Annotated in this window: 57 protein-coding genes and 3 riboswitches (1 of these 60 running past the window's edge); of the genes, 3 read left to right on the top strand and 54 right to left on the bottom strand. The window is 46.0% G+C overall.

The features are described from left to right. The 21 genes from BVI01S_RS11110 to uvrB form a co-directional block, all read right to left on the bottom strand. Positions 1-70: the beginning of a tetratricopeptide repeat protein gene (locus BVI01S_RS11110; RefSeq protein ID WP_061810183.1), read on the bottom strand. It extends 1,442 nt beyond the left edge of the window; the window shows 70 of its 1,512 coding nt (coding positions 1-70); its start codon is at positions 68-70; its stop codon lies off the left edge, out of view. 125 nt (positions 71-195) lie between these two features. Beyond that, entirely contained in the window at positions 196-825 is a 630-nt protein-coding gene (gene hisIE, locus BVI01S_RS11105; protein ID WP_061810182.1) for a bifunctional phosphoribosyl-AMP cyclohydrolase/phosphoribosyl-ATP diphosphatase HisIE, read from the bottom strand. After that, entirely contained in the window at positions 822-1,580 is a 759-nt protein-coding gene (gene hisF / locus BVI01S_RS11100; RefSeq protein WP_061810181.1) for an imidazole glycerol phosphate synthase subunit HisF, read from the bottom strand. Before hisF ends, hisIE begins: the two co-directional genes overlap by 4 nt. Next, positions 1,574-2,308: a 1-(5-phosphoribosyl)-5-[(5-phosphoribosylamino)methylideneamino]imidazole-4-carboxamide isomerase gene (gene hisA, locus BVI01S_RS11095; RefSeq protein WP_061810180.1), complete on the bottom strand. Its 735-nt coding sequence runs from the start codon at positions 2,306-2,308 to the stop codon at positions 1,574-1,576. The genes hisF and hisA overlap by 7 nt, the downstream gene beginning before the upstream one ends. Next, positions 2,305-2,940 (bottom strand): imidazole glycerol phosphate synthase subunit HisH, encoded by a 636-nt coding sequence (gene hisH / locus BVI01S_RS11090; RefSeq protein WP_061810179.1) that lies wholly within the window; start codon positions 2,938-2,940, stop codon positions 2,305-2,307. The genes hisA and hisH overlap by 4 nt, the downstream gene beginning before the upstream one ends. A 3-nt stretch (positions 2,941-2,943) precedes the next feature. After that, positions 2,944-3,528 carry an imidazoleglycerol-phosphate dehydratase HisB gene (gene hisB / locus BVI01S_RS11085; RefSeq protein ID WP_174523026.1) on the bottom strand — a complete coding sequence of 195 codons (585 nt, stop codon included), beginning with the start codon at positions 3,526-3,528 and terminating at the stop codon, positions 2,944-2,946. 59 nt (positions 3,529-3,587) lie between these two features. Next, on the bottom strand, positions 3,588-4,862 hold the full coding sequence (gene hisD / locus BVI01S_RS11080; protein ID WP_061810177.1) for a histidinol dehydrogenase: 1,275 nt from the start codon (positions 4,860-4,862) through the stop codon (positions 3,588-3,590). 169 nt (positions 4,863-5,031) lie between these two features. Then, positions 5,032-5,655: an ATP phosphoribosyltransferase gene (hisG, locus tag BVI01S_RS11075; protein ID WP_034764282.1), complete on the bottom strand. Its 624-nt coding sequence runs from the start codon at positions 5,653-5,655 to the stop codon at positions 5,032-5,034. Beyond that, positions 5,652-6,839, bottom strand: coding sequence for an ATP phosphoribosyltransferase regulatory subunit (locus BVI01S_RS11070; protein ID WP_061810176.1), 1,188 nt, complete (start codon positions 6,837-6,839; stop codon positions 5,652-5,654). Before BVI01S_RS11070 ends, hisG begins: the two co-directional genes overlap by 4 nt. Before the next feature lie 258 nt (positions 6,840-7,097). Then, positions 7,098-7,637, bottom strand: a complete 540-nt coding sequence (locus tag BVI01S_RS11065) for an acyltransferase (protein WP_061810175.1) — start codon at positions 7,635-7,637, stop codon at positions 7,098-7,100. Next, positions 7,634-8,284, bottom strand: a complete 651-nt coding sequence (gene ppaX / locus BVI01S_RS11060; RefSeq protein WP_034764291.1) for a pyrophosphatase PpaX — start codon at positions 8,282-8,284, stop codon at positions 7,634-7,636. Before ppaX ends, BVI01S_RS11065 begins: the two co-directional genes overlap by 4 nt. Continuing rightward, positions 8,256-9,221 (bottom strand): nucleoside recognition domain-containing protein, encoded by a 966-nt coding sequence (locus BVI01S_RS11055; RefSeq protein ID WP_061810174.1) that lies wholly within the window; start codon positions 9,219-9,221, stop codon positions 8,256-8,258. The genes ppaX and BVI01S_RS11055 overlap by 29 nt, the downstream gene beginning before the upstream one ends. A 19-nt stretch (positions 9,222-9,240) precedes the next feature. Then, positions 9,241-10,077, bottom strand: a complete 837-nt coding sequence (lgt, locus tag BVI01S_RS11050) for a prolipoprotein diacylglyceryl transferase (RefSeq protein ID WP_034764296.1) — start codon at positions 10,075-10,077, stop codon at positions 9,241-9,243. A 31-nt stretch (positions 10,078-10,108) separates the two neighbouring features. Beyond that, a complete protein-coding gene (gene hprK / locus BVI01S_RS11045) occupies positions 10,109-11,044 on the bottom strand; it encodes an HPr(Ser) kinase/phosphatase (protein ID WP_034764299.1) in 936 nt (311 codons plus the stop codon). Between the two features lie 128 nt (positions 11,045-11,172). Beyond that, on the bottom strand, positions 11,173-11,823 hold the full coding sequence (locus BVI01S_RS11040) for a hypothetical protein (protein ID WP_034764668.1): 651 nt from the start codon (positions 11,821-11,823) through the stop codon (positions 11,173-11,175). 103 nt (positions 11,824-11,926) lie between these two features. Beyond that, positions 11,927-12,283 (bottom strand): phage holin family protein, encoded by a 357-nt coding sequence (locus tag BVI01S_RS11035; protein ID WP_034764302.1) that lies wholly within the window; start codon positions 12,281-12,283, stop codon positions 11,927-11,929. After that, on the bottom strand, positions 12,283-12,486 hold the full coding sequence (locus BVI01S_RS11030) for a PspC domain-containing protein (RefSeq protein WP_061810172.1): 204 nt from the start codon (positions 12,484-12,486) through the stop codon (positions 12,283-12,285). Before BVI01S_RS11030 ends, BVI01S_RS11035 begins: the two co-directional genes overlap by 1 nt. Positions 12,487-12,507: 21 nt before the next feature. Beyond that, the gene (locus tag BVI01S_RS11025) at positions 12,508-13,638 is read right to left on the bottom strand and encodes a DUF4097 family beta strand repeat-containing protein (RefSeq protein WP_061810171.1); all 1,131 of its coding nucleotides are present in this window, start codon (positions 13,636-13,638) and stop codon (positions 12,508-12,510) included. 22 nt (positions 13,639-13,660) lie between these two features. Next, positions 13,661-13,975: a magnetosome magnetite crystal formation protein family gene (locus BVI01S_RS11020; RefSeq protein WP_061810170.1), complete on the bottom strand. Its 315-nt coding sequence runs from the start codon at positions 13,973-13,975 to the stop codon at positions 13,661-13,663. Positions 13,976-14,184: 209 nt separating this feature from the next. After that, a complete protein-coding gene (uvrA, locus tag BVI01S_RS11015) occupies positions 14,185-17,058 on the bottom strand; it encodes an excinuclease ABC subunit UvrA (RefSeq protein ID WP_061810169.1) in 2,874 nt (957 codons plus the stop codon). A 7-nt stretch (positions 17,059-17,065) separates the two neighbouring features. After that, the gene (gene uvrB / locus BVI01S_RS11010) at positions 17,066-19,048 is read right to left on the bottom strand and encodes an excinuclease ABC subunit UvrB (protein ID WP_034764316.1); all 1,983 of its coding nucleotides are present in this window, start codon (positions 19,046-19,048) and stop codon (positions 17,066-17,068) included. Between the two features lie 591 nt (positions 19,049-19,639). Between uvrB and BVI01S_RS11005 the strand changes: the two genes are divergently transcribed. After that, positions 19,640-21,643: an N-acetylmuramoyl-L-alanine amidase gene (locus tag BVI01S_RS11005; protein WP_061810168.1), complete on the top strand. Its 2,004-nt coding sequence runs from the start codon at positions 19,640-19,642 to the stop codon at positions 21,641-21,643. A 45-nt stretch (positions 21,644-21,688) separates the two neighbouring features. On the opposite strand, the gene BVI01S_RS11000 is transcribed toward BVI01S_RS11005, so the two are convergent. The 6 genes from BVI01S_RS11000 to BVI01S_RS10975 all read right to left on the bottom strand — a co-directional run bounded on the left by BVI01S_RS11000 (position 21,689) and on the right by BVI01S_RS10975 (position 27,297). Continuing rightward, positions 21,689-21,919, bottom strand: coding sequence for a CsbA family protein (locus tag BVI01S_RS11000; protein ID WP_034764322.1), 231 nt, complete (start codon positions 21,917-21,919; stop codon positions 21,689-21,691). 72 nt (positions 21,920-21,991) lie between these two features. Further along, positions 21,992-22,633, bottom strand: a complete 642-nt coding sequence (locus BVI01S_RS10995) for an HD domain-containing protein (RefSeq protein WP_061810167.1) — start codon at positions 22,631-22,633, stop codon at positions 21,992-21,994. A 215-nt stretch (positions 22,634-22,848) separates the two neighbouring features. Then, positions 22,849-24,024 carry a phosphoglycerate dehydrogenase gene (locus BVI01S_RS10990; protein ID WP_034764340.1) on the bottom strand — a complete coding sequence of 392 codons (1,176 nt, stop codon included), beginning with the start codon at positions 24,022-24,024 and terminating at the stop codon, positions 22,849-22,851. A gap of 2 nt (positions 24,025-24,026) precedes the next feature. Beyond that, positions 24,027-25,106 (bottom strand): 3-phosphoserine/phosphohydroxythreonine transaminase, encoded by a 1,080-nt coding sequence (serC, locus tag BVI01S_RS10985; protein WP_034764669.1) that lies wholly within the window; start codon positions 25,104-25,106, stop codon positions 24,027-24,029. 209 nt (positions 25,107-25,315) lie between these two features. After that, the gene (locus tag BVI01S_RS10980; protein ID WP_034764343.1) at positions 25,316-26,638 is read right to left on the bottom strand and encodes a TrkH family potassium uptake protein; all 1,323 of its coding nucleotides are present in this window, start codon (positions 26,636-26,638) and stop codon (positions 25,316-25,318) included. A gap of 2 nt (positions 26,639-26,640) precedes the next feature. Then, positions 26,641-27,297 (bottom strand): potassium channel family protein, encoded by a 657-nt coding sequence (locus tag BVI01S_RS10975; protein WP_034764346.1) that lies wholly within the window; start codon positions 27,295-27,297, stop codon positions 26,641-26,643. A gap of 125 nt (positions 27,298-27,422) precedes the next feature. Beyond that, a riboswitch (cyclic di-AMP (ydaO/yuaA leader) is annotated at positions 27,423-27,560 on the bottom strand. A gap of 201 nt (positions 27,561-27,761) precedes the next feature. On the opposite strand from BVI01S_RS10975, the gene BVI01S_RS10970 reads away from it, so the two are divergent. Both BVI01S_RS10970 and BVI01S_RS10965 read left to right on the top strand, forming a co-directional pair. Continuing rightward, positions 27,762-28,625, top strand: coding sequence for a DUF1206 domain-containing protein (locus BVI01S_RS10970; RefSeq protein ID WP_061810166.1), 864 nt, complete (start codon positions 27,762-27,764; stop codon positions 28,623-28,625). A 229-nt stretch (positions 28,626-28,854) separates the two neighbouring features. Beyond that, positions 28,855-30,087: a dicarboxylate/amino acid:cation symporter gene (locus BVI01S_RS10965; RefSeq protein ID WP_061810165.1), complete on the top strand. Its 1,233-nt coding sequence runs from the start codon at positions 28,855-28,857 to the stop codon at positions 30,085-30,087. 112 nt (positions 30,088-30,199) lie between these two features. Here the strand turns inward: BVI01S_RS10965 and BVI01S_RS10960 are convergent, their stop codons facing one another. The 27 genes from BVI01S_RS10960 to prfB all read right to left on the bottom strand — a co-directional run bounded on the left by BVI01S_RS10960 (position 30,200) and on the right by prfB (position 57,555). After that, on the bottom strand, positions 30,200-30,733 hold the full coding sequence (locus tag BVI01S_RS10960) for a chromate transporter (protein ID WP_061810164.1): 534 nt from the start codon (positions 30,731-30,733) through the stop codon (positions 30,200-30,202). After that, positions 30,730-31,290 (bottom strand): chromate transporter, encoded by a 561-nt coding sequence (locus BVI01S_RS10955; protein ID WP_061810163.1) that lies wholly within the window; start codon positions 31,288-31,290, stop codon positions 30,730-30,732. Before BVI01S_RS10955 ends, BVI01S_RS10960 begins: the two co-directional genes overlap by 4 nt. Before the next feature lie 38 nt (positions 31,291-31,328). Next, on the bottom strand, positions 31,329-32,942 hold the full coding sequence (locus tag BVI01S_RS10950) for a gamma-glutamyltransferase family protein (RefSeq protein WP_061810162.1): 1,614 nt from the start codon (positions 32,940-32,942) through the stop codon (positions 31,329-31,331). Then, entirely contained in the window at positions 32,939-33,940 is a 1,002-nt protein-coding gene (locus BVI01S_RS10945; protein ID WP_061810161.1) for an ABC transporter ATP-binding protein, read from the bottom strand. Before BVI01S_RS10945 ends, BVI01S_RS10950 begins: the two co-directional genes overlap by 4 nt. Continuing rightward, on the bottom strand, positions 33,906-34,913 hold the full coding sequence (locus BVI01S_RS10940; protein ID WP_061810160.1) for an ABC transporter ATP-binding protein: 1,008 nt from the start codon (positions 34,911-34,913) through the stop codon (positions 33,906-33,908). Before BVI01S_RS10940 ends, BVI01S_RS10945 begins: the two co-directional genes overlap by 35 nt. Before the next feature lie 8 nt (positions 34,914-34,921). Next, positions 34,922-36,454, bottom strand: a complete 1,533-nt coding sequence (locus tag BVI01S_RS10935; protein ID WP_061810159.1) for a glutathione ABC transporter substrate-binding protein — start codon at positions 36,452-36,454, stop codon at positions 34,922-34,924. A gap of 19 nt (positions 36,455-36,473) precedes the next feature. Continuing rightward, positions 36,474-37,379, bottom strand: coding sequence for an ABC transporter permease (locus BVI01S_RS10930; protein ID WP_061810158.1), 906 nt, complete (start codon positions 37,377-37,379; stop codon positions 36,474-36,476). 23 nt (positions 37,380-37,402) lie between these two features. Further along, on the bottom strand, positions 37,403-38,344 hold the full coding sequence (gene nikB, locus BVI01S_RS10925; RefSeq protein ID WP_061810157.1) for a nickel ABC transporter permease: 942 nt from the start codon (positions 38,342-38,344) through the stop codon (positions 37,403-37,405). Positions 38,345-38,584: 240 nt separating this feature from the next. After that, on the bottom strand, positions 38,585-39,034 hold the full coding sequence (locus BVI01S_RS10920; protein ID WP_061810156.1) for an Lrp/AsnC family transcriptional regulator: 450 nt from the start codon (positions 39,032-39,034) through the stop codon (positions 38,585-38,587). Between the two features lie 218 nt (positions 39,035-39,252). After that, positions 39,253-40,449 (bottom strand): PDZ domain-containing protein, encoded by a 1,197-nt coding sequence (locus BVI01S_RS10915; RefSeq protein WP_061810155.1) that lies wholly within the window; start codon positions 40,447-40,449, stop codon positions 39,253-39,255. A gap of 327 nt (positions 40,450-40,776) precedes the next feature. Then, entirely contained in the window at positions 40,777-41,805 is a 1,029-nt protein-coding gene (locus BVI01S_RS10910; RefSeq protein ID WP_061810154.1) for an alpha/beta fold hydrolase, read from the bottom strand. Between the two features lie 17 nt (positions 41,806-41,822). After that, complete coding sequence (locus BVI01S_RS10905) at positions 41,823-42,008, bottom strand: hypothetical protein (protein WP_061810153.1); 186 nt, start codon at positions 42,006-42,008, stop codon at positions 41,823-41,825. 11 nt (positions 42,009-42,019) lie between these two features. Then, positions 42,020-42,781, bottom strand: coding sequence for a glucose 1-dehydrogenase (locus tag BVI01S_RS10900; protein ID WP_244886929.1), 762 nt, complete (start codon positions 42,779-42,781; stop codon positions 42,020-42,022). A gap of 151 nt (positions 42,782-42,932) precedes the next feature. Next, entirely contained in the window at positions 42,933-44,390 is a 1,458-nt protein-coding gene (locus BVI01S_RS10895; protein WP_061810151.1) for a S41 family peptidase, read from the bottom strand. A 162-nt stretch (positions 44,391-44,552) separates the two neighbouring features. Beyond that, a complete protein-coding gene (gene metX, locus BVI01S_RS10890) occupies positions 44,553-45,626 on the bottom strand; it encodes a homoserine O-acetyltransferase MetX (RefSeq protein WP_061810150.1) in 1,074 nt (357 codons plus the stop codon). Positions 45,627-45,690: 64 nt separating this feature from the next. Further along, a complete protein-coding gene (locus tag BVI01S_RS10885) occupies positions 45,691-46,986 on the bottom strand; it encodes an O-acetylhomoserine aminocarboxypropyltransferase/cysteine synthase family protein (protein ID WP_061810149.1) in 1,296 nt (431 codons plus the stop codon). Positions 46,987-47,265: 279 nt separating this feature from the next. Continuing rightward, a riboswitch (SAM riboswitch) is annotated at positions 47,266-47,384 on the bottom strand. Between the two features lie 88 nt (positions 47,385-47,472). Continuing rightward, positions 47,473-48,612: a trans-sulfuration enzyme family protein gene (locus tag BVI01S_RS10880; protein ID WP_061810148.1), complete on the bottom strand. Its 1,140-nt coding sequence runs from the start codon at positions 48,610-48,612 to the stop codon at positions 47,473-47,475. A gap of 126 nt (positions 48,613-48,738) precedes the next feature. Further along, positions 48,739-49,119 carry a DUF302 domain-containing protein gene (locus BVI01S_RS10875; protein WP_061810147.1) on the bottom strand — a complete coding sequence of 127 codons (381 nt, stop codon included), beginning with the start codon at positions 49,117-49,119 and terminating at the stop codon, positions 48,739-48,741. 83 nt (positions 49,120-49,202) lie between these two features. Continuing rightward, positions 49,203-49,784, bottom strand: coding sequence for a redoxin domain-containing protein (locus tag BVI01S_RS10870; protein ID WP_061810146.1), 582 nt, complete (start codon positions 49,782-49,784; stop codon positions 49,203-49,205). Beyond that, on the bottom strand, positions 49,777-50,388 hold the full coding sequence (locus BVI01S_RS10865; RefSeq protein ID WP_061810145.1) for a hypothetical protein: 612 nt from the start codon (positions 50,386-50,388) through the stop codon (positions 49,777-49,779). Before BVI01S_RS10865 ends, BVI01S_RS10870 begins: the two co-directional genes overlap by 8 nt. A gap of 254 nt (positions 50,389-50,642) precedes the next feature. Next, positions 50,643-50,882: a hypothetical protein gene (locus BVI01S_RS10860; RefSeq protein ID WP_061810144.1), complete on the bottom strand. Its 240-nt coding sequence runs from the start codon at positions 50,880-50,882 to the stop codon at positions 50,643-50,645. 124 nt (positions 50,883-51,006) lie between these two features. Then, a riboswitch (cyclic di-GMP riboswitch) is annotated at positions 51,007-51,094 on the bottom strand. Between the two features lie 169 nt (positions 51,095-51,263). Further along, complete coding sequence (locus BVI01S_RS10855) at positions 51,264-52,604, bottom strand: murein hydrolase activator EnvC family protein (protein ID WP_061810143.1); 1,341 nt, start codon at positions 52,602-52,604, stop codon at positions 51,264-51,266. Positions 52,605-52,643: 39 nt separating this feature from the next. After that, on the bottom strand, positions 52,644-53,528 hold the full coding sequence (ftsX, locus tag BVI01S_RS10850) for a permease-like cell division protein FtsX (RefSeq protein ID WP_061810142.1): 885 nt from the start codon (positions 53,526-53,528) through the stop codon (positions 52,644-52,646). Next, a complete protein-coding gene (gene ftsE / locus BVI01S_RS10845; RefSeq protein WP_061810141.1) occupies positions 53,518-54,204 on the bottom strand; it encodes a cell division ATP-binding protein FtsE in 687 nt (228 codons plus the stop codon). The genes ftsX and ftsE overlap by 11 nt, the downstream gene beginning before the upstream one ends. Positions 54,205-54,774: 570 nt before the next feature. Then, positions 54,775-55,089 carry a cytochrome c551 gene (gene cccB / locus BVI01S_RS10840; protein ID WP_034764388.1) on the bottom strand — a complete coding sequence of 105 codons (315 nt, stop codon included), beginning with the start codon at positions 55,087-55,089 and terminating at the stop codon, positions 54,775-54,777. 82 nt (positions 55,090-55,171) lie between these two features. Next, positions 55,172-56,044 carry a YitT family protein gene (locus BVI01S_RS10835; RefSeq protein ID WP_061810140.1) on the bottom strand — a complete coding sequence of 291 codons (873 nt, stop codon included), beginning with the start codon at positions 56,042-56,044 and terminating at the stop codon, positions 55,172-55,174. A gap of 409 nt (positions 56,045-56,453) precedes the next feature. Beyond that, a protein-coding gene (gene prfB / locus BVI01S_RS10830) for a peptide chain release factor 2 (RefSeq protein ID WP_156030177.1) occupies positions 56,454-57,555 on the bottom strand; the annotation gives its coding sequence in 2 pieces (ribosomal slippage) (positions 56,454-57,482 and positions 57,484-57,555; 1,101 coding nt in all). Positions 57,556-57,671 lie beyond the last annotated feature (116 nt).

Below are 57,671 nucleotides of genomic sequence, written 5' to 3'. Positions count from 1 at the left end.
AATACTCACCAGTCGGGACAAAAGACAACACTTTCGCTTCTTGACTACTTAATTTTGACCCTTTTCTCATCAAAGTCCTCCGAAACGTTCATAGTATAACTACAGTAGTATATCATACAATACACCCGTACTAAACTACCATATTTTGAGGGACGGACCTTCGCGCCTGGCGCGAAGGTCCGTCCCTCAAGGGTGTTATTTATTATGACGTTCCACGAGGACATCCAAGACCGTTTCGAGTGGAAGTTTTTGTTCCCTTAATAAGACGAGGACATGGTAGAAAAGGTCGGCGACTTCCCACTTCAATTCTTCACTGTCCCTGTTTTTCGCGGCAATGATCACTTCTGAAGCTTCTTCCCCTACTTTTTTCAGGATTTTGTCCACTCCTTCTTCAAAAAGGTAGGTTGTGTAGGCTCCTTCCGGACGCTCGATTTCACGATTTTCGATAAGTTTTTCAAGGGTGAGAAGAATATTTTCTTTTGATGATGTCTCCTCACCAAAGACTTTTTCATGGAAACAGCTGTCCTCACCCTTATGGCAGGCAGGACCTTTCTTCGAAACGAGGACGAGAAGGGCATCTTGATCGCAATCCCACGTGATATTCTGGACCGTTTGTGTATTCCCGCTCGTTTCACCCTTATGCCAAAGTTCTTGGCGTGACCGGGAATAGAACCATGTTTCCCCGGTCTCAACGGTTTTTCTAAGTGATGTTTCATTCATATAGGCTAATGTGAGTACATCCTTCGTTGCAGCATCCTGGACGATGGCGGGCACAAGGCCTTTGTCGTCATACTTCACGGATGTGATCCAATCAGTGTTGGTCATCGTACGTGCACCTCTTCTTTCCGTAAGTAGCTTTTTACTTCTTCTACACTCGTTTCTTTATAATGAAAAATGGAAGCTGCCAGGGCCGCATCGGCTTTCCCTTCTGTGAACACGTCTTTAAAGTGGGCGGCATTCCCGGCACCGCCGGAAGCAATCACGGGAATCGATACCACTTCGCTGACTGCCTTTGTAAGAGCCAGATTAAACCCTTTCTTTTCTCCATCGCTGTCCATGCTCGTCAGTAGGATTTCCCCCGCTCCGAGGGCTTCCACTTCCTTCGCCCATTCCACGGCATCAAGGTCTTTCAGCTTCCTGCCTCCGTGGGTATAAACCTTCCACCCGTTGGTTTCTTCGTCATATTTGGCATCAATCGCCACCACGATACATTGGGATCCGAAGTAATCGGCCCCTTCCCTGACCAGTTCAGGCCGAAGTACGGCTGCTGTATTCAGGGAGACCTTGTCCGCCCCTGCCCGGAGGATCGCTTTCATATCCTCCACCGAATTGATCCCTCCACCCACTGTAAAAGGAATCGCCAATTCCGCTGCCACATGTTGAACAACCTCGACCATGGTTTTCCGTCCTTCGTGTGATGCGGATATATCCAGGAACACCAGTTCATCCGCACCTTGCTCATCGTATACCTTGGCAAGTTCAACAGGGTCCCCTGCATCACGCAGTTCCACGAACTGGATGCCCTTTACCACCCGGCCGTCCTTTACGTCCAAGCAAGGGACGATACGTTTCGTTAACATGACCTCACCTCGTTTACAGCTTCACTGACAGTGAACTTCCCTGTGTAAAGAGATTTACCGCAAATGGCACCTGATACGCCCTGGGATTCATATTCCTTTAACGTCTTTAGATCTTCCAGTGAGCTAATGCCTCCAGACGCAATCACTGATTTCCCCGTTTGTTGGGCAAGATCCACAACTGCTTCAACATTGGGACCAGATAACATTCCGTCTGTGGCAATATCGGTGAATATGAATGTTTCTGCACCGGCATCAGCAAGTTCCTTTCCAAGATCGACGGCTTTAAGAGCAGAGGTTTCCAGCCATCCATGGGTCGCCACATAGCCATCCTTCGCGTCAAGTCCGATGGCAATCTTATCACCAAATTCCTGTAGCCATTCCTTCACTAATTCCGTGTTGGAAACAGCAATGCTGCCAATGATGACCCGATCGACACCCCTGTTTAAATAGTGTTCGATATCCTCTTTGGTGCGGATGCCTCCCCCGATTTGAACCTTGGCATCGAGTTTTTCTGCAACAGCAATCACAAATTCATCATTGATTCGGGAGCCTTCCTTTGCCCCGTCAAGATCCACCATATGGATCCACTCTGCCCCTTCCTCGGCGAATTTCTTTGCCATATCGAACGGGGAGTCTCCGTAAACCGTTTCCTGATTATAATCCCCTTGCACCAATCGTACGCATTTCCCGCCCCGCATATCGATGGCTGGATAAATCGTAAAACTCATGAGACCCTCTCCTTCACTCGCTTTGTAAAGTTTTCTAACAGCTGCATGCCAAGCCCGCCGCTTTTTTCAGGATGGAACTGCATGCCGTAAATATTGCCACGGCTCACGACGGCCGGGATCTCCACTCCCGCATAATCAGCACTTGCCGCAATCACGTCTTTGGATCCTTCATGCACATAATAAGAATGCACGAAGTAAACATAGCCTTCCGTTAACCCTTCTAATAGGGTGGAGCTTTTCTGGAATCGTAGAAGATTCCAGCCCATGTGAGGCACTTTATACGCATTCCCTTCCCTATCCTCTTTCGGGATGCGAAGAACTTCCCCGGGCAGCAGAGCCAATCCCTTCGTCGTTCCATTTTCCTTGCTTTCCTCAAATAGGAGCTGCATGCCCAGACAAATGCCAAGGAGAGGCTTGCCGCTTTCTGCAAACGTCAGGATGGTTTCTTTCAGATGGGTGGTTTCAAGAAGACTCATGGCATCCTTAAAGGCCCCGACCCCGGGCAGTATCAACCCATCGGCACTCAATAGCTCTTCTTGTATATCACTTATAAAGTAAGGGACGTTCAATCGTTCCAGTGCTTTACTGACACTGAACAGATTTCCCATTCCATAATCCACAATTCCGATCATGAATCATAACATTCCCTTCGTTGATGGTACCCCTTTTACACGGGGATCGATCGTGGTCGCTTCATCCAGGGCGCGTCCCAGTGCTTTGAAGATCGCTTCGATGATATGGTGGGTATTGTGACCGTAATGCACGATGACATGAAGGTTCATCCTTGCTTCAAGGGCGAGCTTCCAAAGGAATTCATGAACAAGCTCCGTATCGAATGTCCCCACTTTCTGACTCTGAAGTTCTGCACGGAATTCAAGGTGAGGGCGATTACTCAGGTCCACCACGACCTGGGCCAGGGCTTCATCCATCGGGACCATGGCCGATCCGTAACGCTTGATTCCTTTCTTGTCTCCGAGTGATTCAAGCAATGCCTGTCCGAGGCAGATGCCGATATCCTCTGTCGTGTGGTGATCGTCGACCTCCGTGTCCCCGTTCGCCTCAATCGTACAATCAAATTGTCCATGCTTCGTAAACAGATCCATCATATGACTCATGAACGGGACCCCTGTCTCGATCCTCGAATTCCCTTCCCCATCGATGCCAAAACTCAACCGGATATCTGTCTCATTCGTCTTACGCACAATCTCTGCACTTCTCACCATGATGTCCTCCTTTTTTGGAGGGACGGACCTCCTGTGGAAGGGTCCGTCCCTCTTCCCTATTTTTCTTTATCGAATCGAATCTCCACTGCCCTCGCATGGGCTTCTAGGCCCTCTAACCGGGCAAGCTTCGCGATTTTTTCGTAGTTTTTCTTCAGTGCCGTTTCACTATAGGAGATGACACTGGTCTTCTTCATAAATTCATCCACATTCAACGGACTTGAGAAACGGGCTGTCCCGTTCGTCGGGAGAACATGATTCGGTCCTGCAAAATAATCCCCGACAGGTTCTGAGCTGTATCGTCCGAGGAAGATCGCTCCGGCGTGGCGGATTTTCGCCATCGTTTCAAAGGGCTTATCCGTCAAGATTTCCAGATGCTCGGCGGCGAGCTCATTGACGAGCTCAATTCCTTCCTCTAAATCTCTCGTCACATAAATGGCACCATAGTCGAGGATGGATTGACGGGCAATCTCTTCACGGGGAAGAGTAGCCAATTGACGCTCAACCTCTCTGGATACCTCTTCCGCAAGAACCGATGAATTGGTCACGAGGACCGCTGAAGCAAGCGCATCATGCTCTGCCTGAGAAAGAAGGTCTGCAGCGATTTCATCAGCCCTCTGATTTCCGCCGGCCAGGATCACGATTTCACTCGGTCCGGCAATCATATCAATATCCACATCACCGAACACTTCCCGTTTTGCCAGGGCAACGTAAATGTTCCCCGGCCCCGTGATTTTATCCACTGGCAAGATGGATTCCGTCCCGTATGCAAGTGCGGCAACGGCTTGAGCGCCACCGACCTTAAAGATTTCCTCCACTCCCGCTACCTTCGCAGCTACGAGAACTCCCGGAGATAATGTCCCATTCTTGCCTGGGGGAGAAACCATTGTAATTCTCTTTACCCCTGCCACCTTTGCCGGCAGTACATTCATCAAGACGGATGATGGATAGGCTGCAGTTCCACCTGGAACGTACACACCAACTGAATCAAGGGGTGTGAGCTTTTGACCTAACATCGTCCCTTCCTCATCCGTTGTGAACCATGATGACCTCTTTTGCTGTTCATGGAAGGCACGGATATTATCTGCCGCTTCTTCAATGATGGAGACCATTTCCGGATCGAGAGCGGAGAAAGCTTCCTCTATCTCACGCTCAGATACCTTGTAGTTATCCAAATGGACTCCATCGAATCTCTCTGTATACTCACGTACGGCACTGTCTCCATCCTGCTTCACAGAAGCAATGATCCCCTGGACCGCCCTGCGCTGCTCTTCCGTACCACTATCCACAGAGCGCTTAATCGACGCCCCGCTTATATCCCTTATAATTTTCACAGAATTCACCAACCTTCAAGAGGGACGGACCCGTAATCAGGACCAGCTTCCCTATGTAATCTCTATTTAGAGGGACGGACCTCGATTTCCATCGATATTCCGCCCCAAAAGCTTCTTAAATGCCTGCCACCACTACATTCCGGACTCGAACAAGAGAGGTCCGTCCCTCTCACCCGATGATGCGTGTCAGCCGGGTGACGAGGTCTTCGATTTTTTCGTCTTTCATGCGGTAGCTGACGGGATTGACGATGAGGCGCGAGGTGATGCCGACGATGGTTTCATATTCGACCAGGCCGTTTTCTTTCAGTGTACGACCCGTTGATACGATATCGACGATGCGGTCGGCAAGTCCGATCAATGGGGCGAGTTCGATGGAACCGTTCAATTTAATGATTTCCACCTGCTCCCCCTGCTCCCGGAAATAGGATGAAGCGACATTCGGGTATTTCGTCGCGATCTTCGGCGCCACATCACTCATCTTCGTGTTCGGCAGTCCCGCTACCGCCAGATAGCATCCGCTGATCCGCAAATCGAGGAGCTCGTATACGTCCCTTTCTTCTTCGAGCATGACGTCTTTCCCCGCAATCCCCAGATCAGCGACACCATGTTCCACATAGGTCGGGACATCCATCGGTTTCGCCAGGATGAAACGCAGATCCTCTTCGGGCACTTCGATGATAAGCTTTCGTGAATCATCGAATTCAGGTGGAAGGTTGTAATCCGCCTTCCTTAATAGTTCCACTGCTTCTTCGAATATCCTGCCTTTAGGCATGGCAATGGTTAATGAACTCATGATGTCTCACCGCCTTTCCGGTCCTGTCCCACGACGAAGTGGACATTGCTGAACCCCTTCGTGAACTCGTCCACATCTCCTACACCCTTCCAGTTCTGCAGTACAACCTCGACCCCTTCCTTCCTCAAGTCACGCGCAAGGCCGATGGCTTCCTTCCTGCGCTCATCACTGAACAGTACACACTGCTGAAGGGTGGAAGATAATTCAACCTGCATCGCTTCCAGTACGTAGTCAAGGCGCAATCCGAAGCCTGTCGCCCCGGAATTCTTACCGAACTTTTCAAGGAGCTTATTGTATCTACCGCCATTTCCGATGGCAAACCCGACATTCTCCCCATACACTTCAAATAAAATGCCGGAATAATAGCTCATATGGCTAACAAGGCTCAAGTCGAATTTCACATATTTCTCCACTTCATAATCTTTTAAAATACTCCACAGATCTTTCAGTTGTTCCAATGCACCGAGTCCCTTTCCTCCCTCGAGGAGGCTATGCGCTTCACCGAGCACGTCTTCCGATCCCCGTAATTGCAGGAACCTGAACAGCCGCTCCTTATCGATGGATGAAAGGGCCAGTTCGTTGACATGCTGACGGTAGCCGACATAATTTTTTTCATATAAATATCGTCTTAACGTGTCTGCCCGTTCTTCGGTTCCGACGATTTGAGTGAACAGTTCCTGTACGAACCCGATATGCCCGATGGAAATCTTGAAATGCTCCAAGCCTGCTTCTTTGAGGACAGACACCATAAGGGCAATCACTTCGGCATCGGCACTGACGGAATCATCCCCGATACATTCGATCCCCACCTGTTCAAATTCTGCCGGCCGTCCGCCTTCCCGCTGCTGGGCCCTGAAGACTGAATTTGAATAGGCAAGTCTGAGAGGCGCTTCTTCTTTTAATAGCTTCGATGCTGCAATCCGCGCGATCGGGGCTGTCATATCCGGCCTGAGCACCAGTGTATGCCCCTGTTGATCCAATAGCTTGAATAACTGTTGATCGAGGATGGCCGATGCTTCCCCAACGGTTTCATAATACTCCAGGCTCGGGGTTTCAATGAACCGGTACCCCCACAGCTTCATGGCCTGTTCCATTTTCTTCTTCGTCTGATCTTTGATTTCATATAAATCAGGAAATGTATCTCTCATTCCCAATGGCTTCTCGAACATAAATAACTTAGTCATAAGAACCACCTTTGGCGTATTAATTCATCTATTTTTCCCTTAATGAGGGATTGTTACTACTTCTCGATTATTCAGAAATCCTTTAGTTCGCTAATGTGCTAATAAAATAAAGTTATTTGTAGTGTAGCGTTTCTTTTTTTATTCGTCAACCGTTTTTGCGGGGTGAATGGTCAGGGGAGGTCGGTGGCTCGGTTATCTGCCATTTTCATAATAATAAAAAAGGCAAAGACAGAATTCACTCTATCTTTGCCTTTTCCCTTATTCTTCTTTATTCAATCCATAGATGGCATCTTCCCGCCACCTTTCGGCAAGCTCCTCTTTCGTGTAGATGACTTTCATCGGGTTTCCACCGACGAATGCCCCTGCCGGCACATCTTTATGTACAAGGGTACCTGCCGAGACGATGGCGCCGTCTCCGATCTTCACGCCCGGTAAAACCGTCGTGTTGGCACCGATCATCACTTCCGATCCGATCTCCACCTCACCCAGGCGGTACTCCTTGATCAAATACTCATGGGCAAGGATCGTCGTATTATAGCCGATGACCGTATTCCGTCCCACGGAAATCTTCTCGGGAAACATCACATCCAGCATCACCATCAGGGCGAATGACGTGTGTTCTCCGATCTTCATCCGGAGAAACGTTTTATACAGCCAATTCTTCATCCCTAAAAACGGTGTGTAACGGGCGAGTTGGATGACGATGAAATTTTTGACGACCTTCCCGAATGGTACGGTTTTGTATACGTGCCAGAGGGAATTTGCTCCTTCAACAGGATAGCGGGTCGTCCGTCTCATGCAGTCGGGGCTCCCACGATCGCTAATAAATCCCTCATGTTTTCAAGCATGAAGTCCGGTTCATAGTGGGCCAGATGTTCCCTTCCCTTGGCACTCCAGGCAACACCTGCCGACAGCACGCCAGCATTTTTTCCGGCTAAAATGTCGTGGTGGTTGTCTCCGATCATGATGGCTTCACCAGGGGAAGATCCCAGTGCCACCAATGCTTTCTCGATCGGTTCCGGATGGGGCTTCGCGTTCTCCACTTCATCCAGGGTGATGATGACCTCAAAGAACGGACGAAGATTCATCAGATCCAATCCCTTCAATACCACATCACGGACCTTCGTCGACACGATCGCTAATTTGTATCCATTGTCGTAAAGGGTCTTCACGGTTTCATAGACTCCCTCAAACTCTGTCACGAGGGAATCATGATGCTCGTGATTGTAGGCGCGGTAGTGAGCGCACATTTCTTCCATCTTATCGGGATCCAACCCGCCGAAGGACTCTTCAAGAGGCGGCCCCATAAAAGGATGAACGTCTTCTTCCCCGTATTGGCCGGGATAATAATGATTCAATGTATGCAAAAAGGATGAAATGATCAGATCATTCGTGTTGATCAATGTCCCATCCAAGTCAAATAGAATTGTTGTAATCCTGCTCATAATGCAGCTCCTTTTCTTTCTTGGCATCAACTTTATTCCAGATATAAGCGACCAGCATGGTTAACAGGATCGCGGTCACCAGCCTGATCAAAAGAAGTGGCAGTACAGGTATGCCAAGGGGTATGAAGATCACTGTATCCTCCACCACTGCATGACATGCCACTAAAAATAGGAAAGCGATGGTGACATCTTTCTTACTTACCCCGTCTTCCTTGACCGCCTGGATCATGACACCCGCACCGTAGGCGAGACCGATGACAAGTCCAGCTACCATCGTCGTCGACGTATTCTCATTCATTCCGAGGGCCCGTGTGGCAGGTGACATCCAACGGGAAAAGGCATCCATCCATTTCAGATCTTTCATCACCTGGATGATGATCATCAGAGGAATGACGATCAGGGCCAATTGCAGAACACCGAACCCTGCTTTTTCAAGCCCTAGCAAGACGATTTCTCCCCATCCATCGGGCTCCGCCTGCTGAGGGGGCATCATCCCGTACTTCGCTATGTCAGATCCGCCGCTCCACACGAGATTGATGATGACGGCCGACAGGAGAGCGAGTCCGATCCTCACTGTGACTATCAGCCAGATCTTCACGCCCACTTTTGACGCGACTGTCGATTCAATGAACAGATTATGTGAGAAAGACAGCATCACCGCAATGATGAATACTTCCTTCACCGTTAAATCAAGGGACAAAATCCCGCCGATCCCTGCATATAGGTTAAGGAAATTCCCAAGGACAAGGGGAATCGCCGCATCGCCCGACAGACCGAGAAGCCTCATGAACGGCGAGATCTTCTCCATGATCCACGGCAGGACCGGTGTGTATTGCAGCAAAAAGACGATCAGCGTGATCGGAAAAATGACTTTCCCCAGCGACCACGTTGTTTTCAAGCCTGTGAGTCCGCCATTTTTCAAAGATGACATCCACATAGTTCCCTCTCCCCTTTTGTTATGCGTTCACTGTATCTGTCTTTTCATCGTATGCTTTTTGGGCAAGACCCGTTTTTCTTCTGTAAAAGAACACAGCAATCGCTGCAATGATCAGGACGATGGAGATCACTTGAGCGAACCGTAAAGATCCGAGCATCAGGCTATCCGTCCTCAGACCCTCTACATAGAATCGTCCGATTGAATACCAGATCACATAGACGAGGAACAATTCTCCCCGTCGCAGCCAGTCGGCTTTTCTTCTCAGAACAAGCAGCAGGATCAACCCTGCGAAGCTCCAAAGAGATTCATATAAGAAGGTCGGCTGGTAATACGCCCCGTCGATGTACATTTGATTGATGATGAATTCAGGAAGCTTCAAACTTTCAAGGAATGAGCGTGACACCTCACCGCCATGTGCCTCCTGGTTCACAAAGTTCCCCCAGCGTCCGATCGCCTGACCGAGGATGATGCTTGGTGCGGCGATATCCGTCAGCTTCCAGAAAGACAACCCTTTGATTTTTGCAAAAACAACCGTCGTGAGGACGGATCCGATCAACGCACCATGGATGGCAATCCCGCCATTCCATACTTTGATGATATCCCCGGGATGATCAGCATAATAATTGTCCCACTCAAAGGCCACATAATAAATCCTGGCACAGATAATGGCGATGGGAATCGCCCAGACGAGCAAATCGATAAAGGTATCGGGATGAAGACCTAATCGCTTGCTTTCACGAATGACTAAGTAAAGTCCCAGTGCAATTCCAAGTCCGATGATGACTCCATACCAGTGTACCTGGATGGGACCGAGGGAAATGGCAATAGGATCGATTGGCGTTATATTCTCGTTCATTATGTCTCTCCTTTTTTATTATATGTAAAGCTTAGATATCTTCATTCTCCCCGTCTTCAATCACATCAGCCAGACGGTTTGTAAACTGTTCGGCTGCATTGACGCCCATTCGCTTCAGGCGGAAGTTCATGGCAGCCACCTCGATGATGACGGCAAGGTTTCGTCCCGGACGGACCGGCACGGTATATTTCGTAATATCCGTATCAATGATTCTCATTTTCTCTTCTTCCAGCCCAAGGCGGTCGTACTGTTTCGTTTTATCCCATAGCTCAAGATTGATGCACAGGGTAATGCGCTTGTAGCTCCGCACTGCTCCGGCACCGAACAACGTCATCACATTGATGATGCCGAGTCCACGGATCTCAAGGAGATGTTCGATTAACTCAGGAGAGCTGCCGATCAACGTATCCATGTCTTCCTGTCTGATTTCCACACAGTCATCGGCCACAAGGCGGTGCCCTCTTTTCACAAGCTCAAGGGCGGTTTCACTTTTCCCGACGCCGCTTTTTCCCGTGATCAATACACCGACCCCATAGATGTCGACCAATACACCGTGGATGGCCGTCGTAGGAGCAAGCTTACTTTCCAAGTAATTCGTCAGTCTTGAGGAAAACCGTGTCGTTTTCATGGATGAACGCATGACAGGGACATCATATCGATTCGCCGCTTCCACCAGCTCATCCGGTATCTCCAGGTCCCTCGAAATAATGATGCCAGGGGTGATATCTGTACAAAGCGCTTCCATCCTGCGCTTGCGTTCTGATTCATCCAGTAATTCCAGGAAGGACAATTCGGTCTTCCCCAGTAATTGAATGCGTTCGGCGGGATAGTAGTTGAAATATCCGGCCATTTCAAGTCCTGGACGGGAAATATCACTCGTCGTAATCGGTCTATGTAAACCCTCTTCTCCGCCGACAAGGTCCAATTTAAACTTCTCGACGATATCTTTTGTGCGAACTTTAGCCACAAGCAGCTCCTCCTTCACGTTACACTCGCTTCATATTTATAAGCGTACTCTAACCTATTTTAGCAATAATGGAGAAAAGCGCAAGGAGGCTTGCTTAGTCAAAGGAATGAACAAAAGCGCAGCCCCGGCTACGCTTCTGAGAATGCTTTGATGATCGACATGATCTCTTTATGGGTGGAGATGGAATCGAGAACATTGAAGTCATGCTCAAGGCTGTGATTTGCACCTTTGATCAGATGCACCTCCAGGCGTTGATTCGTTTTAAGTTCATGGAATCTCCCCTCATCATAATGACGATCACCATCCCCGATGATACAAAGCCCCTCCTGCTTACTATCCAACATGGCCTGAAAGATTTCATCCTCTTTCAGTAAGGGGGTCAACCAGATGAACTTGGCCTCCTGTAGGGACTCCCTCGCTGATTCAGCCCCTAAAGACAATGTCCCGAACGACTTGGCCACGATGTGGATATGTGGATAGGTATGATCCTGCAATACTTTATCGATGACCTTATTCACATCGTACTTTAAGGCATCGTCCACCTCTTCCACAGAAAATCTTTCGTAGTCCGCATTCGTATATTGATAGTTAACATGCAGCACGTCAAATCCCTTCTGCAGATATATGCCTGTCGAATAATGAAGCAAAGGTGCCTGCACACTGTAACCGAGCCCCGGCAAGAGGATAGCGATCCCTTCAGCGTTTTCTCCCTGGGATAATCGCGTGTACGGTACATCGATTTCCCCATATCCCTTGATTACACCAGTTGTCATTTTCATATGAAAACCACTCCCCTTTCCAAGTATTTCTATTTTAAAATAGGAAACCCCTTTTTTGATCATAAAAAAACTCCGGCTAGAGAAAACCGGAGTCCTTTTGTATTCATTTCTCTTTCATCGGGTCGAGCACCGCTTTCTGGATCACCAAATTGGCAAGTGACAAAATGATCGATGCCAGAAAGGCCATGCCGAAACCTGAGAGTTCAAAACTGCTTCCCATCAGACCATCCGTCAGTAATAACGTGATGGCGTTGATGACGAATAGAAACAGTCCCAGTGATAAAATCGTGACCGGCAATGTCAGGATGATCAAAATCGGTTTCACGAGCACATTCAGAATCGACAGGATAAAGCTCGCTCCTATCGCCGCTCCGATCCCCGACACTTCAAACCCGTCAAAAAAGCCGGCTAATGCAATAAAGATCACTGCATTGATTAAAATTCCAATAATCCATCTCATTATCTGATGGCTTCCTCCTCATGTGGCAGCACGAAGGCCAATAAACCATATACGACAGCCAGTGGGAAAAACCCCGTTGGAATGAGCAGGATGATGAAGATCACCCTAAGGATCGTTGAATCAATCCCTACATAACGGGACAATCCACCAATCACCCCGGCAAGCTTACGGTCAGACCTTGATCGTGCTAATCGTTTTTTCATCGTTATTCCTTCTTTCTCATCTTATGCGTTGTCCTTATTAACATTCTTCTGTTCATGTTTTTTTATGAGGACAGATCCCGCTTTTGTTTCCGCAAAAAGATGAAGCTTATCCGCTGAATCCGTCTTACGGCTGAAACGAATCGATTTCTGCACCACTTCATTTTTTTCCTCTAATACATCAATACCCTGCAGTTCGACCTTGAAACTACCGAAATTCGATTTGGCTTCTCCTGAAATATTGATATTTTCAGGAACAAACAAATCAATATTTCCCGTCACTGTTTTTGCATGTACCGTATCGGATTTCTCCCCGGTCAATGCACATACGATATTTCCATTCAGGGATTGAACATCGGAGTAGGAGATATCACCTTCAACATGCACCTTCCCGTTAATGGATTCCGCCTCTATATGATCCGCTTTTGCGTTCAAAATGGAGATCGCACCGTTGGATGTTTCGACTTCCGCTTTCTTAGCAGTCAGGCGGTCGATCTGGATCTTCCCATTGGCTGCCTTGGCACGAAGGTCCTGAACCTCTAAATCCCCCGCTTTTAACCCACCATTGAATAAACGGACAGAAATCCTTTTATACTGGTGTTTCGGGATATAGAGCTTGGAGTCCACCTTCATCCACTTTAATTGCGTCGAGTAATAAAGTGTATCCCCGTCGATGGCAAAGGACGTATTCTCCATGAACTGCTTTCTCGCTTCTTCATGGTCTTCCGTGCGATACACCTTGGCTTCACATTCCACCCGGACTTCCTCACCATCCCATGGAATCAATTCCACCTTCCCATTGGCCACATCGATATCGATTTTTTCAAACTCCGTATTCGGCTGCTGATAGACATGGGACAATTCTACCGACTGATTCCATTGAAAGTCGAAGTCGAAATTCTTGATCTTAGAGAGGGCCGAATTCATGAAATCAAGGAGCTTATCTTTCGGATTCTCTGAATGGGATGAGTGCTCTTTTTCATCCTTTTTTTCATCTTGAAAAATCGATACAAACTCATCAAGGAAATCCTTCTCTTTTTTCGGTTTCGATGTATGCGGCTTTTCTTCAAGTGCTTCCAATAATGCCACTGCTTCCTGTGCCGATATCGTTCCATTTTCCAACATATCCAAAATGCGTTTGCGTTCTTCATTCATACTCTTTCATCCCCTTTATTGATTATAAAAGTACTTTGATGCCCTTATACACATTCCAAATGACCACGACAACACTAAGTAATATGGCTAAACCGATCATGATGACGGTAAAGACAGGCAATCCCGCCCCACTTGCGAAAACCCCCATATCCATAACCAACCCTGCGAACACAAGGGGAACCGCTATGACCGGTAACAAATGAGATAAAAACGCTGATTTGGCGTCCTTTTTCACGTATGGATGATCGGATACAAAATAGACGATCAGGGGAAAAAGGAAGCCGGCAAAAAATATACTAAAATAGCATAGGGCCGACAGTACCTTATTGGTCTCCATCTTCATCATCTCCTCTACTATTATTTACGATACGCTGGGCAAAAAGTTTCAATGCATTTGTTATAATCTTATTTTCTCATATGGGAAGTGTGCCTAGACTCCATCTGGAGGCTGAGTTTGGGTAGGTATGGGGAGGTGTTTTTCTATATTCCCCGTTTAGTAGTGAGCAGGAAGTAAAAGAGAGATGCATAATGCATCTCCCTTTATGTTTAATTAGTGACTTCTTCTTTTTCTCGGATTTTCTTTTTCATCCGTTCACGATCGCGTTCGAGGACGGGTTTTAGGTATTTGCCTGTGTAGGAGCCTTGTACTTCGGCCACTTTTTCAGGGGTTCCGGTTGCGACGATTTTGCCGCCTTTGTCCCCACCTTCCGGACCAAGGTCGACAAGGTAGTCGGCTGCCTTGATGACATCGAGGTTGTGTTCGATGACAAGGACCGTGTCCCCGTTTTCAACGAGCCGTTGAAGGACGACAAGGAGACGGGCGATGTCATCGACATGAAGTCCAGTCGTCGGCTCATCAAGGATGTAGAGAGAGCGGCCTGTGGAACGGCGATGCAATTCAGACGCCAGTTTCACACGCTGGGCTTCCCCACCCGATAACGTGGTGGCCGGCTGCCCCAATGTGATGTAGCCAAGACCCACATCAAAGATGGTCTGCAGCTTACGCTTGATCTTAGGGATGTTTTCAAAGAATTTCACTGCATCTTCGACGGTCATTTCAAGGACGTCGGAGATATTTTTATCTTTGTATTTCACTTCAAGGGTTTCGCGGTTATATCGTTTACCGTGGCAAACTTCACACGGGACGTATACATCCGGCAGGAAGTGCATTTCAATCTTGATGATCCCGTCTCCGCGACACGCTTCACAGCGGCCACCCTTGACGTTAAAGCTAAAGCGGCCTTTCTTATAACCACGGACCTTTGCTTCATTTGTAGTGGCAAAAACATCTCGGATATCGTCAAACACACCTGTGTAGGTCGCCGGGTTGGACCTTGGCGTACGGCCGATCGGTGATTGATCGATATCAATGACTTTATCCAAATGCTCTATACCCTTCACTTCTTTATGCTCACCAGGCTTTGATTTCGCATTATGAAGCTTTTGAGCCAGTGACTTGTGGAGGATTTCATTGATCAGCGTACTCTTCCCTGATCCTGATACCCCGGTCACAGCTGAGAAGATCCCTAAAGGAAGCTTGACTTTGACGTTGTTCAGATTGTTTTCTTTCGCACCCACAATTTCCAGGTAACGGCCGTCTGGCTTGCGTCTTTCCTGAGGAAGGGGGATGAATTTCTTCCCTGATAAATACTGACCGGTCAAAGAGTTCGAATCATCCATCACTTCCTGTGGCGTTCCGGCTGATACGACTTCTCCACCATGAACCCCCGCTCCAGGCCCGATATCAATCAGATAATCTGCCGCCATCATCGTATCTTCATCATGCTCTACAACGATCAACGTATTACCGATTTCACGCATATTCTTTAATGTATCAATCAGTCTATCATTATCCCGCTGATGCAATCCGATGGACGGTTCATCCAGGATATAAAGAACCCCTGTCAGACGGGAACCGATCTGAGTGGCCAGGCGAATCCGCTGTGCCTCCCCGCCAGAAAGCGTCCCTGCCGCGCGGCTGAGTGTCAGGTATTCAAGACCTACATTTACAAGGAAACCAAGTCGTTCACGGATTTCCCTGAGGATCAGGTTCGCAATCTTCATATCTTTTTCGGAGAGTTGGAGTTTTTGGAAGAACTGCTCTGCTTCTTCAATCGAAAAAGCAGTCACTTCGCCGATATGAAGGGAATCCACCTTCACGGCGAGGCTCTCTTCTTTCAAACGATGGCCGTTGCAGGCAGGACAATCCTGCTGCGCCATATACTTTTCCATCTGCTCCCTGATATAATCAGAGCTCGTTTCACGGTAGCGTCTTTCCACATTCGGAATGACCCCCTCGAAACGAAGATAGTTCTCCCGGACCTGGCCGAAATCGTTCTCGTAGCGGAAATAGATTTCATCCTTACCGGATCCATAAAGGATCTTATCCATCTGATGTTTCGGGATATCCTTTACGGGGATATCCATGGGAATCTCATAATGGTCACAGACCGCTTTCAGCAGGGATGGATAATATTGAGAACTGGTCGGTTCCCACGGGGCGATCGCATGCTCATCAAGGGTGCGGTCCCAATTGGGGATGACGAGTTCTTTATCCACTTCAAGCTTGGTCCCCAGTCCGTCACAGCTTGGACAAGCCCCGAATGGACTATTGAACGAGAACATCCTAGGTTCAAGTTCCGTGATGGAAAATCCACAGTATGGACAGGCATGATGTTCACTGAATAGAAGCTCATCTTCCCCGATGACGTCGATGATCACCTGACCATCAGCCAGCCTCAATGCCGTTTCAAGGGAGTCTGAGAGGCGTGCTGCCACTCCTTCCTTCACAACGATCCTATCGATGATCACTTCGATGGAGTGCTTTTTATTTTTCTCCAAAGAGATTTCTTCACCAAGGTCCTGTACCTCGCCATTGATGCGAACACGTACGAACCCTTGCTTCTTGATGTCTTCCAATGTCTTTACGTGGGTGCCTTTCCTGCCCGAAACAACGGGTGCAAGTACTTGCAGCTTCGTTCTTTCAGGATACTCAAGGACCCTGTCCACCATCTGTTCAATCGTCTGGGAGGTGATTTCGATCCCGTGATTCGGACAGATCGGTTTCCCGACCCTCGCAAATAGCAGACGAAGATAATCATAAATCTCCGTTACGGTCCCAACTGTTGAACGGGGATTGCGGCTCGTCGTTTTTTGATCGATGGAAATCGCCGGTGATAATCCTTCGATGGCATCGACATCGGGCTTATCCATCTGACCGAGGAATTGACGGGCATAAGCAGAAAGGGATTCGACATATCGTCTCTGTCCCTCTGCATAAATGGTATCAAAGGCAAGGGAGGATTTACCCGAACCAGACAGTCCGGTCAATACGACCAGTTGATCCCTTGGGATGTTGATATCTATGTTTTTTAAATTATGAGCCCTTGCTCCTTGTACGATTATTTGATCCTGCGCCATAATTCGTTCATCCTTCCGCCTTGAGCTCAAGAATGGTATCACGAAGCTGTGCTGCACGTTCGAAGTCCAGTGCCTTGGCTGCTTCCTTCATTTCCACTTCCAGGCTAGCAATAAGTTTTTGTCGCTCCGGTTTAGACATTTTCGAAACTTTTGTCTGTTCTCCTTCATAAACCCCTGCTTCTTCAGCGGCATGAGTCGCCCTGATGACATCCCTGATTTCTTTTTGTATCGTCGTCGGGGTCACGCCGTGCTTTTCATTGTATTCCTGCTGTATCGTCCGGCGACGCTCGGTTTCATCCAGTGCCTTTTGCATCGAATCGGTGATTTTATCTGCGTACATGATGACTCTTCCGTTACTGTTACGGGCTGCACGGCCGATTGTCTGGATCAGGGAACGTTCCGAACGCAGGAAGCCTTCCTTGTCAGCATCCAATATGGTAACAAGCGATACTTCAGGTATATCCAGACCTTCTCGGAGTAGGTTGATCCCGACTAAAACATCGTATTTCCCTAAACGAAGATCCCGGATGATTTCAATACGCTCCAACGTCTTGATTTCAGAATGGAGGTATTGGACTTTGATCCCGATTTCCTTCAGATAGGCAGAGAGATCCTCTGACATTTTCTTCGTTAAAGTCGTAACGAGAACCCGTTCGTTTTTCTCGATCCGTTCATTGATCTCACCCAAAAGATCGTCTATTTGACCTTCGATCGGACGTACCTCGATGACGGGGTCAAGAAGTCCCGTCGGCCGGATGATCTGTTCGACCATTTCAGGACTATGCTCCAACTCGTATGGTCCTGGAGTTGCTGAAACATAGAGGAGCTGCTGTGTTTTCTTCTCGAACTCTTCAAAGCGAAGGGGACGATTGTCCATGGCTGAAGGCAGACGGAATCCATGGTCCACGAGCACTTTTTTACGTGCCTGGTCCCCATTGAACATCCCCCGGATCTGAGGAAGCGTCACATGGGACTCATCCACCACGATCAGGAAGTCATCCGGGAAATAGTCCAGAAGCGTATAGGGTGTCGATCCTGCCGGTCGCAATGTCAGGTGGCGGGAATAGTTCTCGATCCCAGAACAGAATCCCATCTCCCTCATCATTTCCAGGTCATACCGGGTTCGCTGTTCCAGCCTCTGAGCTTCGAGCAGCTTGTTGTCTTCCTTCATGATCGCCAGCTGTTCTTCCAGTTCTTTTTCAATATTCTTGATGGCAACCTGTAATTTCTCTTCACGGGTAACGAAGTGGGAAGCCGGGAAGATCGCGATATGGTCACGATCACCCATGATTTCACCGGTGAGGGCATCCACTTCACGGATCCGGTCAATTTCATCCCCGAAAAATTCTACGCGCATACAGTGTTCATCACGGGAAGCAGGGAAAATTTCCACAACGTCTCCGCGCACACGGAAAGTCCCGCGCTGAAAATCGATGTCATTTCGTTCATATTGGATATCCACAAGCTTACGAAGCAATTGGTTCCGTTCAATTTCCATCCCGGTCCTGAGGGATAGGACCAGCTCACGATACTCTTCCGGATTACCTAAACCGTAAATACAGGACACGCTGGCAATGATGATAACATCTTTCCGTTCAAACAGGGAGGATGTGGCAGAGTGTCTCAATTTATCGATTTCATCGTTGATGCTGGCATCCTTTTCAATGAAGGTATCCGTTTGCGGAACATATGCTTCCGGCTGATAATAATCATAGTAACTCACAAAATATTCAACGGCATTGTCGGGGAAAAACTCTTTGAACTCACTGTAGAGCTGTCCCGCCAATGTCTTATTATGGGCAATGATGAGGGTCGGCTTTTCAACCTGCTTGATCACATTGGAGACGGTGAAGGTCTTTCCTGTCCCTGTCGCCCCAAGTAACGTTTGATGCCGTTTCCCTTCATTGATTCCCTGTACCAGCTTCTCTATGGCAAGGGGCTGGTCCCCCTCTGGTTTATATTTAGATTTGAGCTCAAATTGATCTTTCACCGTGAAACCTCCTATAATAAAGGACTGCTACCTTGTATTTACCTACTTATACCCATCTTAAACACTGCACATTCATTTATACACATTCTACCACATTTCCCTCCTTATTAACCAACAATAAGCGAACAAAAGTTCGTTTTCCTTATTTGAGGGACGGACCTCCAAATCTATCAACACTGTGGATAACTTTCCATTTTGAGAAAGGAACCGCTGAGAATTTTACATTCGACAGAGCCAAGAGGTTTGACCATCTTTTTTCGACACCATTCGAACATTTCTATGCACAATCTGTGTATAACCATGTGTATAAGTCAGCATACCTTGTGGAAAATACGTAAACTTATACACAATTCGTCAAAATTCTTGTGAACAAATCACTTGTATTCGATTTCAAACTGTGAATAACCATTGGAGATGCTGTGTTATTCACATAATTCACTCTTTATCCACAATTCAATCATTTCTACCCACATATCTTTTTCATGAATTATTCATCTAGGCATATATCCAATAATTGATTGACTATTCAGTCTATTATTCTATAAGCTTTTTAATAGATTCAGCAAAAATACATATGCACAGGAGGAATGTATGAAAAAATCAAAATGGTTGAAAGTTGCAGGCAGTCTCAGTTTAACGGGGTTCTTACTGGGATCCGCCACGACACCCTTGTCCCCATCCCTTTCTTCTCAAGGAATTGCACACGCTGCCACGGTGGATTCTTCCGAATTGCAGGAAGCATTCCGACAAGCCGCCCAAGAATTTGACGTACCCGTTGAAATACTCCTTGCTGTGGGTTATAACATGTCCCTATGGGAGCATCACGACGGTAAGCCAAGCGCTTCCGGTGGATACGGGTTGATGCATCTGACGGATGTCAATGTAGATAGTTTGGCAGACCCTGACACATCGGACTCTCCGCTTCATATGTTTCTCTCTGGAAAAGAAGACGCTCCCATGCAGGGTATTGTGCCAACTGAAAAGCAATCAGATATGTCTCTTTCAGATCCTGCCCTTCACACATTAACCGCAGCGGCGGACTTGCTCTCCCTCCCATCCGGAGAGCTAAAAAGAGATAAAAAACAAAACATCCGCGGAGCTGCGGCCTTACTTGCAAAGTATGCGGATCAGACGGTGGGTAAAACGCCTACGGGCCTTGACGATTGGTACGGGGCCGTTGCCAAATACAGTGGTTCTTCTGACGAAACAGGAGCAAGGGATTTTGCCGATCGAGTGTATGAAACGATCAACAATGGAGCAGCCAAAAAGACAGAAGATGGCTCTTCCATCCATCTCGCTCCAAAACAGGTCACTCCGGATAAAGAAACCATCAAGCCATTACACTTAAAATCAGACGATGGAGAAAACAAGGCCGATTGTCCGAAAGGCCTCGCCTGCCACTTTGTCCCGGCAGCTTACAAGAAAATCAATCATGACGGGACTTATTATGAAGGATCCTATGGCAACTACGACAAAGCCAACCGACCATATGATAACCAGGAGATCAAGTACATCGTCCTCCATGATACGGAAATCAGCTATGATCTAACCAAAACCGTGTTTCAGCGTGAAACGACCCAGGCTTCCGCCCACTATGTGATCCGCTCTTCAGATGGCGATATCACTCAAATGATCGATAATAAAGATGTAGCATGGCATGCGGGCAACTGGTATTTCAATTCCAAGAGTATCGGGATCGAACATGAAGGAATCGCCATTGAAGGGGCAGACTGGTACAACGAGCAGCTGTATCATGCCTCCGCCCGATTAGTGAAGCATTTATCAAGGGAGTACAATATCCCGTTGGACCGCGATCATATCATCGCCCATGATGAAGTGCCGGGTACATCCGCAGCCAGACAGTCCACTATGCACTGGGATCCAGGCCCATTCTGGGATTGGGCACATTATATGAAGATATTGGGGGCACCCCTCGAGTCGGGGAAGAAGCAAAAAGGCGTAGTTCAGATCAATCCGAACTTCAACAAAAACATGCCGGATCTTCAGACACCGACGGGCGATCCCGTTCCGAAGCAACCGGCAAACTTCGTCTACCTGTATAGTGCGCCAAGCTTTGATGCTCCCCTCATCAAAGACGCGGCACTGCCAAATGCCCATCCTTTAGATGCGTCTAATTGGGGAAACAAAGCAGTGACAGGTCAAACGTTTTATAAGGCGGAAGACCAAGGGGACTGGACAGCGATCTGGTACGGAGCCCAAAAAGCGTGGTTCTATAATCCAAAAGGAAAAAACACCACAAAAGGTTCAGGGACCGTCGTCACCCCGAAAGAAGGGAAAACGGAAATCCCTGTTTATGGGTTGGCTTACCCCGAAGCAGAAGCATTTCCTGAAGGCATTCCGGTTAGAGGGATGGATGTACTTCAATATACACTCACCCCGGGACAAAAGTATGTCGCCACAGAAAAAGTGAAAGGAAGCTACTACAGCGCACCGGTTTATACGTACAATCCGGATACGACCCACAAGATCGTTTGGGGAGACGACGAATTTTATCTGATTCACCTGAATCACCGTCTTGCCTTTGTAAGAGCTGAAGATGTGGATGTTGTGGATGATTCCAAACATAAACGATAAAAAAACAAGGCCGTCCCCAAAGGGTGGCCTTGTTTTTTGTCGTGCCTATGCACTTCTCTTCGCTTTTTTCATCATCCGGTCACTATACCAGAATCCGGCGGTGAGCGATGCCGCGTCTATGACTATGAGCAACCAGGAATCCGTATATCCTTTTGACACCGAAGCCGCTATGAGGGCAACGGTCAGGATCAAGCCGACATAATGATTATACGTCACCCGTGTGAACAGAACGACAAGCAATCCCGGTAAAAATAAGCCTAAAATAATTTTGGACACGTTCAACTCTCCTTGTAAATAAGGGAATAACACATATTCTACCGAAGTTTCCCCTATCTGGAAAGGGGGTTCTTATTCTTCAGCCTCCCGGATCAGTTTCTGTGTCCGTTCTTTCAGTTCATGATGGGGGATGAATTTCTCGGACAGCATATCAGGAAGGATATATTCGAGGAAGTATTGAACGCAATCCATGTCCTTATATTTGACGATCGTGGTCAATGCTTCCTGATAAATTTCAATAAACAATGGTTCAGGATTTCCTTTTTGGATTTCACCGAAAGACTCGTATAAAAGGTCGATTTTATCTGCCACGGATAGAATCCTTCCTTCCAGGGTCTCATCCTTCCCCTCTTTAAAACGTTCCCGGTACACTTCCTGGAATTGTGGCGGGAACTCCGTGGTGATGAATTTATTCACCATCTGATCTTCCACCTGGCTGAAGAGCTCCCGTAATTTTCCCGAAGCGTATTTCACGGGTGTTTTGATATCTCCGGTGAACAGTTCTGCATAATCATGATTCAATGCTTTTTCATAGAGGGCTTTCCAATCCAGTTCTTTTCCGTTCTGTTCCTCCACCGTCCCAAGAAACTGGGCGATTTTCGTTACTTTAAAGGAATGGCTGGCCACATTATGCTCGTGGTATTTGAAGCGACCCGGACAGCGGATGAGTGTCTCAAGGTCTGATAAGCTTTTAAAATAATGATGAATTCCCATGGTATTCTCCTCTCACTGATTAGGGTTACTTTATGAAAATAGTATCAAGGAGAGTCGGCCGATGCAAAGATTGGTGGCTTATCCTTTTCTACTTCTCTTACTAATATGGTATTTTACGGTGGAATGATACGTGCTTGATTGCCTGTCCATATTTTTTCAGGATAGTATGGGTTGATAAAAACACCCCTTCATCACATGAAGGAGTGTTTTTGACTTTATATGAGACGCACGGAAACGACGCCGGTGATGTTTTTCATTTTTTGTTTCACTTCGGCCTGTTCATCTTCCGCCAGTTTCTGGTCAAGGTCGATCATGGTATACGCCCACGTGTTCTTACTGCGGTTGATCATATCGGCGATGTTGACGGCGTAACCTGAGAGGACCGTGGCGATTTGTCCCACCATGTTCGGGATGTTCTGATGCATGACCGTCACTCTCATCTTCCCGCTGTACGGAAGCTCAACGTCCGGCAGGTTGACGGCATGCTTGATATTCCCTGTTTCAAGATAGGTTTTCAGCTGCTTGGTGGCCATGATGGCACAGTTTTCTTCCGATTCGACGGTAGACGCACCGAGATGAGGGACCGGCACGACATTTTTCATGGCGAGGACCTTTTTATTCGGAAAATCCGTCACGTATTTCCGGACGATTCCTGATTCCAATGCAGTGGCCATGGCATCCTCTTCCACAAGCTCACCTCTTGAAAAGTTCAGGATCGTCATGCCTTTTTTCATTTTCCCAAATGCTTCTTCGCTTACAAAGCTTGCGGTTTTGTCAGTCAGAGGGATGTGCAATGTGACAAAATCACACTCAGCCCATACCTCTTCAATGTGATGGGCCCGCTTCACATCCTGGGATAAACGCCATGCAGCATCGACGGAGATAAATGGATCGTAGGCAACTACGTCCATCCCGAGGGCAAGGGCATCGTTTGCGACGAGGACACCGATCGCCCCCAAGCCAACGACCCCGAGCTTCTTGCCTTTGATTTCACTTCCGACGAATTCCTTTTTCTTCGCTTCCACGACACCCGGGACATCCTCTTCCGACTCTCTTAACGAGTTTGTCCAGCCGACGGCAGAATACAGGTTACGGGAGGAAGCGATCAAGTTGGCAAGGACCAGCTCCTTGACAGCATTCGCATTGGCCCCCGGTGTATTAAAAACAACAATCCCCTTTTCCGTACAGAGATCAATGGGGATATTATTGACTCCCGCTCCTGCACGGGCGATGGCCTTGACGGAAGCAGGGAAATCGTAATCATGAAGGTTTTTCGATCTGACGAGGATTCCATCCGGGTCCCCGTTTCCATTCAGATGATAGTTCAGGTCGTCCTCGATCAGTGATAATCCGCTTTGACTGATGGCGTTGTACGTATTGATTGAAATCATTCTCAACATCCTCCTCGATCAGATTCAAATTTTTTCATGAAATCGACCAGCGACTTCACTCCTTCAAGTGGCATGGCATTGTAAAGACTCGCCCTCATCCCGCCAACGGATCGGTGACCTTTTAAAAATTCAAACCCCTCCGCCTTGGCTCCCTTTAAAAAATCCGCGTCCAGCTCTTCATTGCCTGTCGTAAAAGGAATGTTCATCAAGGAACGATTTTTCTCAGGTACGGGATTGTGAAATAATGATGATTCATCAATACAGTTGTAAAGAAGGGCAGCTTTCCTCTCATTATGCTCCTGCATCCCTTCCACTCCCCCGTTCTCTTTCACCCATTCCAACACAAGTTTCAGGACATAGATGGAAAAGGTCGGTGGCGTATTGAAGAGAGAATCATGCTTCACATATGTTTCGTAGTTCAGCATGGTCGGACAAGTATCAGATGCCTTCCCGATCAGACTGTCGCGAATGATGGCCACGGTCACACCGGATGGGCCCAGGTTCTTCTGGGCACCGGCATAAATGAGCCCGAAAGAGGAAACATCTATTTTTTCAGACAGGATGTGGGATGACATATCGGCTATAAGGGGAACTCGCCCTGTATCAGGATAGTCATGAAATCGGGTCCCTTCGATTGTATTATTCGATGTGATATGTACGTAACTTGAATCCGGTGAGAAATCTTCTGGCGTATAGGCCGGGATCTCAAAGGGTTCTGCGAGAGACAGCGTTCGGATATCCCCGACTTTCTCCGCCTCTTTAACGGCTTTCTTCGACCAGCTTCCTGTCACGATGTAATCCGCTCCCTCTCCTTCACCGAGAAGATTAAGAGGGATCATGGAGAACTGAAGGGACGCTCCCCCCTGCATGAAGACCACTCTATAATCATCAGGAATCGAAAGCAGTTCACGGAGTAAGCCTTGTGCTTCTTCTATTATATTTTGGAAAGGGGCCGACCGATGACTCAATTCCATCACGGACATGCCCGTTTCCCGATAATTCAATAACTCATCTTGAACCTTCTTCAACACGGGCTCAGGCAACACAGCAGGACCAGCAGAAAAATTATACACACGCTTCAACAACAGCACCACCAAAAGTTCAGAATTTTTCAACAGTATAATCCCGTGCAACGCTTTCGTCAATATCAGTAACTCATGATGAAAACGCTTAATAAGATGGTTTTTAGCCTCATTCGTGGTCATGGATGAATTCTTGCTGGTTTTATAAAAAAATCGACTTCCCCGCTTCACCCAATAATGGTAAAACGGACAAGCCGATTTTATTCCTTTTAACCTGTTAAGATATCTTCTTTCGGATAGCGGATTTTTTCTTTGTCAGGTCGTGACAGGGAGAACGCAAGTGTAAGGGGTCCGAGTTTACCTGCGAACATCACAACGATGATGATCCACTTTCCAATCGCAGAAAGGGAACCCGTAATCCCCATGGACAAGCCCACCGTACCGAAGGCAGACACTACTTCAAACACAATGGACAGGAACGAAACATCATGCTCCGTCATTTCCAGGAAGAAAAGCGCGGTGAACACCAGCAGCACGCTGATCATGGAAAGAGCCAATGCTTTGAAAATATGTGTTTGATCAATTGTACGCCTGAAAATCCGGATTTCTTTTTTTTCTTTTAAAAAGGCAATCATACTCAGTGAAATGACCACAAAGGTTGTGAGCTTGATCCCACCGCCTGTGGAGGCACTGCCAGCTCCAATAAACATTAATAAAATCGTAAAGAGCAGCGTGGAACGCTCCATGCTTCCGTAATCAAGGGAGTTGAATCCCGCTGTACGGGGGGTGACCGCTTGAAAGTAGGAAGCGAATATCTTATCGGAAAGCGGCAGCTGAGCCAGGGTGTTCGGGTTATTGAATTCCAGCACGAATATCATCATGAAGGCGATGACATTGATCAGGAAGGTTCCAATGACCATGATTTTTGTGTGTAGGGATAATTGACGGATCGTTTTGGATTTCCACAGATCAACCAGAACCGTGAACCCGATCCCCCCCAGTATAAATAGAAATGAAATGGTCAAATTAATGATCGGACTTCCCACATATCCCATCAAACTGTCGGAAAACAAGGAAAAACCGGCATTGTTAAACGCAGATATAGAATGAAAGATGCTGACATACAAGCCCCGTTTCCATCCAAACTCCGGTACCCATTCCGTCGCTAATAATAGAACGGCAAAACCCTCAACGATAAAGGAAAAAATAAATAAATATTTCACAAGCTTTATGACGCCGCCTACGGAAGTCTGATTCAGTGCCTGTTGAAGGAGTAACCGTTCTTTGAATCCGATTTTCTTACCAAGCATCATGAAGATCAAGACCGCGAAGGACATGATTCCGAGCCCTCCGATCTGGATCAGGCTCATGACGACCACTTCCCCGAACAGAGTGAAAGCCCCTCCCGTATCAACCACGGCAAGCCCCGTCACCGTCATGGCGGACGTGGTCGTAAACAATGCGTCGAGCCATGAGATCTGTTCAGTGGTGGCAAAAGGAAGCTTTAAGAGCCCCATTCCCAGTATGATGAAAAATAGAAAGGTCACAACAAGAAGTTGCGGCGGACTTAACCGGATGACCTTTTGCTTCATCTTTATACACCTTCTTTTTCAAATCGATTGATATCCCGGTTGTGTCCTATAACGATCAGAAGATCCTCTATTTCAACCACCTCGTCGGCAGAAGGAGAGACAATGACTTCTTCCCCCCGATGGATGGCGATGATATTACAGCCGAATTTCGCACGGACATCGAGCTCATTCAACGTTTTATTGGCTACCTTCTTGGAAGCATAGACCTCTACGATGCTGTGCTCTTTCGACAGCTCGATGTAATCGATGATCTTTTCAGACGTGATATGGTGGGCGATCCTTCTTGCCATGTCACGCTCCGGATGAATGACCTTATCCGCACCGATCCGGTCGAGCACCTTCTGATGGTAGGAATTCGATGCTTTCACCCACACTTCCTTGACCCCCAATTCCTTGAGAAGGAGCGTAGTGAGGATACTTGCTTCGATATTATCTCCGAAGGATACGATCACGTGATCGAAGTTCCTTAAACCAAGTGATTTCAAAACCGACTCATCCATGGCATTGGCCTGCACCGCGTGGGTGGCGATGTCGATGTAGTGCTGTACCACATCATGATGAATATCGATAGCGAGCACTTCCACATCCAGATCAGCCAGTTCCTGAACCAAATTCCCTCCAAATCTCCCTAATCCAATAACGGCAAACTGCTTTTTCATGATGAAATCCTCCAAAACCTTTTTTATAGCTTAACCAATTACTGCCTGACTTTACTACCATGTTAAACAACGCAAAAAGACCACCAGGAACTAAGCCTGTGGTCATTCATTACAGATCACAAGTATCATCCTCTCCCAATACGCTTACGGAGTTAGCTGACGGATTCGGGTCATGGAAGTAGCCCTACCTTTCAATAGAAAGGATTCACCCCTGAAACTAGTGGGTCCCCCGCTTCAATAATTGAATTAAGCGATAAAGAATATTCATTTGATGATAGATATATTACTCCTCTCCACAGGGGTTGTAAATAGGTTTTTTGCAAAAAATCCTGACCGGAAAAACAGGTAAAATTATCTTCATTCATCCAACATTTACTGTTCGTTAAATAGGTTTGTTCTTTCGTTATCGAGGGAATAGCATACATAAGTCATACGAAATTTGAATCAGAAAGGAAGAAACGTTTATGGCAGGGATTTCATCCATTACTTCATCTACGGAAAGCAATGAAAGTTCATCCGCTTCATCTAATGACATAAAGCCCTGGATCAAGGGATTTGCACGAATTGGTTATATCTCCAGAGGGATCGTCTATATGCTCATCGGGGCATTATCCATCATGGCCGCACTCGGGATAGGAGGAAGCACATCAGACTCAAGCGGTGCCTTTACAGCTGTCGCCAGCAAGCCGTTCGGGGAAGTCCTTCTCTGGATACTTGGGGTGGGCTTGATCGGAATCGTCCTTTGGCGGCTCATTCAAGTGATCAAAGATCCTGAGCATGTAAAAAATGGCGGTAAGTCCATGTTCAGAAGACTGGCCAATCTAATCAGCGGGATCGCCTATGGTTCCTTAACTTATAACGCAATTGCCATCGCCATGCACGCCAAAAGCTCCGGATCCGGATCCGGTTCCAAACAGACCCTTTCAGCTAAATTATTGGCACAGCCTTTCGGTCAATGGATCGTCGGGATTGTCGGACTCATCATCATTGGATTCGCACTATATGAAATTCATAAAGCTTATACGGAAAAATACACCGACAAATTCAAACGCCATGAAATGACGGAAAAAGAATGGGAACTTGGACGAAAAACGGGAAAACTTGGATTGTACTCACGTGGAATCGTCTTCCTGCTGATCGGATACTTCTTTATCCAGACGGCCATCACGGCGGACCCGGATAAGACGAAGGGACTTGACGGCGCGTTATCTAAACTCGCTCAGCAGCCTTTCGGACAATGGCTTCTCGGAATCGTTGCAGTAGGATTATTTTTATATGGTGTCTTCCAGATTTTAAAAGGGAAGAACCGTCATATGACGATTTATTAAGATTTATAAGGAGCTGCCTGTTTGGCAGCTCCTTTTTGTTCGTTCTTTCCTCATTTATCAGAAGCCACCTCTCTTCTGATGCTTCCCACTGCAGGCACAAATTTTGACAGTTCAAATGATCTGTTGTATCTTATGAGACTGAATCCTCATTAAACCAATCAGATATATATGCATTTTATATTTAAGACTTTTGGGGAAATCTACTATTACTATAAGGAGGCGTCAACCAATGAAATCTCTTTGGAGAGGTTATCTCAATACATCCCTTATCATGAAAATAACCGTGGCTCTCGTACTTGGAATTGTCGTCGGTGTGATATTCGGTAAGGATGCATCTGTCCTTTCACCACTTGGCGATATTTTAATTCGCCTGCTTAAGTTTCTCATCATTCCCCTCATTTTATTTACCTTGATGGTCGGTGTGAACCAGGCCAGTGTTAACAAACTTGGAAGAATGGGAGGAAAAACGTTTTTATACTACTTATTCTCATCAGCTTTGGCCATCATCGTCGGAATTGCCGTTGCCAGCATCTTTAATCCCGGCACAGGGATGACCCTTGATACAACAGAAAAATTCAAGGTACCGGAAAATCCAGGGGTCACCAGTGTCCTTCTGAATATCATTCCTGATAATATCGTCACGGCATTCACAGATATGAATCTCCTCGGCATCATCTTTACAGCGATCGTATTTGGTATTGCCATTTCATATTTAAGGTCTTCAGCGGAATACCACGAACTCGGTGAACATGTGTACAAAGTCGTAAATGGCTTGAACGAAGCCACCCTCTCGATTATGAAGGTGGTCCTTCAATACGTTCCCATCGGAATCTTTGCGATCATGGCAAATACGGTCGGGAATCAGGGACTCGACACATTAGTATCATTAGGGAATATGATTCTCGTTCTTTATATTGCTTTGTTCGTCCAATTAGCTATCTATATGATTGCTCTGGTTGGATTCAAAATCAGTCCCGGCAAGTTCTTTGCTCAAGCACGTACACCAATGGTTACAGCCTTTGTAACCCAAAGCAGCTCCGGCACTCTGCCATTAACATTGAATGCAGCAAAAAACCTCGGATTGCCAAAAAGTTTATACGGCTTCAGCCTGCCCCTCGGCGCCACCATCAATATGGATGGAGCTGCGATTCGGATTGCCGTATCTGCAGTGTTTGCTGCCAATGTCGTCGGTGATCCATTGAGTCTGACCGATATGATGGTCATTGTCCTCGTAGGAACATTGGCTTCCATCGGAACAGCAGGCGTCCCTGGAGCTGGAATCATCATGATTGCCACCGTTTTTGCTCAGCTTGGCCTGCCGATGGAGACCGTTGCACTCCTGACGGCGATTGATGCCCTTGTCGGCATGGGATGTACGGCCCTGAATGTGACGGGGGATTTGGTTGGTACGTCGATTATTGATAGAACGGAGAAGGATGTGGAGGACACATCCTTGGTCTAATAAGAAAAAACAAGCCACAAGTCTATCTTGGGCTTGTTTTTTCTTTTTACTTTTTAAATTTCACGAGCATTTTTATTACTCTTAATCGACCGACTTTTAGGGTTGGGTAAGTTTAAACACCCAAAAAGCATGCTCCGTATAGTAAAGCTCCTCCAATTACGTAAGCGGGACTCACTTTCATTTTCTGAAGCAGGACATAGCTGCAGACTGCAATCAACCCGGTTTGCACAATTCCGATCCCCTCATATGCATTCATAAAAAATCCAATCGTCATGATCCCTAACAAAACGGCGATGGTTGGCCGAACCAAACTTGTCATCCGCTTTACCTTTGGTGAATCCTTGTATTTCATTAATAATCCAAGAAGCATGATCATCAATATCAAGGACGGGGCAACAGTCGCAAACACCCCTATACCTGCGCCAAGAATCCCCCCCTGTTGATAACCTATATAACCTGCCATTTTAGTGGCTATAGGTCCAGGCAGCGCATTTCCAAGCGCAAGGACTTCACTGAATTCGTTAACAGTCAGCCATTCATAGCGATCGACTACCTCATTTTCCACAAGTGGAATGGAGGCTGGTCCCCCTCCATACCCCAGTATCCCGGGAATAAAAAAAGCTAAGAAAATATGGATATATATCATGATGCTTTCACCTGCTTTTCTTTACTCGGATTTCGGGCAAGTAGGGCAAACCCCAGTAATGCTCCAATCACGATAGCCGGGTGAACTCCTAAAACAGAAAGTAATAGTATACTTCCCGCCAACAGAACAATGGTCACTTTCCACCCCATATTTTTTTGAGATTTTTTCACAAAGTCCCACGTCAATACTCCAAGCATAACACCTACTACTGGAACTACTGCGCTTGCCATTCCCTGCACCCAGTTCTTGTCTTTATAGGTGTTCAGAACCGTAAGGAGTAAAACCATCAGTATAATGGTGGGAATGATCGTCGCTAACACGGCATTCATCATTCCCAGGAATCCACCGACCCGAAATCCGATATACCCCGCCATCTTGGTTGCGATTGGTCCCGGCAGGGCATTCCCCAACGCCAGGACATCAGAGAATTCATCATCATTCATCCATTTGTACTTCTCCACCACTTCTTTGTGTACTAGAGGAATGGAGGAAGGTCCCCCTCCGAATCCCAACATTCCCACTCGAAAAAAAGCAAGGAATATATGCAATTGCTTCATGATGCCACCCCCTCTTCCACTCAATCAATAAATATTCATCACCAAGCTGAAACCGAACCATCTGTTCTCGACTCGGTACCACCCATTAGAACCCCTGAAACGGGATTTCGCCAAATGATTTGACCCCTTCCGAAAGCCCCTGAATCTGTCGCCACTTGAATATGATGCCCCCTCCGCGCTAATGCCTGAGCAATGTGATTCGGAAAATCCGGTTCAACGATTACTTCCTTATCCTTTACCCATTGCCACCTCGGTGCATCCAGTGCAGCTTGCGGATTTAAGTGGAAATCGATCGTATTCATCACTACTTGGAAATGTCCTTGAGGCTGCATATATCCACCCATTACACCGAATGGACCGATTGCCTCTTCCCCTTTCGTCAGAAATCCTGGAATGATCGTATGATATGTTTTCTTTCCGGCTTTGAGTGCATTGGGATGTTCTTCATCCAGCGAGAAGTCATGCCCCCTGTTCTGCATGGAAATACCGGTACCCGGAATCACAATACCTGAACCGAACCCCATATAATTACTTTGAATGAAGGAAACCATATTCCCCTCCTCATCAGCAGTGGCCAGGTAGACTGTTCCTCCTTTTTGGGGCTGATATTCTTTTGGTGTGATCGCTTCTTCCTCAATCATTTCACGCCTCGAGCTTGCATAGTCTTCAGATAACAAGTGTTCCACAGAAACCGGCATTTCCTTTTCTTCTGTGATAAAGGCTTTTCCATCGGTAAAGGCAAGTTTCATGGATTCGATTTGTTTGTGATATGTATCAACGGCGTCTTTTTCTGATAAATGGAAACCCTGCACGATATTTAGTCCCATCAAAGTCACAAGCCCTTGACCGTTAGGGGGAATCTCCCACACATCGTAGCCTTTGTAGTTGGTTGATATCGGAGTCACCCATTCGGCTTTATAGGCGGAAAGATCTTCCTTGGAAAGGTAACCGCCACACCTCTCGACATAGGAAGAAATCTTTTCTGCGAGCTCTCCCTTATAGAAACTTTCTCCATTCGACTCTGCAATCAACCTGAGAGTCCGGGCATGACCTGGTGATGACCATACCTCTCCAATGTGAGGAGCCCTCTCATTAGGGGCAAATGTATCGAACCAGGGCTGGAATTTTTGATCACCTTTAAACAGTTCCCTGAATTTTTCATAAGTCAATCCCCAATATTTCCCTAGTACAGGACTGATTGGATACCCTTCTTCAGCATATCGAATCGCTGGGGCCAGCACCTCATTTAATGGAAGCTTACCAAATTTGTTTGAGAGCTCCGCCCATGCTGAAGGGGCACCTGGAACGGTTATAGGGACAGCTCCGTGCACAGGCATCCCTTCATGCCCTTTCCTTTTAACATTTTCAATGGAAATACTTTTTGGTGAAGGTCCGCTTGCATTTAAACCATGCAGTTTTCCCTTTACCCAAACCAGTGCAAAGGCATCGCCGCCAATTCCATTGGATGTAGGTTCAACGACTGTCAGCGCAGCCGCAGTCGCAATCGCAGCATCTATCGCATTTCCGCCGTTTTGTAAGATTTCCAATCCTGCCTGAGATGCTAGCGGCTGAGAAGTTGCCACCATTCCTTTCTTCGCAAAAACGGTATTTCGTATAGAAGAATACGGTTGATATAAATGATCCATTTTCATAGAACTTCCCTTCCTTTTTCGACATGATGACATGCTACATAATGTTGATCTCCCATATCACGCCAAACGGGCTTCTCTTGCTTACATATCTCCGAAGCAATCGGACAACGTGTATGGAATGCGCATCCAGAAGGAGGATTTGCAGGATTCGGTATTTCCCCTTCCAACCTTATCCTCTTCCTGTTCCTCTCGATTGAGGGTCGGGGGATGGATGATAAGAGTGCTTTCGTATAAGGATGCAATGGGTTTTCATAAAGCTGTTTGGCAGTCGCCAGTTCAGCAGTGTTCCCTAAGTACATGACCATTACCCGATCACAGAAATAACGTACCACCCCGAGATCATGAGAAATGAATAAATAGGTCAGCCCGTATTTGGACTGAAGAGTCTTTAATAGCTTCAGAACTTGCGCCTGTACGGATACATCCAGGGCAGAAACGGCTTCATCACAAATAACAACAGAAGGATTCAATGCTATGGCACGGGCAATTCCTATCCTTTGACGCTGTCCCCCACTGAATTCATGGGGATAACGATCATAATGCTCTTCTTTCAACCCTACCTCTTTAAGCAACTCGGTTACCTTTTCTTTACGACTCTTGCTGGACAATTTCGTATGCATGATAAACACTTCTTCAAGAGCATCCCCTATACGCTGCCTTGGATTGAGGGAAGCATATGGGTCCTGAAAAATCATTTGCATTTGCCTCTTGAAGGGCAGCCGATTACGTTCAGATAAATGCTGAAGCTCCTGTTCGCGAAAGATCACCTTCCCTTCCGTCACAGGCTCCAATCCCAGGACAGTGCGGCCTAATGTAGATTTTCCACAGCCTGATTCCCCGACTACACCTAAACTCTCACCCTCAAACATTTCTAAACTGACATCTTCTACTGCTTTGACATGGCCTTGAACTCGTTTGAGTAATCCACCTTTGATGGGATAATATTTTTTTACACTTTCTAATTTAAGTATGGACGATTTTTTGACGGTTGTCGGCACCTTCGTCTACCTCCTGTAGCCAGCATTTCACTCTATGGTCTCCGGGCAATTCAACATCTTTCGGAATTTGGACGGCACACTTTTCCATCGCATAAGGACATCTTGGATGAAAGCGACATCCATTGATTTCTTCATTTATATTAGGTAGTGAACCAGGGATCGCCTCAAGTTCAAAGTCGGGTTCATCCAAATTGGGTACAGAATTCAATAATCCTTTTGTATAGGGGTGCTGCGGATTTTCAAAGATGGACTCTACTGATCCCTCCTCTACTTTTTCCCCCGCATACATGACCATCACCCGATCTGCAACCTCTGCCACTACCCCCATATCATGGGTAATCATCATGACGCCCATGCCAAGCTTATCTTTCAAGTCCTGTATCAAATCCAGGATCTGAGCTTGAATGGTAACGTCCAGCGCAGTGGTGGGTTCATCCGCAATAAGTAACTGAGGGTGGCAAGCGAGTGATATGGCAATCATGACTCTCTGCCTCATACCCCCGCTTAGCTCATGGGGATATTGTTTCATTCTTTTTTCAGGATAAGGGATTCCTACTTGTTTCAACAATTCAATGCCCTGTATATGAGCCTTTGATTTATTTAGCTTATGATGTAAAATGAGCGGCTCCCTCAATTGGTAACCGATGGTCAAAACAGGATTCAACGCCGTCATCGGTTCCTGAAAAATCATTGATATATCTTTTCCCCGCACTTTTCTTAATTCCTCTTGAGACAACCTGTTTAATTGTCGATCCTTAAATTCAATGCTCCCGTCCTTGATGAAACCATTGCTTGGCAGAAGACCCATGACGGAAAGGGAGGTAATGCTCTTTCCACATCCAGACTCCCCTACGACACATAGGGTCTCCCCTTTTTTAATCGAAAACGATACCCCCCGAACAGCAGACACTTCACCTTCTGCTGTCCGAAATGCTGTGACTAGGTTCTTTACAGATAATAGATCTTTTTTCATCTTTACCCCTACTCTCTGTAAACGTTGTATAACGACCATTGGCCAGTCGGATCCAATGTAAGACCTTTTACAGATTGATCCGTTGCTGCCGTTACCACTCCATGGTTCATGACGATGACCGGTGCATCCTTGACAATTAATTTATTTGCTTCGTCGAGTTTCTCAGCACGTACATCTTGATCAACATTTTCTCTCGATTCATTTACGAGTTTATCGAATTCAGGGTTACTGTAACGGACCCGATTGGAGGAACCTACGTTATCTGAATGAAAGTTTGGATACAATAGCTCACTTCCATCTGACGTTGTATTAGACCAGCCAAGGAACGTCATATCATATTTACCATCACGGGCGGTATCTAAGAACGTGCCCCATTCCATCGTCTCAATGGATACGTTTAAACCAGCCTCCTGGAGCTGAGATTGAGCAATCTCTGCCATCAGCATATAACTATCTCGATTTGCTACTAATATCGTAAGCTCTTTATCTGCAAAGTTATTCTTCTTTACAAGCTCCTTCGCTTTTTCCAAATCATGTTGATACCCTGCTTCGTTTGCTGACTCATCATATCCGAAGACCTTTGGACCGATTACACTGTTCCCTTCAATGCCAAGTCCATTCAACTTTTTCACGTATGCTTCACGATCGAGTGCATAGGCAACCGCTTGGCGAAACTCGGGATTGTTCATCGGCTCTTTTTCCATATTGAATCCCATATAGTAAACAGGTGTCCCTTCCTGCTTCGAGACCTCTACATTCTTTAAAGACTCAACACGTTGCAATTGCTCTGTAGGAATGGCATCGATAAATTGAACCTTCCCTGTTTGGAGCATAGAAATTGCCGTCGTCACTTCAGGTACCACTTTGAAAACGACTTTCTTAAGCTTTGGTGCATCCTGCCAATAATCCTCATTTTTCTCGATGACAACCTGATCTCCCGGTGTCCAACTTACGAATTTAAAGGGGCCGGTTCCGACAGGTTCCTTCATTAAGTCTTGAGATTTATCTGCAGACGGACTGACGATCGATGAATTTGTATGTGACAATGCTGCCAATAATGGGCCATATGGGTATTTGGTTTTAATTTCAACCGTATAGTCATCCACAACATTCACTGACTCAATAGGCTCCAATAGTGACGCACGGGGTGCAGCTGTTTCAGGATCCATAAATTTATCGAATGTATACTTAACTGCTTCTGCATTAAAGTCTGTTCCATCATGGAATTTAATATTTTCTTTTAGTTTAATCACCCATGTTTTATCGTCTGGTGTATCATATGATTCAGCCAGCAGCGGCTCCATTTCCATTGTCTCTGGATTCCTTGTAAAGAGAGTTTCATAGACTTGTTCAATGACGTTGGAGGAAACTGAGTCGTTTGTTAATATTGGCGAAAGCCCCACAACATCAGAGGTTGTTGCATAGGTCAACTCTTGAGAGACTTCTCCGCTATTTTTGTCACCACTTCCACTTGAACTGCTTGAACATGCCGTCGTAAAAACAACTAATAATCCTACCAATGCAATAAGCCACTTCTTCATTTTATTTCCCCCTCTATTTTTATTGATTTAAATTCATGTTTGGATCAAGTGCATCTCTTAAACCGTCTCCGACCACATTAAATGCGAATACGATCAGCATGATGGCAATTCCCGGTACAATCGTCATATGTGGTGACGTCCACATGAAATTCTGTCCTTGGGCAATCATTGCTCCCCATTCGGGTGTCGGCGGCTGTGCCCCTAATCCCAGATAGCTGAGGGCAGCCGTTGATAAGATGGCCGTTGCCATTCTCATGGTCGCGAAAACAATGATGGGAGCCATACAGTTAGGCAGAATATGCTTCACCATGATGCGGAGATCGCTCGCCCCGAGTGATTTCATCGCTAGAATATACTCTTGTTTCTTCACCGATAATACTGATCCCCTTACGATACGGGCACATGTCGGTATCGACCAAATACTGATCGCAATCGCCACATTCACCAGACTCGTTCCAAGAACGGCGATGATCAGCATAGCTAGGAGGATACCAGGAAAAGCAAAGAGTAGATCCACAATCCTCATGATGAACCCATCCAGCCTACGGTAATAACCCGAGAGAAGACCAAGGGTTACCCCTCCAAGCAGACCAAGACTTACAGCGGTGATCCCTACGACAAGGGAGATTCTCGCTCCATACACGATCCTGCTCCACATATCACGGCCGTAGTTATCCGTTCCCAACCAGTGTCCTTCTGAGAATAACGGCAACTCACTTGCCGCCAGATCCTGTTTAAGCGGTCCGTGGATCGTAATAAGTGGTGCTGCCAGAGCCAGGAATATTTGTAGAGTGATAATGATCAATCCCATTACAGCCAATTTATTTCTAAGCAAACGCTTTCCGGTTGTGACCAGGTATTTTTCCTTTTTCTTCAATGGAACAGAATTTTTCACAGAGTTAGTTGTCACTACTTCAGCAGCCATTTCCCTCTCATTCCTCCCTTCTATTAATCGTAGCTAATTCGTGGATCGATAAAGACATAAATAATATCAACTAATAAATTCACAAGCACAAAGAGCGTGGCCACTAATAGAACGGAACCTTGAACCATCGGGAAATCCCTTGCGGCTATCGCATCAATCATTAATCTTCCCACACCATTGATGGCGAAGACCTGCTCTGTAATAATCGTTCCGCCAAGGAGAAAACCAAAATTCAATCCAATGACAGTAATGACAGGAATAAGCGAATTCTTCAGGGCATGGATCCAAATGATTGTTTTCTCTTTCAATCCTTTTGCCCTGGCTGTACGGATGTAGTCTGCCCGAATGACTTCAAGCATGGATGAACGGCTCATCCTGGCAATCATTGCGGCGGAGCCCGTGCCCAATGTTATGGCAGGAAGAATCAACTGCTTCATACCTTCAATCGTCCAAAAAGGATAATCAAGCCCTCCTACGGGTAAGACTTGCAAATTCACTGCAAATACGAGTATAAGGATGGTACCGAGCCAGAAATTCGGTATGGAAATACCCGCTAAAGCTACGACCGTACTCGAAACATCCAACCAGGAATTTTGTTTTAATGCTGAAATAATACCGGCGATGAGTCCAATCACTACTGCGACAATCATACTCGCAATGGCTAGATTCAACGTATTAGGAAACCTGACCGCAATCGCTTCGGATACAGACTGTTTCGTTTGATAAGAATAACCAAAGTCACCTTGAAGGACCCCTTTCAGGTAATCCCAGTATTGAACCAAAAAAGGGTCATTCAAACCAAGATTATCTCGGATGGCGGCAATATCAGAGTCTGTAGCAGTGGGACCTCCAATAATGGATGCCGGATCTCCAGGGGCAATATGCATACTTCCAAATACGAGGAAAGAAATACCGATGAGGAGAAGTAATAGTTCAAAAAATCTTCGTGTGATAAGTGCTACCAAAATATCCAACCTCCCTTTCCTAATTGTTTTCAATACACTTTTAAACACTTACGTTTGTTAGGTTAAAATAAAAATAAACCTAACAAACGTAGTTGCTTTTATGTTATTGACGATTATATCGGATGCCGAAAGGAAAATCTACACATTTTTCTAAAAAATTTATTTATTTTGAATATTTTCTTTTAAGTATAAAATCATAAAAAAAAAGAGCTTACCAAATCGATGGTTAAGCCCTTTTTCCTATAATTTAAGTCCACTCCTGCTTTTGAATCTTCTTAGTAGAATGTGACTTTCTACTCTGGAAATGCCCTCCAGAGAATACAGTTCATTATTCACAAATTTCTCTAACGCAGTAAAATCTTCGACAAGTACGTGCATATGTAAAGTGCTTGGACCCGTCATTTGATAGCAACTTGCTACACTTGGATTATCAGCCAAGGTTTGCGCCACCTCCACTAAAAAAGCGGGTTCACAATCCACTTCAAAAAAAGCTGAAACCTGCTTTCCCACTTTTTCAGAATTGATTACTACACTAAAACGCTCAATTACTCCATTCTCCATTAACTGATGCACTCTCTCCCTGACTGATACACGCGAAAGATTCAACTCTTTCCCAATATCAGCGTAAGAAAGTCGCCCATTTTCCGTTAACAACTGTAATATTTTCCGATCAACGTCATCAATTTTCATCCCAGCACCTCATTCATTTAACAGATCATCTTTTTACAAAGTAAATTCATTATACCGATAAACAAGTTTAGAGAAAAGGGAGTATCAGAATTTTCCAAAGATATCAAAGGACTTTATTCATAGGTCATTGGTTCTGATGCCCAGAAAAATAAATAGAAGGACCTCCAGCTAAAAGAGGTCCTTCTGACTATAATATATTTATTTATATATCGGAGTTGTCACGAAACCTGATGATGCTCCCACCCTGAAGCTTCATCGGCAAAAATGATCCCCAGTTCATGATGATCCCCTTCATACAGGGCTCCCTGGGTAAAACGGTTTTCACCATTCGTCCCCAGCACCTCCAGCTTACAATAGGCTCCGTTTTTTTGCAGCGCTTCATAAAACGCCCGTTCCGTATTCACTTCGACACCGTTCACCTTCAGGACGATTTCCCCCACTTGAAGGGTCAGTTTCCTCGCAGGTGACCCTGGAAGGATACCGAGGATCATGACGCCATTTGGCTGGCGCTTGAAGAAATAAGGTTTTGAATCATCCGCACTGCGGGTACGGTACGCGATCCAGGCCCGGCCAAGGATGGCTACAGCTGCTGCACCGACCGAAAACAGCGGGGCCCAGAATCCTGTTACAGCCAAGGTCAATACGAATGCACCAAGCCAGAATACGCGGGATCCCGTATGCTTGATCGCGACTTCAGGCAGCGTGCTTTTCACCAGCTGCTGAAACCCGAGGAGAAACGGTATACACAGTAATGAATACGTTTCAGTGCCCAGGGTAAACACCGGCCACCATTCAAATGGAAGAGTCAATGACCCCGTGGGTACCAGTACAAACATAGGGACGAGCCATAATTTCTTTCCGAGATGGGCCCCCACCTTCAAGCCACGTGCACTTTTAAGCAGGCGGGGTGATGTGTGCTTCCAGCCATTCAATACAATCAGGATGCCTTCGATCATCGTCAATATACCGAGAAGGACGACGATGGAACTGAGCAGACCCAGATTCAGGCTTTCCACATATGTATCCACGTAAGGGATGTCCCACTGAAAATAATCCACCGCGACTAAGATGAAGTAGGAAAATCCTACTGTCATGGTCGCCGACATGAGTTGAAAACGACCCGTCAACGCAAACAGGATCGACACGGCTCCGATGACGATGAGACCGGCGAAAGGAATGACCACTCCCGCTCCGACTGTCACAATAGAAAACAGCAGTCCTAGGACGATTCCGTATGAAAATAACACTCGCATATCATGGTATCCGTCCAGCAATCTCGTATTGAAATCTCTCCGTTCCCTCTTCACACGATAATAGCCCGCCATGATTGCGAAAAACACGGACAGATATAGTACAGGATGCAGAAATAGTTTCCCGAATCCCTTTAAAATCTCCAGTAACCAAAGCTCAATCAATATCCGTCACCACCTTTTGCAAGAAAATTTGCATTATCTACTATTTTATCAAAAGAAGCTGTTAAAACCTATTGCAATTTTATTCAATCGTTTTACGATTCGATTTCATTTCCGACAGCATTCTTCATATTTTCCCGGGAAATGATGTCGATTGGATGGGAATGATATCTCCATTTGAAGAAAAAGAGACGGTTGAGATTCACCCCAGCCGCCCCTATTCCTTATTGAAAATAAGATTTGATACACTCTTTAAAAACGAAAAAGGCAAAACCCATATAATCAAAAGGGGTGTCGATTTCCCACTCCAGCATCATGTTTCCCCTCCTTTTATTGTGAGTATTGATTCAGCCACTCTTTCAATTCGTTTGATATCCCGTATTTAATCAGACTTGCGTGGCCTCCCTTTACCTCTGCTGCTACCTTATTCGTGCTAGACACCAGGTCCAAGAGAGGCGTGCTGATTGAGGGAGGAACCAGGTGATCGTATTGGGAAGATATCAGATAAAGATTCGAATCGATTTTTTTTAAATCCACTTCTACGCCGGCGAGTTCAAATTCCCCTGCCATTAGCACATTCTCTTTTACAAAATAAGTGATAATGTCTCGACCCATGGCTCCGGTCAGGGAAATATGATCATTTGTCCATTGATTGAACCGGAGCCAATAATAGGCATAGTCGGGATCGTAAGCTTTATTTAACAGCGACAAATAGGGAGAAAAGTAAATGGGGGAAGTTAAAGCCCTCATCCCATAACGGATCATGGGGGCCGGTATGAGATCGATTCTTCCCATGATACCCGGGAGATCGATTTCGTCTTTCTTCAAAGCCTGCACCCAATTGTGATAAGCGGGGACCTGACCAAAGTCAATCGGCGTGACAAAAAGAAGCAGATTTCTGATCAGGCAGGGGTTTAAAGCGGCATAAATGACAGCCAGCGTCCCACCTAGGCAAAATCCGGAAAGGGACAGCTCGTCTTTCCCACTATGTTGAAGGGCCTTCTTTATGCACGGGTCCACATAGTGAGCCAGATATTCCGCCACTCCTGTACCCTTCTCTTCCACTACAGGTTCACCAAATTCCAGAAGATAAACATCGTATCCTTCTTGAAGAAATGTCCCTATCAGACTATGTTCCTTCGTCAAATCAAGGATGGATGACTTGTTAATATGTGAATATAGTAAAAATACAGGAATATGCCCATTTTTACTCTCAGGGGCATAGTGCCACAATCTACTAGTATGGTTCGTCCAAATCTCTTTCCTTGGAAAATTCGGCTGCCACTCACTTTCATCTTGCAACGTTTCAACGAAACCCTTCCAACGGGCACATTCTTTTTGTTCAATCTCTTTTTTCATGTATTCACTTCCATTCTTTATTCATTCAGCGCTTGTAAGAGTGATAGAAGTTGAATGAATTCCAGTACAGCTTGGACTAATTCCAGCCACCGTTTGACAGCCGCCACCACTTCCGGGTCATCCAGCACCCCTACAATCCACTGATTCAACTCATACTCCACACTCATTCCGATTTTTTTCAATTCCTCATAAAATAGATCCATGTTTCCCCTCCTTATACCTGCGCCCGGATGCCGCCATCCACGACTAAGATGTGACCGTTTATATAGTCAGAAGCAGCAGAGGAAAGGAAGATGGCGACTCCATTCAGATCCTCTCCCTGTCCAAATCGCCTTGCAGGAATATGCTGCTTGATCATATTTCCCTGACTAGTAAAAAGTTCCTTCGTGATTTTGGTTGGAAAGAAACCCGGAGCGATGGCATTCACCTGGATATTATGCGGTGCAAGTTTCACAGCAAGATCCTTCGTCAACGTCATGACCGCACCCTTGCTCGTATTATAGGGAACCGTATCCATGAGCATGGGGTTCGTCCCGCCATATCCCGTAACAGACGCGATGTTAATGATCTTCCCGGCTTTTTGCCTGACCATGATCCGGGACACTTCCTGGGAAAATAAAAAAGCCCCCTTTACATTGACATCCATCACCTTGTCCCACTTATCTTCAGGGATGTCAGCAAATGGACCGGCCCAGGACGTCCCGCTGTTATTGATCAATATATCGATTCTTCCAAACTCTTTCATCACCGTTTCCACTACATGTATAACATCCGCTTTCCGCGTCACATCGCAAGGAATGGCGAGTGACCGTACACCCCAACCAATCAACGTTTCCTTCACTTCTTCACACGCCGACTGGTTTCTCGAGCACACCACAACATGAGCACCAGCCCTTCCCAATGCCAGGGCCATCTCTTTCCCGAGGCCCCGTCCACCGCCTGTGACGATGGCGACTTTGTCTTTAACTGAGAACATTCTATCAATCTCCTTTCTAGTAAAATGGAAGGTCATTATTATAATAGATAGATTGAGAGAATAAGTGCGGATTCTCCGCTCCATCCAGTCGAAATTGAATCAAATGCCCTCACAAAAAAAAAGACCTCTCAAGAAGAGAGATCTCTGATTTTTACTGATCCTTATTGGCTGTACGGTTTATAAACTCCAAGGCTGCCTGCAGCTGCAAATCGTTCTTTTCATTCTGCACCGCTTCAAATATTTCTTCCTGCAGCCTTTCGCCGGTTTTCGCATCAATGACTCCCGTGACGTCGAGGCTTTCCTGGATCTGAAAATCCTTGACGGCTTTAGCCGTTTTCTTACTGAAATAACCATCGACCCGATCAAGGGTGAAACCTAATCCTTGAAGCATTTCCTGGGCGTTTTTCACCTGCTCATTGTTCGTGCCTTCTTCCATTGGTTTTTCCACTTGAAGAGGATGGGCATAGAAGTAGGATGGCTGTCTGACCGGGATATCCGGTTTGATTCCCTTCTTATGAATCCAATTTCCGTTCGGCGTCAGCCATTTGAACATGGTGAGCTTGATATTGCTCCCATCTCCCATCGGCACTGCCTGCTGAACGGTTCCTTTTCCGAAGCTCTTCGTCCCGATCAGTGGATATCCTTCCGCCTCACTAAGGGCCCCAGCAAGGATTTCAGATGCCGATGCACTGCCCTCATCGATGAGAACCACCACCGGGTACGCTTTTCTTTCCTTACTGTTAGAGAAGGATTTCAGCACCTCTCCGCTTCGTTCCTGGATTTGCACATACGGTTTTTTCTCGGTGACGAACTGTTTGAGGATGTCTTCCACACTGGAAAGGAGACCACCCGGGTTACCCCTCACGTCAAGAACCAATCCTTCTACCTTTTTCTTCTCGAGTTCTGTCAGCTGCTTTTTAAAATCGACGGCGGTATTTTCCGAGAAGGTCGTAATTTGGATATAGCCCGTCTTCTTTCCATCGATTTCCTTCACATCGGAGATCACCGTTTCAACTGGGATATCGTCCCGCTTCACGGACACTTCGATCGGATCTGAAAGACCCTCTCGCGTAATCTCCAATTTCACCTCCGTACCCTTTTTCCCTCTGATTTTCAACGTGGCTTCATAAAGATCCAGCCCGTCGATGCTGTTACCATCCACTTTAATGATGCGGTCATTCGGTTTCAGACCGGCTTTCTCAGCAGGTGAATTTTTAAAAGGAGCCACGATGACCAGTTTCCCGTCCATGATTGTGACCTCTGCCCCGATTCCTTCAAAGGAAGAATCCAACGCGTCATTGAATTGGGAAGCGGTCTCCGCATTCATGTACACCGAATATGGATCATCCAGGGTCTTCAGCATCCCCTGAATCGCCCCTTCCACGAGCTGTCCCTTATCTACATCCTGAAAGAACTTGTCACTGATCAAATCATACGCGACTTCCACCTTGTGAAGCTTATCATTCAGCTCCCCTTTGCCGTTAAACTGGGCAAGCTCGTCCCCGGACCCGGAACTGCCCGTCCACTCCAAGCCGCCATACATTCCTCCTGCACCGATCAACATGCTAATGATGATGGTGATGATGAGCTTTCTGCCCGTCCACTCCATATATTCCCCTCCAGCTTGTCGTTTGTTTATGGTATGGATGAGAGCAGCGTACGTATTCCCATCCAACGAAAAAGACACCACACAAAAACGCGCTTAGGCGGTGCGATGTCTTTGCTTATCTAACTATATGCCGGAGGGGGACGAGTTATGATTAGCAGCGGATTATTTCATACCCGTCACGATTTTCTGATCTTGATGGTTTTTCAGATGAGAAGAGATGATCCCTCCCCATTTCTCAAATTCCACAAGAAACCCGTCATGACCGAAGGCTGTCGGGATAAAGTAGTGTTCACCCTTTGATACTTGATTCGTAAAATCCCTTAAATACTGAGGGGAATAAATGAGATCACCCTCATAGCTGATCGAAACCAGCTCGCACGTATAAGAATCGGCGACCACTTCCGACCCTCCCCTGCCCCTTCCGATATCATGGGTATTCATCGCTTTCAGGAGGGTAAGATAGCTGTTAGGATCAAACCTCTTTCCGAGTTTCTTTCCTTGATAATCAAGATAGCTTTCCACATTGTATTGCTCATTCGTCCTCTCCCGCTGGAAGCGCCGGTCAAACAACTCCTGTGTACGATAGGTCACCATCCCGACCATCCTGGCAATCTCAAGCCCTTTTAATATGGACCCGTGAGGATAGTGGCCATTTTGAAAATCGGGATCCCCTTCAATTGCTGTGATCCCGATATGATTGAACGCGAGGCCGTAATCATTTAAGGCCGGTGAAACGGCGAGGGCGAATACTTTATTGATATATGTCGGATACAGGGCCCCCCACTCCAATGCCTGCATTCCACCCAGCGAGCCGCCGATCACCGCTTCGATGTAGTCGACGGAGAGCTGTTGGAGTGCTTCATATTGGGCATGGACCATGTCCCGTATGGTAATGTGCGGGAAATTCGGGCCGTAACGTCCTCCGGTTTCCGGATCCGTAGTCGTCGGCCCCGTACTTCCTTCACATCCCCCTAACACATTGAAAGCAATCACATTGTATAGATTGGTATCAATGTAGGATCCGGGACCGATCAGTCCATCCCACCAGCCCCGGTCCTCACTCGTCCCTTTTACAATATGGGTGCCGGTGAGGGCATGGCATACGAGGATGACGGGTCCTTCTTTATTCCCGGTCCGTTCATAGGCCAGATTCACATTGTGCAACGTGGTGCCTGACTCTAATGTGAGGGATGGGATGGTAATGGAGCTTACTTCGTATGAGTATGAATTCTCCATTCCTCCACCTCCTTTTTTTGATGTTGTTCGGGGCGCCGCGTCACCCCGGTGAAACCAGTTCCTTTTATACCCGGGACGTTTCCAACGCCACCTCAATCGCATGATCCAGATCCTCGATCAAATCCTTCGCAGATTCCAATCCGACGGAAAGTCTTACAAGGTCCTCGGTTACACCTGTGGCACGGATTTCCTCATCGTTTAATTGCTGATGCGTCGTGGACGCTGGATGGATGATCAGTGACTTCGCATCCCCTACATTGGCAACATGGGACCAGAGGGAAATGTTGTCGACGACTTTACGTCCTGAATCCCTGCCCCCTTTGATTCCAAAGACGACGATGGAACCTGCTCCATTTTTCAAATATTTTTGAGCAAGAGCGTAGGACGGATGCTGCGGCAGACCCGGATAAGAAACCCAGGCAACTCCACTGTGCTGATTTAAGTGTTCCGCAATCTTCAAGGCATTCTCCGTGTGACGTTCGATGCGGAGATGGAGGGTTTCCAGTCCCTGCAACAGCAGAAATGCGTTTTGTGGACTTAAACACGCCCCGAGATCCCGAAGCAGCTGCACCCTTAATTTTGTGATGAAAGCGGCCGCTCCTACATCCTGTGCGTAGCGAAGTCCATTATAGCTTCTGTCTTCTTCTGTGAATCCAGGGAATTTTTCATGATTCCAATCAAACTTCCCACCGTCGATGACCACTCCACCGATGGCCGTACCGTGGCCGCCGATCCACTTCGTTGCAGAGTGAATGACGATGTCCGCTCCCCACTCAATCGGCTTACACACATATGGTGTGGCAAATGTGTTATCGATGATGAGCGGGACATGATGGTCATGGGCCACTTTCGCCACCGACTCGATGTCCAGGACATGCAGGCTCGGATTTCCGATCGTCTCTGCGAATACCGCTTTTGTTTTCGGCGTAATCGCTTTTCGGAAGTTCTCCGGATCAGTCGGATCGACGAAATGAACCTTGATTCCGTATTTCGGAAGAGTCGTAGAGAATAAATTATACGTTCCACCATATAGATTGGTCGCTGCCACGATTTCATCCCCTGCACCGGCTATATTCAGGATGGAAAGAGAAATGGCAGCCATTCCGGATGATACACCCAGGGCTCCGATTCCCCCTTCTAAAAGGGCGAGTCGCTTCTCGAGCACGTCAACGGTCGGGTTCATGATGCGGGTGTAGATGTTTCCCGGTTCTTCAAGGGCGAATAGCTTTGCGGCGTGATTGCTGTTGTCGAACACGTAGGATGTCGTTTGATAGATGGGTACCGCTCTTGAGCCTGTAGCTGGATCCGGCTCCTGGCCGCCGTGAAGAAGCAGTGTGTCGAAATCGAATGATTTGGTCATTGGGAATTCCTCCTAGAGTTTTTTGGTTTTGGATTGGTGTGGATGGTTGGTTGGGTTCAGCTGCTGAATTGGATAGTTTTTTTAGCTGCTGAATTTTTGAAGAATTTCAGCTGCTGATTTTCGGGATGATTTCACCTGCTGATTTTCCACAGAATATTAGCAGCTGAATATACCCAAACATTCTCCTGCTGAACCCCCATGCAAAAGCCTAAGAAGCCAGAAGAGGATAAAATAAAAAACCCTCTTCCTAAGAAGAGGGTCTAATTGAATAGGGTCCTCCTCTTATCTTTCAGGCAAATCGCCTGCAGGAATTAGCACCTTTTCATGCGACGCATAGTGCGTACATGAAGGTTGCCGGGTTTCATCGGGCCTAGTCCCTCCACCTCTCTGGATAAGAGCATTTAATTGTCAATGTGAAAAATTCATGCGTTGAGATGAATTATAAAGGGTAACCAGCCTCAACGTCAAGACCATTTTCAGAATTTTTTATTTTTTAACGGAAGCTGCAATCGCCTCGTTAAATTGAGAAACGATATCTTCCCCATCCTCGATACCTAACGATATGCGCACCACATGGGTGTTGATGCCTAGTTTTTCCTGTGCTTCTTTCGGAAGGGCACGATGAGAGGTTCCAAGTGGATAGGAAACCGTTGTTTCCACTCCGGCCAGTGACGGGATGATTTTGATCCATCCAAGGGACTTGAAGAATGTGCTGATATCGCAGCTGGCATCGAGTTCAATGGTGACAATTGCGCCATTTCCTTTTTCGGATAAATCAGTTGGGTAATAGACCCTCTTCACCTGCTCATTGTTGCGCAGTTTCTCTGCAAGGATTCCTGCGTTCTGAGCCTGGGTCCCGACGCGGAGTGCCAATGTTTTCGCCCCCCGGCATGTGAGCCAGGCTTCAAATGGACTTAAGTTGGAACCGATGTTGACGACTCTTTCCCTTGCCTTTTGCACAAGCTCTTCTTTTCCGACTACGACTCCCGCTGTAATATCGCTATGCCCGCCGATATACTTCGTAGCGCTGTGAGCGACCAAATCGACCCCTTCAAGGAACGGTTGACGCAGAAATGGTGTGGCGAATGTATTGTCAATCATCGTTTTCAGGTTGTGTTTTTCGGCAAGTGCTACCATTCTTGAAATATCCTCTACTCGCATAAACGGATTGGTCACCGTCTCACTGTAGAGAAGTTTCGTATCGGGAGTGAGGGCTTCCTCGATTTCTTCCTTACTCGTAAAATCAACGAAGGAGGTGGAAATGCCAAATGATTTCAGCTCTTCTTTTAGCATGTGGAAGGTGCCTCCGTATAAATCCTCTGCTGCGATGATGTGATCCCCCGCCTGAACAACGGAAAGGATTCCGACGAGGATCGCCGACAAGCCGGAAGACGTGGCGACACCCGCAGACGCTCCTTCAAGATCTGCTACCATCTTCCCAAGCTCATCCGTGTTGGGATTACCCGTTCTTGAATAAAGATAGGGAGACTTCCCCTCATAGAAACCTTCAAGCTCCTCCAGAGACGTAAAAGAAAAAGCAGACGTCTGGTAGATCGGTGTTGTCTTACTACGGATTTCCTCTGTTCCTTTCAGCTGACTATGTACGACCTTGGTGGTGAATTTCATTTCACGTTCATCCTTCCTGAAGCTATGTATTTTTAAAAGTGTACCATATTCAGAAGATTGTGAGGAGTATGAGGTGTTGGATGCAAAAAAAAAAGAACCCGTCGCTTTTGCAACAGGTCCTCATCGTCAGATGTTTTCTAAACACCCCATCAGGCGATTTTCAATATCCAACGCCAATCGCTTCAATTCATCGTTATCTACCATTTCAATCAGCTTGCTTGGCTTTGCCATCCCGATCTTCGTCGTTCCCTTTTCGGTATATACCGTCACTTTACAAGGCAGGAAATAGCTGACGAGCATGCTTTCTTCCAGCACCTTTTTCGCTTCGTGGGGATTACATACTTCCAGGACAATGACTTCTTCGTTAAAATCCAGCCCTTTATCCTGAAGCTTGGCGGCCAGGTCAAGATTCCACAGAACCCCGAAGCTTTCTTCTTTCAAGGCTGCCTCTACTGCTGATACGGCATCCTTCACATTCATTGAAACTTCTTTTGTATAGTGGAACATATTGATCCTCCTTTTTGAGTCATGGTTACTTATACCTCATAGCGTATAAAACGAAACGTCTTCTTAGAGGTCCGTCCCTCCCATTATTCCATGCCTTCGACCATTTTACCCATCATTTCTTCGTTCATGGGGCCGACGATTTTGTGCTGGATGAGGCCGTTTGTGTCGATCATGTAAGTGGTCGGGATCGTGAATGCCCGGTACTCGTCTCCGATATCCCCTTTCTCATCCATGAGAATGGGGAAAGTGAGTTCGTAACCGTCGACAAATTGCTGGACTGCCTTCTCCCCCTCATCCTGTGAGGTCAAGTTGACGGCAAGGATTTCGACACTTTCTTTTTTCGCGTTTTTTTCGTAATACTGTTCCATATGGGGCATTTCCGCTTTACATGGCGGGCACCAGGTGGCCCAGAAATTCAGGATCACTTTCTTTCCCTGATAGTCGGAAAGCTGGACTTCTTCACCATCTAAAGTGGTCAAGGTAAAGTCTGGTGCACGATCCCCTTTCGTGAGCCCCTGCTTGGCATCAGTCAGATCCATGGACTCTTTGGCCAACTGGTCAGCCTCTTCTTTTGCCTTTTTTTCCTGTTGATCCTGGAACAAATTCACAAGGAAGATTCCGATCAGCAGGGCAACGATCGCCAGAGCAAAATTTCGTTTATTCAATGTTCGTTTTCCACCTTCCGTTGAAAAAGATAAGATAAACCATCACGATGAGATACGTCCAGGTGACAGTGGTAAACATAAAGCCTCCATTAATGGATTGGAATAGCAATTGAAGAAGGGTGAAGACTATCACCAATTGGATGGCCCAAGTATCGCTGTCATTTTCTTTTTTCAGTAAAAATAAGATCAGTGCACCGTTGATGATAAATTGGAATACCCCTGCAAGAATATCAAATTGGAGCAAGTGAACGACTAGTTCAAAGAAAACGACCGTGCCCATCCAGGCAATGACCAGGTGAGACGTCCTATCCGCCCTTTTAACGAATATATATGAAAGCACTGTCAACAAGCCTATCCAATACCCCAACTTGCCACCATGGAAATAAAGGATCGTAATGGGATGTTCGATGACATTTTGAAAGTCAACGACAATGACACTCAGCTTCCAGATGACCAAAAAGTAAAAAACACCATTTGAATACCAGTCGCTAGCCTTTCGATTCCAGAAGTAGAGGAATAGAAATGTCAAAATGAACGAGGCAATGATCGCTCCCCATGTTGATGGGAAAGTAAGAGAGCCTATGGTGTACCATCTTTCATCCAATTGTTTCTACACCTTTCATAGCGGTTTCTTCCGACTGAATCATTCCGATTCCTCCGTCCGAACATACCCTGTTATGTATTAAGTATCTTTAAATTCTACTCATTAATCAAGTCATTTACTCATAGTGTATTCCCTTACTGTCATGATTACAGACAGTGAGAGCGCTCTTTTCCCGGCAAAAAAGGATCCCTCACTGAAGGATCCTTTCGTATACGACGTGAAAATAAGTGCCCCTGTGAAGGAGAATTTAGAACTTAAGCTGCTCTCAACCCTTCCAGGATGAGCATGAAGTATTTGACGGTATCTCCACCGCGTTGATTGATAATGTCAATGTCATGTAGAATCTTTTGGATCTCTTCGATTCCGACACATTCAATAAACATCTCACACACTTCTTCCGCAGAATACTCACCAATATGAGTGTACTTCAGTGCTGTGCGATTTCTTCTGCAGAAACTTCTTAATTGTCTTTTTATATCTGCTAACTCCAACATCATCATCCTTCATACAGATTCAAATCCAACCAATACAAACATTTCCAGAGAAAAAGCCCACCAAAAAGGCAGGCTGAATGATACTAGAAAAAGATTCGAATTAGTATTCATTGCTTCCATTGTTTTCGGTAACCCGGCGATCATTATTTAAATAAAATGGCAGACCCGTGGTTTTGCGTCCTAATTTTTCAATTAGTTTGCCTTTTGCGAAAAATCACTTGAATATTGCCATTATACTAGAAGAATAAGGATATGAAAACAGTATTTAGTGAACAAGTTGTTGATATTCTTAGTATGTATTAGATTGGGTAGCTGGAAGAAAGGGCACTTTGCCTTCACTCAAAAAAATCCCCCTTCTAAAGAGAAGTGGGGATTTTCAACTTAAAAGTTAATATATTGACGTGGGTTTACAGCATTAGAGTGGGAAGCACTCCATGAACCTCTGTAAAGTTCAAAATGTAAATGCTGTCCGAAAGAGAATCCTGTGTTACCCATGTAACCGATTTGGTCACCTTTATTTACTGCTTGTCCAGTGCTCACTAGTGAAGAAGACATGTGAGCATACACAGTTGTATACATTTGACCGTTGATAGAGTGCGTGATGTACACTACGTTTCCATAGCTTGAGCTGTAATGGCTCTTAATGACATAACCATCTGCTGCTGCAGAGATTGGAACACTTCCACGTGCCGCAATGTCTGTACCATAGTGGAAACGTCGCTCGCCATTTAAGACATCCCAACCAAAATTGGTTGTGATTGTTCCACGTGCTGGTGCTGTCCATGCCCCTGCACTTACAGGTGCACTTGGAGCTGCTGCTGAAGAAGAACCGCCGCTGCTGCTTGCTGTCGCCTGTTGTTGTGCTGCTGCACGTTTCGCCGCTTCCGCTTCTGCCTGTCGCTTACGTTCGATTTCACGTTGACGGGCTAACTCTGCCAGACGTGCTTGTTCAGCCTGGATCTCACCTTCAAGCTGGTGTTCCATTTTCGAAAGTTCATCCGACTCTTTCTCAAGATCGGCTTTTTCTACTTTTAATGTTGCCTGTTGAGCTTCAAGCTGTTTGAATAGTTCAGCTTTTTTAGCCTTTTGACTATCAAGATCTTTTTTCAACGATTCCAAGTTTGCTTTAGACGATTCTAGATCAGCAAGCTCCTTTTCCACTTCCGCTTGCTTCTTCTCTAATTCCTCTTGATCACGTTTCTGTTCGTCCATGATCTTTTTGTCTGCACTTACAATGGTATTCACTGCTGTGACACGGTTGATGAAGTCTCCGAAGCTTTCCGCTCCTAGTAGTACGTCTAGGTAATTGGCAGAGCCGCCTTTTTCTTGAATGGCACGAGCACGTTCCTTCAGAAGTTCATTACGCTCTTCAATCTTCTTCTTTAACTCTTCAATATCCGCTTTAAGTTTATTGATCTTTGCTGTTGTTTCATCAATTTCTTTTGTTTTTTCGGCAATCTTCGTTTCTGTATCTTTTAATTTCGTACTGATTTCGGCAATCTGTGATTCAAGGTCTTTTTGTTTATTGATCGTTTGGTCGATTTGAGAATTTTTTTCACTAATCTTGCCATTGATCTCTTCTTTTTTAGATGAAACGTCGTCCTGCTGTTTCTTCAAGTCCTCCACGGAGGAGTTAGCGCTAGCAGTGGTTGCTAACGTTGGTAGACTTCCGATTGTTAATGCTGCTGCAATAGATAATGATATGAAATACTTCTTGTTCAAGCGGCATGCTCCTTTCAGCTTCTATCAACCTATCAAATTTTACACTTTTAAGAATTTACGCACAGACATAAAGCTTCCCCAAGCCCCGATCAGGCAACCCATTAATAGAATTAATCCGTTTACTTGATAGATAAAGGGGGTAAAATCTAATATCTGAATAAAATTGTTTTGTAGTTTTGGTTTAATAAATCCATAGGCATAGTAGTAACCTGTTGAGACAAGAGCGATCGGGATAATAGAACCTAAAATTCCAAGCCATAAACCTTCTAATATGAATGGCCAGCGTACAAACCAGTTGGTTGCACCCACGAGTTTCATTATCTCGATTTCCCTTCTTCGGGCGACAATGGTAATTTTGATTGTATTTGAAATGAGGAACATTGCCGTGAACAACAGACCGATGATCAATACAAGTCCAACATTCCGACTCATTTCCAGTACATTGAATAGCTTTTCAATCTTCGCTTCCCCGTAAAGGGCTTCATTGACACCATCAAATTTGCTGATTTGACCTGCGATTTTCCCGGTGTCCCTTGGATTGTCTGCTTTTACGATGAACACATCATATAATGGGTTATCTTGTTCAAATAATCTGAAATCGTCTCCAAGATCCTTGACCAGGTTCTGAAGTTCTTCTTCTTTGGAAGAATACTCAACTGATTCCACACCACTTATATTTTGTATCTTCTTTTCTATTTGATCAATCTGGGATTTTTCAGTACCAATTTCGAGTAAGACCCGTACTTCAACGTCTTTCTCAATATCGGTTGCTACCTTGTTCATGTTTAGCATTAAGACGATGAATACACCAACAAGTAGTAATGTTACAGTAACAGCACTCACTGATGCGAATGTCATCCAGCCGTTACGTCCGATGCTTTTGAAACTTTCTCTAAGATGACGGCCATACGTTCTAGCTTTCATAACCGTAATCACCTCGCTGTTCGTCCCGGACAATGCGGCCATTTTCAATGGCGATTACCCGATGCTTGATTGTATTTACGATTTCCCGGTTATGCGTAGCCATGATCACCGTGGTTCCACGGTTGCTGATTTCTTCAAAAATGTTCATAATATCCCAAGATGTTTCTGGGTCAAGGTTCCCTGTAGGCTCATCTGCTATTACAAGTTTGGGCGTATTGACGATGGATCGTGCAATCGATACACGCTGTTGCTCTCCACCCGATAACTCATTCGGCAGCATTCTTGCTTTATGTTTTAACCCTACCAGGTCCAGTACTTCCATGACTCTTTTCTTAATTTGCTTTGGATGTTCTTCTATTACTTCAAGTGCGAAGGCAATGTTTTCATAGATTGTCAGCGGTGGTAGCAGCTTGAAATCCTGGAATACAACCCCCACGTTTCTTCTTAAGTATGGAACTCTACTATTTTTCAGTTTTGCGAGATTGATACCATTTACAATGATATCTCCTTTGGAAGGACGTTCTTCGCGGTACATCATTTTAATAAAAGTAGACTTTCCGGCGCCGCTTGGGCCCACAACATAGACAAACTCACCTTGTTTAATGTGGACGTTAAAGCCATTAGCAGCCATGACTCCGTTGCTGTACTGCTTGTAGACGTCTTTCATTTGTATCATTTTCAAATCACCTAATTTGTATTATGTAGTTACCCTCTTGGCTGTTATCGACATATGTACACGGCACGTAACTAAAGTCGTCTTTACCACCATTAGACAAAAATTGGTGAAAAACCTCGAATTACGCTTCCGAAAATTATTATAACATCTCTTTATAGTAAGTTAAGGAAAAAAATTATTACATTTTCATTTCAGGACTTGAAAAAATGTGAATTTTTTACCTGTTTTGTTGTCGATTTTACCTATAAAACAATAAAATAATAGTTATTTTTACCTATTACCTGGTACTAATACTACATTATTATGTATAAGGATTCTATCATGGCAAACGCCAAGATGATGCTAATCTGATTAAGTTACTAGGTTATAAGTGAGAACGCTTTATAGAGTTTTGATTGGTGGATTTCATGAGAAAAAGTTCTGTAACAAAGACTTAAAGAATGATTGAAAAAAGTCTGTGGATATCTTTTGATAGGAAGGTTTGTTATAAAATTATAAGCCTCTGTTGGGGAAGTTATAGCAAATCTCGGCAAAAATAAAAGAAGAACCCATTGGATTCTTCTCCCGATTTTACTTCTTATTCGATAACCATTCTGCCACCGCTTCTGCTTCATCACCTTTGATGAGTCCAGGAGGCATTTGTCCTTTACCATTCTTAATGGTTTCAAGAATTTGATCTTTGCTTAGTTCTGCCCCGATATTTTTAAGGGCCGGCCCCATTCCGCCTTCAAGGTTCCCACCATGACAGCTGGAGCACTTATTATTTACGATTTTTTCAGGATCCATTCCGCCGGAGCTTGTTTCTGTACTGTCGCCGCCGTTACCACCGCAGGCTGCAAGTACCAATGAAGCGCCAAAAAGAACACCTAGCAGCTTTTTCTTCATTTTTATCCCCCTAAGGAAAACATATTTCAGAGTCACGGATCAGTTGTCAGGTCCGTCCCTCTCTTACATAATTATACCAAGTTTAAACCCGTTTGAAACCTTCCCCCAATACTTCTGAAGCGTCCATAGTTACGACGAATGCTGAAGGGTCAATGGTTTTGACCAGTTGTTTCAGTTTTGTGAATTCTGTCTGGTCCACGACACACATGAGGATCGGGCGCTCGTCATCCGTGTAACCACCGTATGCTGATAGTTTTGTCACTCCACGGTCGATTTTATTCAGAATCCCTTCACGAACTTCTTCCTGGCGATTGGTAATGATCAGCGCCATTTTCGATCTGCTGATTCCTACCTGGACGAGATCGATGGTTTTACTTGTTACATATAAACCAATCAAAGCATATAATCCACGTTCGATATCGTAGACGATGGCTGCAGAAAGGACGATCATCCCGTCTATCAAGGCAACACAGGTTCCCAAGGACAGCCCCGTGAACTTATTGACGATCTGGGCGGCAAGGTCCGTCCCTCCCGTAGAAGCTCTTCCACGGAATACGATCCCTAACCCAAGTCCTACACCGATTCCGCCGAAAAGGGCACCAAGTAACGGATCCTCCGTCCATGGTTTCCAGTCTTCGGTCAAGAATACGACTAGTGGTAAAAACACCGTACCAATGGCTGTCTTGACTCCGAATTGAAGACCCAGGAAGATCAGTCCTGCTATGAATAATGGTATATTGAATGCCCACTGAACGTATGCGGGCTTCCAATCAAACAGTCCATTCAGAATCGTGGATATCCCGCTTACTCCTCCAGAGGCAACCTCATTCGGTAGTAAGAACACATTAAACGCTATGGCTACAATCGTTGAACCGAACACTACAAACAAATACTCTAACAACTTCTCTTTCCGTGGATTAACTACCTGCTCACGACGCCTTTCCTTCAAACCCATCCAGTACGACTCCTTTAACCTATGTATTAATAGTATGAGTACAAACGCTTTCTTTGATGCACCACTTCCTCAGGGACGGACCTCCGATAGGGCACGCCTTGTTTGTGAAGAAGTAAACATATTCATCCAAAAAAGCAGCACTTCTATTTTCATAAACCTGTGATAATGAAGATGACATAAAGGGTAATTCATCCATCAAACCCTTCTGTATCAACCTTTGAGAGTATAGCATGGGCGCATAAAGGTGTAAATAACAGTTCAATAACGTGTTAAAGCATTAATGAGGTGAGGTTTGAGGGACGGACCTTGGCTGGGGGTGAAACAGTGGCTTAATTGTGCTAATTAGAGGTCCGTCCCTCAAAAAAGCTGACCCCGCCAGTGGTTGACGAGGTCAGCTTTTTATCTAATATTACTTTATTTTGGATCGCAGGTAGGCGTTGATGAATGGATCGATGTCGCCGTCCATGACGCCTTGTACGTTTCCTGATTCTGTATTGGTTCTATGGTCTTTGACCATGGAGTATGGGTGGAAGACGTAGGAACGGATTTGGCTTCCCCATCCGATTTCCTTTTGCTCTCCACGGATTTCAGCAAGCTCCTGCTCCTGCTCTTCGATGCGCTTCTGGTAGAGCTTCGCTTTCAGCATTTTCATCGCTGACTCACGGTTCTTGATTTGAGAACGCTCAGATTGACACGTTACCACCACATTGGTCGGCAAGTGAGTGATACGGACAGCTGAGTCAGTCGTATTGATATGCTGACCGCCGGCTCCGCTTGCACGGTACGTATCGATTTTCAGATCTTCCGTACGGATGTCGATTTCGATTTCTTCATTGAATTCAGGCATGACTTCACACGAAACGAAAGAAGTGTGACGACGGCCGGACGAATCGAACGGTGAAATACGAACAAGACGGTGCACGCCTTTTTCAGCTTTCAAGTAGCCGTATGCGTTATGACCCTTTATCGCTAACGTTACACTCTTGATCCCAGCTTCATCCCCTGGAAGATAATCAAGTGTTTCCACCTTGAATCCGCGTTTCTCACCCCAACGTGTGTACATGCGGAGGAGCATGGAACCCCAATCCTGGGACTCGGTTCCGCCTGCACCGGGATGAAGTTCAAGGATGGCGTTGTTTTTATCGTGTTCTTCACTGAGAAGAAGCTGAAGCTCGTAGTCGTTTAGACGTTTGACCAGATCAGCAAGCTCTTCTTCCAGGTCTTTTTGAAGTTCTTCGTCCGGTTCTTCTTTAACCAGTTCAAGGGTCAGTTCAAGGTTCTCCTGGGATTCTAGCAAAGATTTGTATTCATTGACAAGTTCCTTCAAGCCGTTTCCTTCATTGATCAATCCCTGTGCTGTTTGCTGGTCATCCCAGAAGTCGGGTTGGACCATGATTTCGTCCAGTTCCTGGATTCGTGCCTCTTTGTTTTCTAAGTCAAAGAGACCCCCTGAAGTCCGCTAATGTCTTAGCTGATTTTTCTAACTCTGCTCTGATTTCTGATAGTTCCATGTGTGGTCACCTCTATAGTTATTTGGTTTATTGATACTTTGTAAAAGTCATTTTTGAGTTTATATTAGCCAGTGGTGTGATTTCCGCTGCAGGTGCTCGCTTTCCGCGGGGCGTGG

The sequence above is a fragment of the Rossellomorea vietnamensis NBRC 101237 genome (assembly GCF_001591825.1).
GTDB classification, from domain to species: domain Bacteria; phylum Bacillota; class Bacilli; order Bacillales; family Bacillaceae_B; genus Rossellomorea; species Rossellomorea vietnamensis.
Note: the sequence above shows the minus strand (reverse complement) of the source record. Positions and strands in the feature narration are given on the sequence as shown.

Bases quoted from the DNA above. Each gene is read 5' to 3' on its own strand.
- BVI01S_RS10910 (WP_061810154.1), bottom strand. From the start codon at position 41,805: ATGAAAAAAGAGATTGAACAAAAAGAATGTGCCCGTTGGAAGGGTTTC.
- BVI01S_RS10930 (WP_061810158.1), bottom strand. From the start codon at position 37,379: ATGGCTGCTGAAGTAGTGACAACTAACTCTGTGAAAAATTCTGTTCCA.
- hisF (WP_061810181.1), bottom strand. From the start codon at position 1,580: ATGTTAACGAAACGTATCGTCCCTTGCTTGGACGTAAAGGACGGCCGG.
- BVI01S_RS10935 (WP_061810159.1), bottom strand. From the start codon at position 36,454: ATGAAGAAGTGGCTTATTGCATTGGTAGGATTATTAGTTGTTTTTACG.
- BVI01S_RS11055 (WP_061810174.1), bottom strand. From the start codon at position 9,221: ATGTGGATGTCATCTTTGAAAAATGGCGGACTCACAGGCTTGAAAACA.
- BVI01S_RS10955 (WP_061810163.1), bottom strand. From the start codon at position 31,290: ATGAAGCAATTGCATATATTCCTTGCTTTTTTTCGAGTGGGAATGTTG.
- hisH (WP_061810179.1), bottom strand. From the start codon at position 2,940: ATGATCGGAATTGTGGATTATGGAATGGGAAATCTGTTCAGTGTCAGT.
- BVI01S_RS10965 (WP_061810165.1), top strand. From the start codon at position 28,855: ATGAAATCTCTTTGGAGAGGTTATCTCAATACATCCCTTATCATGAAA.
- hisG (WP_034764282.1), bottom strand. From the start codon at position 5,655: ATGAGTTCATTAACCATTGCCATGCCTAAAGGCAGGATATTCGAAGAA.
- metX (WP_061810150.1), bottom strand. From the start codon at position 45,626: ATGGAGAATTCATACTCATACGAAGTAAGCTCCATTACCATCCCATCC.
- BVI01S_RS10970 (WP_061810166.1), top strand. From the start codon at position 27,762: ATGGCAGGGATTTCATCCATTACTTCATCTACGGAAAGCAATGAAAGT.
- BVI01S_RS11030 (WP_061810172.1), bottom strand. From the start codon at position 12,486: ATGAAAAAACGATTAGCACGATCAAGGTCTGACCGTAAGCTTGCCGGG.
- BVI01S_RS11070 (WP_061810176.1), bottom strand. From the start codon at position 6,839: ATGACTAAGTTATTTATGTTCGAGAAGCCATTGGGAATGAGAGATACA.
- ppaX (WP_034764291.1), bottom strand. From the start codon at position 8,284: ATGAGCAGGATTACAACAATTCTATTTGACTTGGATGGGACATTGATC.
- BVI01S_RS10920 (WP_061810156.1), bottom strand. From the start codon at position 39,034: ATGAAAATTGATGACGTTGATCGGAAAATATTACAGTTGTTAACGGAA.
- BVI01S_RS10905 (WP_061810153.1), bottom strand. From the start codon at position 42,008: ATGGATCTATTTTATGAGGAATTGAAAAAAATCGGAATGAGTGTGGAG.
- BVI01S_RS10880 (WP_061810148.1), bottom strand. From the start codon at position 48,612: ATGAAATTCACCACCAAGGTCGTACATAGTCAGCTGAAAGGAACAGAG.
- BVI01S_RS11025 (WP_061810171.1), bottom strand. From the start codon at position 13,638: ATGAATGAAGAACGCAAACGCATTTTGGATATGTTGGAAAATGGAACG.
- BVI01S_RS10900 (WP_244886929.1), bottom strand. From the start codon at position 42,781: ATGTTCTCAGTTAAAGACAAAGTCGCCATCGTCACAGGCGGTGGACGG.
- BVI01S_RS10875 (WP_061810147.1), bottom strand. From the start codon at position 49,119: ATGTTCCACTATACAAAAGAAGTTTCAATGAATGTGAAGGATGCCGTA.
- BVI01S_RS11020 (WP_061810170.1), bottom strand. From the start codon at position 13,975: ATGGAGACCAATAAGGTACTGTCGGCCCTATGCTATTTTAGTATATTT.
- ftsE (WP_061810141.1), bottom strand. From the start codon at position 54,204: ATGATACAAATGAAAGACGTCTACAAGCAGTACAGCAACGGAGTCATG.
- BVI01S_RS10950 (WP_061810162.1), bottom strand. From the start codon at position 32,942: ATGAAAATGGATCATTTATATCAACCGTATTCTTCTATACGAAATACC.
- BVI01S_RS11065 (WP_061810175.1), bottom strand. From the start codon at position 7,637: ATGAGACGGACGACCCGCTATCCTGTTGAAGGAGCAAATTCCCTCTGG.
- BVI01S_RS10960 (WP_061810164.1), bottom strand. From the start codon at position 30,733: ATGATATATATCCATATTTTCTTAGCTTTTTTTATTCCCGGGATACTG.
- BVI01S_RS10980 (WP_034764343.1), bottom strand. From the start codon at position 26,638: ATGAAGCAAAAGGTCATCCGGTTAAGTCCGCCGCAACTTCTTGTTGTG.
- uvrA (WP_061810169.1), bottom strand. From the start codon at position 17,058: ATGGCGCAGGATCAAATAATCGTACAAGGAGCAAGGGCTCATAATTTA.
- BVI01S_RS10885 (WP_061810149.1), bottom strand. From the start codon at position 46,986: ATGACCAAATCATTCGATTTCGACACACTGCTTCTTCACGGCGGCCAG.
- BVI01S_RS10895 (WP_061810151.1), bottom strand. From the start codon at position 44,390: ATGGAGTGGACGGGCAGAAAGCTCATCATCACCATCATCATTAGCATG.
- cccB (WP_034764388.1), bottom strand. From the start codon at position 55,089: ATGAAGAAAAAGCTGCTAGGTGTTCTTTTTGGCGCTTCATTGGTACTT.
- BVI01S_RS11035 (WP_034764302.1), bottom strand. From the start codon at position 12,283: ATGAGATGGATTATTGGAATTTTAATCAATGCAGTGATCTTTATTGCA.
- ftsX (WP_061810142.1), bottom strand. From the start codon at position 53,528: ATGAAAGCTAGAACGTATGGCCGTCATCTTAGAGAAAGTTTCAAAAGC.
- BVI01S_RS10940 (WP_061810160.1), bottom strand. From the start codon at position 34,913: ATGAAAAAAGATCTATTATCTGTAAAGAACCTAGTCACAGCATTTCGG.
- lgt (WP_034764296.1), bottom strand. From the start codon at position 10,077: ATGAACGAGAATATAACGCCAATCGATCCTATTGCCATTTCCCTCGGT.
- BVI01S_RS11005 (WP_061810168.1), top strand. From the start codon at position 19,640: ATGAAAAAATCAAAATGGTTGAAAGTTGCAGGCAGTCTCAGTTTAACG.
- BVI01S_RS10995 (WP_061810167.1), bottom strand. From the start codon at position 22,633: ATGGGAATTCATCATTATTTTAAAAGCTTATCAGACCTTGAGACACTC.
- hisIE (WP_061810182.1), bottom strand. From the start codon at position 825: ATGACCAACACTGATTGGATCACATCCGTGAAGTATGACGACAAAGGC.
- BVI01S_RS11040 (WP_034764668.1), bottom strand. From the start codon at position 11,823: ATGAAAATGACAACTGGTGTAATCAAGGGATATGGGGAAATCGATGTA.
- BVI01S_RS10975 (WP_034764346.1), bottom strand. From the start codon at position 27,297: ATGAAAAAGCAGTTTGCCGTTATTGGATTAGGGAGATTTGGAGGGAAT.
- hisA (WP_061810180.1), bottom strand. From the start codon at position 2,308: ATGAGTTTTACGATTTATCCAGCCATCGATATGCGGGGCGGGAAATGC.
- BVI01S_RS10860 (WP_061810144.1), bottom strand. From the start codon at position 50,882: ATGTTGGAGTTAGCAGATATAAAAAGACAATTAAGAAGTTTCTGCAGA.
- BVI01S_RS10835 (WP_061810140.1), bottom strand. From the start codon at position 56,044: ATGGGTTTGAAGGAAAGGCGTCGTGAGCAGGTAGTTAATCCACGGAAA.
- BVI01S_RS10990 (WP_034764340.1), bottom strand. From the start codon at position 24,024: ATGATTTCAATCAATACGTACAACGCCATCAGTCAAAGCGGATTATCA.